General features: G+C 34.2%; 70 protein-coding genes and 6 tRNA genes (1 of these 76 running past the window's edge). 8 read left to right on the top strand and 68 right to left on the bottom strand.

Going from position 1 to position 56,563, the window contains the following annotated elements:
• The 11 genes from FC80_RS03485 to cdaA all read right to left on the bottom strand — a co-directional run.
• Positions 1-475, bottom strand: the 5' portion of a protein-coding gene (locus tag FC80_RS03485; protein ID WP_057828760.1) for a FeoA family protein. It extends 5 nt beyond the left edge of the window; only the first 475 of its 480 coding nucleotides appear in the window; the start codon lies at positions 473-475; its stop codon lies off the left edge, out of view.
• A gap of 197 nt (positions 476-672) precedes the next feature.
• Positions 673-1,347 (bottom strand): phosphate signaling complex protein PhoU, encoded by a 675-nt coding sequence (gene phoU, locus FC80_RS03480; RefSeq protein WP_057828759.1) that lies wholly within the window; start codon positions 1,345-1,347, stop codon positions 673-675.
• Positions 1,348-1,363: 16 nt separating this feature from the next.
• Complete coding sequence (gene pstB / locus FC80_RS03475) at positions 1,364-2,119, bottom strand: phosphate ABC transporter ATP-binding protein PstB (protein ID WP_057828758.1); 756 nt, start codon at positions 2,117-2,119, stop codon at positions 1,364-1,366.
• Between the two features lie 11 nt (positions 2,120-2,130).
• Positions 2,131-2,940, bottom strand: coding sequence for a phosphate ABC transporter ATP-binding protein PstB (gene pstB, locus FC80_RS03470; protein ID WP_057828757.1), 810 nt, complete (start codon positions 2,938-2,940; stop codon positions 2,131-2,133).
• 12 nt (positions 2,941-2,952) lie between these two features.
• Positions 2,953-3,840 (bottom strand): phosphate ABC transporter permease PstA, encoded by an 888-nt coding sequence (gene pstA / locus FC80_RS03465; protein WP_057828756.1) that lies wholly within the window; start codon positions 3,838-3,840, stop codon positions 2,953-2,955.
• A gap of 1 nt (position 3,841) precedes the next feature.
• Positions 3,842-4,759, bottom strand: a complete 918-nt coding sequence (gene pstC / locus FC80_RS03460; protein ID WP_057828755.1) for a phosphate ABC transporter permease subunit PstC — start codon at positions 4,757-4,759, stop codon at positions 3,842-3,844.
• A 131-nt stretch (positions 4,760-4,890) separates the two neighbouring features.
• A complete protein-coding gene (locus FC80_RS03455; protein WP_057828754.1) occupies positions 4,891-5,796 on the bottom strand; it encodes a phosphate ABC transporter substrate-binding protein in 906 nt (301 codons plus the stop codon).
• A gap of 132 nt (positions 5,797-5,928) precedes the next feature.
• The gene (locus tag FC80_RS03450; RefSeq protein WP_057828753.1) at positions 5,929-6,237 is read right to left on the bottom strand and encodes a hypothetical protein; all 309 of its coding nucleotides are present in this window, start codon (positions 6,235-6,237) and stop codon (positions 5,929-5,931) included.
• Between the two features lie 732 nt (positions 6,238-6,969).
• The gene (gene glmM, locus FC80_RS03445; RefSeq protein ID WP_057828752.1) at positions 6,970-8,319 is read right to left on the bottom strand and encodes a phosphoglucosamine mutase; all 1,350 of its coding nucleotides are present in this window, start codon (positions 8,317-8,319) and stop codon (positions 6,970-6,972) included.
• Positions 8,320-8,355: 36 nt separating this feature from the next.
• Complete coding sequence (locus FC80_RS03440; RefSeq protein ID WP_057828751.1) at positions 8,356-9,441, bottom strand: CdaR family protein; 1,086 nt, start codon at positions 9,439-9,441, stop codon at positions 8,356-8,358.
• A complete protein-coding gene (gene cdaA / locus FC80_RS03435; protein WP_057828750.1) occupies positions 9,438-10,280 on the bottom strand; it encodes a diadenylate cyclase CdaA in 843 nt (280 codons plus the stop codon). Before cdaA ends, FC80_RS03440 begins: the two co-directional genes overlap by 4 nt.
• A gap of 157 nt (positions 10,281-10,437) precedes the next feature.
• Between cdaA and FC80_RS03430 the strand changes: the two genes are divergently transcribed.
• Positions 10,438-11,136: a DUF1361 domain-containing protein gene (locus FC80_RS03430; RefSeq protein ID WP_057828749.1), complete on the top strand. Its 699-nt coding sequence runs from the start codon at positions 10,438-10,440 to the stop codon at positions 11,134-11,136.
• 167 nt (positions 11,137-11,303) lie between these two features.
• Here the strand turns inward: FC80_RS03430 and FC80_RS03425 are convergent, their stop codons facing one another.
• The gene (locus FC80_RS03425; protein WP_057828748.1) at positions 11,304-13,418 is read right to left on the bottom strand and encodes a cation:proton antiporter; all 2,115 of its coding nucleotides are present in this window, start codon (positions 13,416-13,418) and stop codon (positions 11,304-11,306) included.
• Positions 13,419-13,506: 88 nt separating this feature from the next.
• A complete protein-coding gene (gene murB / locus FC80_RS03420) occupies positions 13,507-14,412 on the bottom strand; it encodes a UDP-N-acetylmuramate dehydrogenase (RefSeq protein ID WP_057828747.1) in 906 nt (301 codons plus the stop codon).
• Positions 14,413-14,644: 232 nt separating this feature from the next.
• Here murB and FC80_RS03415 point away from each other — a divergent pair, with 232 nt between their 5' ends.
• Complete coding sequence (locus tag FC80_RS03415) at positions 14,645-15,175, top strand: 3'-5' exonuclease (RefSeq protein WP_057828746.1); 531 nt, start codon at positions 14,645-14,647, stop codon at positions 15,173-15,175.
• A gap of 88 nt (positions 15,176-15,263) precedes the next feature.
• Here FC80_RS03415 and FC80_RS03410 read toward each other — a convergent pair whose 3' ends face one another.
• From FC80_RS03410 to FC80_RS03210, 47 genes are all read right to left on the bottom strand, one after another.
• Complete coding sequence (locus tag FC80_RS03410) at positions 15,264-16,571, bottom strand: ammonium transporter (RefSeq protein ID WP_057828745.1); 1,308 nt, start codon at positions 16,569-16,571, stop codon at positions 15,264-15,266.
• A 461-nt stretch (positions 16,572-17,032) separates the two neighbouring features.
• Positions 17,033-17,347 carry a hypothetical protein gene (locus FC80_RS03405; RefSeq protein WP_057828744.1) on the bottom strand — a complete coding sequence of 105 codons (315 nt, stop codon included), beginning with the start codon at positions 17,345-17,347 and terminating at the stop codon, positions 17,033-17,035.
• An 88-nt stretch (positions 17,348-17,435) separates the two neighbouring features.
• Positions 17,436-17,873: a protein-export chaperone SecB gene (locus FC80_RS03400; protein WP_057828743.1), complete on the bottom strand. Its 438-nt coding sequence runs from the start codon at positions 17,871-17,873 to the stop codon at positions 17,436-17,438.
• An 18-nt stretch (positions 17,874-17,891) separates the two neighbouring features.
• Positions 17,892-18,161: a hypothetical protein gene (locus FC80_RS03395; RefSeq protein WP_057828742.1), complete on the bottom strand. Its 270-nt coding sequence runs from the start codon at positions 18,159-18,161 to the stop codon at positions 17,892-17,894.
• Between the two features lie 19 nt (positions 18,162-18,180).
• On the bottom strand, positions 18,181-18,714 hold the full coding sequence (locus FC80_RS03390; RefSeq protein WP_057828741.1) for a hypothetical protein: 534 nt from the start codon (positions 18,712-18,714) through the stop codon (positions 18,181-18,183).
• 339 nt (positions 18,715-19,053) lie between these two features.
• Positions 19,054-20,109 (bottom strand): GH25 family lysozyme, encoded by a 1,056-nt coding sequence (locus FC80_RS03385; RefSeq protein WP_057828740.1) that lies wholly within the window; start codon positions 20,107-20,109, stop codon positions 19,054-19,056.
• A gap of 9 nt (positions 20,110-20,118) precedes the next feature.
• Entirely contained in the window at positions 20,119-20,487 is a 369-nt protein-coding gene (locus FC80_RS03380; protein ID WP_057828739.1) for a hypothetical protein, read from the bottom strand.
• Positions 20,488-20,498: 11 nt separating this feature from the next.
• On the bottom strand, positions 20,499-20,747 hold the full coding sequence (locus tag FC80_RS03375; protein ID WP_235807231.1) for a hemolysin XhlA family protein: 249 nt from the start codon (positions 20,745-20,747) through the stop codon (positions 20,499-20,501).
• A gap of 18 nt (positions 20,748-20,765) precedes the next feature.
• Positions 20,766-21,248 (bottom strand): hypothetical protein, encoded by a 483-nt coding sequence (locus FC80_RS03370; protein WP_057828738.1) that lies wholly within the window; start codon positions 21,246-21,248, stop codon positions 20,766-20,768.
• Positions 21,248-21,406: a hypothetical protein gene (locus FC80_RS09480; protein WP_157055582.1), complete on the bottom strand. Its 159-nt coding sequence runs from the start codon at positions 21,404-21,406 to the stop codon at positions 21,248-21,250. Before FC80_RS09480 ends, FC80_RS03370 begins: the two co-directional genes overlap by 1 nt.
• 11 nt (positions 21,407-21,417) lie before the next feature.
• The gene (locus FC80_RS03365) at positions 21,418-21,891 is read right to left on the bottom strand and encodes a hypothetical protein (protein ID WP_057828737.1); all 474 of its coding nucleotides are present in this window, start codon (positions 21,889-21,891) and stop codon (positions 21,418-21,420) included.
• A gap of 14 nt (positions 21,892-21,905) precedes the next feature.
• On the bottom strand, positions 21,906-22,148 hold the full coding sequence (locus tag FC80_RS03360; RefSeq protein ID WP_057828736.1) for a hypothetical protein: 243 nt from the start codon (positions 22,146-22,148) through the stop codon (positions 21,906-21,908).
• A complete protein-coding gene (locus tag FC80_RS09700; RefSeq protein WP_268872125.1) occupies positions 22,148-22,282 on the bottom strand; it encodes a hypothetical protein in 135 nt (44 codons plus the stop codon). Before FC80_RS09700 ends, FC80_RS03360 begins: the two co-directional genes overlap by 1 nt.
• A 99-nt stretch (positions 22,283-22,381) precedes the next feature.
• Positions 22,382-25,219 (bottom strand): gp58-like family protein, encoded by a 2,838-nt coding sequence (locus FC80_RS03355; RefSeq protein WP_057828735.1) that lies wholly within the window; start codon positions 25,217-25,219, stop codon positions 22,382-22,384.
• The gene (locus FC80_RS03350; protein ID WP_057828734.1) at positions 25,220-27,070 is read right to left on the bottom strand and encodes a prophage endopeptidase tail family protein; all 1,851 of its coding nucleotides are present in this window, start codon (positions 27,068-27,070) and stop codon (positions 25,220-25,222) included. It lies immediately after the preceding gene.
• 15 nt (positions 27,071-27,085) lie between these two features.
• Complete coding sequence (locus tag FC80_RS03345; RefSeq protein ID WP_057828733.1) at positions 27,086-27,925, bottom strand: phage tail domain-containing protein; 840 nt, start codon at positions 27,923-27,925, stop codon at positions 27,086-27,088.
• 72 nt (positions 27,926-27,997) lie between these two features.
• Entirely contained in the window at positions 27,998-33,121 is a 5,124-nt protein-coding gene (locus FC80_RS03340) for a phage tail tape measure protein (protein ID WP_057828732.1), read from the bottom strand.
• 46 nt (positions 33,122-33,167) lie between these two features.
• Positions 33,168-33,341 (bottom strand): hypothetical protein, encoded by a 174-nt coding sequence (locus FC80_RS09475; protein ID WP_157055581.1) that lies wholly within the window; start codon positions 33,339-33,341, stop codon positions 33,168-33,170.
• A 35-nt stretch (positions 33,342-33,376) separates the two neighbouring features.
• The gene (locus FC80_RS03335) at positions 33,377-33,718 is read right to left on the bottom strand and encodes a phage tail tube assembly chaperone (RefSeq protein ID WP_057828731.1); all 342 of its coding nucleotides are present in this window, start codon (positions 33,716-33,718) and stop codon (positions 33,377-33,379) included.
• Positions 33,719-33,747: 29 nt separating this feature from the next.
• Positions 33,748-34,605 carry a phage tail protein gene (locus tag FC80_RS03330; protein WP_057828730.1) on the bottom strand — a complete coding sequence of 286 codons (858 nt, stop codon included), beginning with the start codon at positions 34,603-34,605 and terminating at the stop codon, positions 33,748-33,750.
• Between the two features lie 16 nt (positions 34,606-34,621).
• Complete coding sequence (locus FC80_RS03325; protein ID WP_057828729.1) at positions 34,622-34,987, bottom strand: DUF806 family protein; 366 nt, start codon at positions 34,985-34,987, stop codon at positions 34,622-34,624.
• Positions 34,984-35,430: an HK97-gp10 family putative phage morphogenesis protein gene (locus tag FC80_RS03320; RefSeq protein ID WP_235807230.1), complete on the bottom strand. Its 447-nt coding sequence runs from the start codon at positions 35,428-35,430 to the stop codon at positions 34,984-34,986. The genes FC80_RS03325 and FC80_RS03320 overlap by 4 nt, the downstream gene beginning before the upstream one ends.
• Complete coding sequence (locus FC80_RS03315; protein WP_057828728.1) at positions 35,423-35,779, bottom strand: phage head closure protein; 357 nt, start codon at positions 35,777-35,779, stop codon at positions 35,423-35,425. Before FC80_RS03315 ends, FC80_RS03320 begins: the two co-directional genes overlap by 8 nt.
• Positions 35,776-36,072, bottom strand: coding sequence for a head-tail connector protein (locus tag FC80_RS03310; RefSeq protein ID WP_057828727.1), 297 nt, complete (start codon positions 36,070-36,072; stop codon positions 35,776-35,778). The genes FC80_RS03315 and FC80_RS03310 overlap by 4 nt, the downstream gene beginning before the upstream one ends.
• Positions 36,073-36,170: 98 nt before the next feature.
• Positions 36,171-37,847, bottom strand: a complete 1,677-nt coding sequence (locus FC80_RS09350) for a phage major capsid protein (RefSeq protein WP_083486916.1) — start codon at positions 37,845-37,847, stop codon at positions 36,171-36,173.
• 1 nt (position 37,848) lies between these two features.
• Positions 37,849-38,988: a phage portal protein gene (locus tag FC80_RS03300; RefSeq protein ID WP_057828726.1), complete on the bottom strand. Its 1,140-nt coding sequence runs from the start codon at positions 38,986-38,988 to the stop codon at positions 37,849-37,851.
• Between the two features lie 17 nt (positions 38,989-39,005).
• Entirely contained in the window at positions 39,006-39,182 is a 177-nt protein-coding gene (locus FC80_RS09470; RefSeq protein WP_157055580.1) for a hypothetical protein, read from the bottom strand.
• 48 nt (positions 39,183-39,230) lie between these two features.
• Positions 39,231-41,129: a terminase TerL endonuclease subunit gene (locus tag FC80_RS03295; protein ID WP_057828725.1), complete on the bottom strand. Its 1,899-nt coding sequence runs from the start codon at positions 41,127-41,129 to the stop codon at positions 39,231-39,233.
• Entirely contained in the window at positions 41,129-41,653 is a 525-nt protein-coding gene (locus FC80_RS09345; RefSeq protein ID WP_235807229.1) for a phage terminase small subunit P27 family, read from the bottom strand. The genes FC80_RS03295 and FC80_RS09345 overlap by 1 nt, the downstream gene beginning before the upstream one ends.
• A 189-nt stretch (positions 41,654-41,842) precedes the next feature.
• Positions 41,843-42,133, bottom strand: coding sequence for a hypothetical protein (locus tag FC80_RS03285; protein ID WP_057828724.1), 291 nt, complete (start codon positions 42,131-42,133; stop codon positions 41,843-41,845).
• A 2-nt stretch (positions 42,134-42,135) separates the two neighbouring features.
• The gene (locus FC80_RS09465; protein WP_157055579.1) at positions 42,136-42,306 is read right to left on the bottom strand and encodes a hypothetical protein; all 171 of its coding nucleotides are present in this window, start codon (positions 42,304-42,306) and stop codon (positions 42,136-42,138) included.
• Entirely contained in the window at positions 42,290-42,781 is a 492-nt protein-coding gene (locus FC80_RS03280; protein WP_057828723.1) for an HNH endonuclease, read from the bottom strand. The genes FC80_RS09465 and FC80_RS03280 overlap by 17 nt, the downstream gene beginning before the upstream one ends.
• Positions 42,778-43,581 (bottom strand): hypothetical protein, encoded by an 804-nt coding sequence (locus FC80_RS03275; protein ID WP_057828722.1) that lies wholly within the window; start codon positions 43,579-43,581, stop codon positions 42,778-42,780. Before FC80_RS03275 ends, FC80_RS03280 begins: the two co-directional genes overlap by 4 nt.
• Before the next feature lie 298 nt (positions 43,582-43,879).
• On the bottom strand, positions 43,880-44,683 hold the full coding sequence (locus FC80_RS03270) for a DUF5677 domain-containing protein (protein WP_057828721.1): 804 nt from the start codon (positions 44,681-44,683) through the stop codon (positions 43,880-43,882).
• A 134-nt stretch (positions 44,684-44,817) separates the two neighbouring features.
• The gene (locus FC80_RS03265; protein WP_057828720.1) at positions 44,818-45,180 is read right to left on the bottom strand and encodes a hypothetical protein; all 363 of its coding nucleotides are present in this window, start codon (positions 45,178-45,180) and stop codon (positions 44,818-44,820) included.
• Between the two features lie 2 nt (positions 45,181-45,182).
• On the bottom strand, positions 45,183-45,329 hold the full coding sequence (locus tag FC80_RS09460; protein ID WP_157055578.1) for a hypothetical protein: 147 nt from the start codon (positions 45,327-45,329) through the stop codon (positions 45,183-45,185).
• A 2-nt stretch (positions 45,330-45,331) separates the two neighbouring features.
• Complete coding sequence (locus FC80_RS03260) at positions 45,332-45,523, bottom strand: DUF6877 family protein (protein WP_057828719.1); 192 nt, start codon at positions 45,521-45,523, stop codon at positions 45,332-45,334.
• Position 45,524: 1 nt separating this feature from the next.
• Positions 45,525-45,893 carry a hypothetical protein gene (locus FC80_RS03255; RefSeq protein ID WP_057828718.1) on the bottom strand — a complete coding sequence of 123 codons (369 nt, stop codon included), beginning with the start codon at positions 45,891-45,893 and terminating at the stop codon, positions 45,525-45,527.
• A 3-nt stretch (positions 45,894-45,896) separates the two neighbouring features.
• Positions 45,897-46,100 (bottom strand): hypothetical protein, encoded by a 204-nt coding sequence (locus FC80_RS03250; protein ID WP_057828717.1) that lies wholly within the window; start codon positions 46,098-46,100, stop codon positions 45,897-45,899.
• Between the two features lie 88 nt (positions 46,101-46,188).
• Complete coding sequence (locus tag FC80_RS03245) at positions 46,189-46,947, bottom strand: hypothetical protein (RefSeq protein WP_057828716.1); 759 nt, start codon at positions 46,945-46,947, stop codon at positions 46,189-46,191.
• Between the two features lie 10 nt (positions 46,948-46,957).
• On the bottom strand, positions 46,958-47,371 hold the full coding sequence (locus FC80_RS03240; protein ID WP_057828715.1) for a hypothetical protein: 414 nt from the start codon (positions 47,369-47,371) through the stop codon (positions 46,958-46,960).
• A gap of 11 nt (positions 47,372-47,382) precedes the next feature.
• Complete coding sequence (locus FC80_RS09535; RefSeq protein ID WP_057828714.1) at positions 47,383-48,291, bottom strand: helix-turn-helix domain-containing protein; 909 nt, start codon at positions 48,289-48,291, stop codon at positions 47,383-47,385.
• 17 nt (positions 48,292-48,308) lie between these two features.
• Positions 48,309-48,746: a single-stranded DNA-binding protein gene (locus tag FC80_RS03230; protein WP_057828713.1), complete on the bottom strand. Its 438-nt coding sequence runs from the start codon at positions 48,744-48,746 to the stop codon at positions 48,309-48,311.
• Positions 48,736-49,476: a putative HNHc nuclease gene (locus FC80_RS03225; protein WP_057828712.1), complete on the bottom strand. Its 741-nt coding sequence runs from the start codon at positions 49,474-49,476 to the stop codon at positions 48,736-48,738. Before FC80_RS03225 ends, FC80_RS03230 begins: the two co-directional genes overlap by 11 nt.
• A gap of 50 nt (positions 49,477-49,526) precedes the next feature.
• Positions 49,527-49,703 (bottom strand): hypothetical protein, encoded by a 177-nt coding sequence (locus tag FC80_RS03220; RefSeq protein WP_235807228.1) that lies wholly within the window; start codon positions 49,701-49,703, stop codon positions 49,527-49,529.
• Between the two features lie 92 nt (positions 49,704-49,795).
• Positions 49,796-50,509 carry an ORF6C domain-containing protein gene (locus FC80_RS09610; protein ID WP_057828711.1) on the bottom strand — a complete coding sequence of 238 codons (714 nt, stop codon included), beginning with the start codon at positions 50,507-50,509 and terminating at the stop codon, positions 49,796-49,798.
• Between the two features lie 4 nt (positions 50,510-50,513).
• Positions 50,514-50,846, bottom strand: coding sequence for a DUF771 domain-containing protein (locus FC80_RS03210; protein WP_057828710.1), 333 nt, complete (start codon positions 50,844-50,846; stop codon positions 50,514-50,516).
• A gap of 93 nt (positions 50,847-50,939) precedes the next feature.
• On the opposite strand from FC80_RS03210, the gene FC80_RS03205 reads away from it, so the two are divergent.
• On the top strand, positions 50,940-51,317 hold the full coding sequence (locus FC80_RS03205) for a DUF2513 domain-containing protein (protein WP_057828709.1): 378 nt from the start codon (positions 50,940-50,942) through the stop codon (positions 51,315-51,317).
• On the opposite strand, the gene FC80_RS03200 is transcribed toward FC80_RS03205, so the two are convergent.
• Positions 51,309-51,521 carry a hypothetical protein gene (locus tag FC80_RS03200; RefSeq protein ID WP_057828708.1) on the bottom strand — a complete coding sequence of 71 codons (213 nt, stop codon included), beginning with the start codon at positions 51,519-51,521 and terminating at the stop codon, positions 51,309-51,311. The two genes, FC80_RS03205 and FC80_RS03200, sit on opposite strands and share 9 nt — an antisense overlap.
• A gap of 18 nt (positions 51,522-51,539) precedes the next feature.
• Positions 51,540-51,779 carry a helix-turn-helix domain-containing protein gene (locus FC80_RS03195; RefSeq protein ID WP_057828707.1) on the bottom strand — a complete coding sequence of 80 codons (240 nt, stop codon included), beginning with the start codon at positions 51,777-51,779 and terminating at the stop codon, positions 51,540-51,542.
• 137 nt (positions 51,780-51,916) lie between these two features.
• Here FC80_RS03195 and FC80_RS03190 point away from each other — a divergent pair, with 137 nt between their 5' ends.
• The 5 genes from FC80_RS03190 to FC80_RS03170 all read left to right on the top strand — a co-directional run bounded on the left by FC80_RS03190 (position 51,917) and on the right by FC80_RS03170 (position 55,923).
• Entirely contained in the window at positions 51,917-52,603 is a 687-nt protein-coding gene (locus tag FC80_RS03190) for an XRE family transcriptional regulator (RefSeq protein WP_057828706.1), read from the top strand.
• A gap of 142 nt (positions 52,604-52,745) precedes the next feature.
• Complete coding sequence (locus FC80_RS03185; RefSeq protein ID WP_057828705.1) at positions 52,746-53,315, top strand: SHOCT domain-containing protein; 570 nt, start codon at positions 52,746-52,748, stop codon at positions 53,313-53,315.
• Positions 53,316-53,550: 235 nt separating this feature from the next.
• On the top strand, positions 53,551-54,372 hold the full coding sequence (locus tag FC80_RS03180) for a sunset domain-containing protein (RefSeq protein WP_235807234.1): 822 nt from the start codon (positions 53,551-53,553) through the stop codon (positions 54,370-54,372).
• A 15-nt stretch (positions 54,373-54,387) separates the two neighbouring features.
• The gene (locus FC80_RS09650; protein ID WP_083486914.1) at positions 54,388-54,744 is read left to right on the top strand and encodes a hypothetical protein; all 357 of its coding nucleotides are present in this window, start codon (positions 54,388-54,390) and stop codon (positions 54,742-54,744) included.
• Positions 54,745-54,846: 102 nt separating this feature from the next.
• Complete coding sequence (locus FC80_RS03170) at positions 54,847-55,923, top strand: tyrosine-type recombinase/integrase (RefSeq protein ID WP_057828704.1); 1,077 nt, start codon at positions 54,847-54,849, stop codon at positions 55,921-55,923.
• A gap of 76 nt (positions 55,924-55,999) precedes the next feature.
• Here the strand turns inward: FC80_RS03170 and FC80_RS03165 are convergent.
• From FC80_RS03165 to FC80_RS03140, 6 genes are all read right to left on the bottom strand, one after another.
• Positions 56,000-56,084 (bottom strand) — tRNA-Leu (locus FC80_RS03165).
• A 55-nt stretch (positions 56,085-56,139) separates the two neighbouring features.
• A tRNA-Cys gene (locus tag FC80_RS03160) sits at positions 56,140-56,210 on the bottom strand.
• Positions 56,211-56,232: 22 nt separating this feature from the next.
• Positions 56,233-56,304 (bottom strand) — tRNA-Gln (locus FC80_RS03155).
• Positions 56,305-56,311: 7 nt separating this feature from the next.
• A tRNA-His gene (locus FC80_RS03150) sits at positions 56,312-56,384 on the bottom strand.
• Positions 56,385-56,391: 7 nt separating this feature from the next.
• Positions 56,392-56,465 (bottom strand) — tRNA-Trp (locus tag FC80_RS03145).
• Between the two features lie 11 nt (positions 56,466-56,476).
• Positions 56,477-56,559 (bottom strand) — tRNA-Tyr (locus FC80_RS03140).
• Between the last annotated feature and the right edge of the window lie 4 nt (positions 56,560-56,563).

Here is a 56,563-nt window from a genome sequence, read left to right as displayed (position 1 = left end):
TGCCAACACTCCTAACTACAACATAGTCTGCTTCTTCTTTTCGCAAACTTAATTTGTACCCTCTTAATTCAATTTCAATGGGATCACCCAAAGGAGCTATTTGACAAACCTTAATAGGCGTATGGCCTGTCAGCCCCATATCCAATAGTCTCTTTCTTAAAGGCCTTGAACCATTAATCTTTACTGCAACTCCAATATCTCCAATATGTAATTGTGATAATTTTTGCAAATTTTTGTCGATTTCTTCGTTTACATTTATCACAAGCAATTTTCTAGCAAGTGATGAACTTATTGCCAATCTTTGTCCCCGCAAAATAATCACTTTTCCTGAAAACTCATCAGTACCGTTTAGTAAACTAAATGTTACGTTATTCACTATTCCAATTTCGTTGAGTCGCCTAATTATTTTTTTGTCACCTAAAATCTCTGTAATTACATATGTCCCCTTATTTTTAATTTCAGCCAAAGTTTTCAAAATTTACACCTTCTAAATGAGAATCCTTTTCATTTATGTAAAAAATATCATATTTTTTTACCTAGTACAATCATTAACTCAAAAAAAAAAGCGCTACAAACTTGCTAGTTTTGTAACGCTCCTTTGAAATCCACTTTAAAGTCTGAATTATCAGGATTTAAAATGTTCATTTTTTTTAATTTTGCCCGACCAATTAATTATTTTTTTTCCAAATCAGTTGGCCCAAGTTCTACAATTCTTCCTGTATTTGTATATACAATCCATTCTGAAACATTAGTTACATAATCACCCATTCTTTCAAAATGAGTAGCAATTACCATATATTCTGACCCAACACTTACAAAATCAGAATCAGCCTGCATTTCATCTAATGCTTTTTTTCGAACATCTCTTAAATAATTATCATTAAGCTTGTCAGAATCTGCGACAGCCCGAGCCTTTTCTTCATCATTGTGCACATATGCATCAATTACATCTAGCAACATTTTATCAACATGTTTGCTCATCTCTACCAAAATATCTTCAATTTCTTTATTACGATTAGCCTCAGTAATTCTCTTAACTGAGTGTACGATACTTACAGCATGGTCACCAATTCTTTCCAAATCAGAACTTGCCTTCAAAATCGTAATCAAGACTCGTAAATCACTGGCTACTGGCTGTTGTAAAGCAATAACTTGAGCCGTTTTTCTTTCTAGATAAATTTCGCTTTCATTTATTGCAACATCTTTTTGTAAAACTTCCTTAGCTAATTCTTTATCATGTGTTTCAAAAACTTTTGTTGCATTTTCAAGTGACTTTGCAACATCAAAGCCCATTTTAGCAAAATCTTGATGAAGGTTTTCAATTTGTTCTTCTAAAATTTTTCTCATTTAAATTCCCCCTTTTCTATCCAAAACGTCCACTAATATAGTCATCTGTTTCTTGTCTTTGCGGATTTAAAAATACACCCTTTGTTTTACCTTCCTCAATCAATTCTCCATTTAAGAAGAAAGCAGTTCTGTCAGAAATTCGTGAAGCTTGCTGTAAATTATGAGTTACTATGATGATAGTATAATTATCCCTGATTGTTAAAAGCATATCTTCAATTAGTCCGCTCGATACTGGATCCAATGCACTCGTTGGTTCATCTAGCAAAATTACATCTGGCTGAACTGCTAGTACTCTCGCAATACATACACGTTGTTGCTGACCACCAGAAAGTGACAGTGCACTTTTGTGTAAATTGTCTTTGACCTCATCCCAAACAGCAGCTTGCTTTAGGCTTTGTTCCACACGTTCATCTAATATTTGCTTATCCTTAATACCAGCAATTCTTAGTCCATAAGTCACGTTCTCATAAATAGAAAATGGAAAAGGATTCGGTTGTTGAAAAACCATACCAACTTTTTTTCTTAAATCAACTGTATCCATTTTTGGACTATATATGTCCTCACCATTAATCATAATGCTTCCTGTCATTGTTACTGAAGGTATCAAATCATTCATTCGATTAAGAGTTCGCAAATATGTTGACTTCCCGCAACCTGATGGACCAATTAAGGCATTAATTCCCTTATTGGGGAATGATAGGTTGATTCCCTTTAATGCCTCTTTTTTCCCATAATACAGATGTATGTCTTTTGTAGTAATAAATTCTTCCATATTTGTGCCTCCTAGCCAAAGTTCCCGGAAATATAATCATTTGTTGCCGTAACTTTAGGTGTTGTAAAAATGTGCTTTGTCTTATCATATTCAAGAATATGACCTAAGTGAAAAAAAGCAGTATAATCACTAATTCTAGATGCTTGTTGCATATTATGTGTCACAATAATAATTGTATAACGCTTTTTCAATTCCACCAATGTTTCTTCGATCTTACTTGTTGAAATTGGATCCAATGCACTTGCGGGTTCATCTAATAACAAAATATCAGGTTTCATTGCAATCGTACGAGCAATGCATAACCGTTGTTGTTGCCCCCCTGAAAGTGACCAAGCACTTTTATTTAAGTCGTCTTTAACTTCATCCCAAAGTGCTGCATCCTTTAAACTGCTTTCAACAACTTCTTCAAGTTTCTTTTTATCTTTTAATCCTTGTTCTTTTAATGCAAAAGTAATATTTTCGCTAATTGATTTTGAAAAAGGATTAGGCCTTTGAAAAACCATCCCGATGTGTTTTCTCATCTCATAAACATTTATTTTTTTTGAGTTTACATTTAGTCCGCGATACTGAATCTCACCTTCAACTCTGGCAACATTGTCATTCATTCGATTCAAAGATCGTAAGTATGTTGATTTTCCAGATCCTGATGCACCTATTAAAGACGTAATTTTATATCTTTCAAATTCCAAGTCACCATCAAACAATGCATGATTATCCCCGTAAAAAACCTGCAATTTTTTGGTCGCAATCGCGATTTCATGCTCATTTGAATCAAATTTTAAGATATTTTTTTCATTAAAGTCATACTTATTAATTCCCATTTCTAAATCCTCCTATTTTGTTGCTGTTAACTTACGATATAACCGATTTCCAATTAATCGGGCAGAAAAATTAAAAATCAAAACAGCAATAATCAAAACAGCAGATGATCCAGCTGAAACCGCTGCAGCATCGGGCATAACACCTTCAGAATTAATTTTCCAGATATGAACTGCTAAAGTCTCAGCTGGTCTCATTAAATTAAGAGGGCTTGTTGAATTAAAAGGATTCCAGTTCCCAAAATTAATGTTTGTTGCACTTTGACCTGCCGTATAGATTAATGCAGCAGCCTCACCGAAGACACGACCAGCTCCAAGTACAACACCAGTTATAATTCCAGGAAGGGCTTCTGGCAAAATTATTTTAGTAACAGTTTTCCATTTTGAAAGTCCAAGGGCCAATCCAGCTTCCCTTTGCAAATCTGGTACAGAGCGCAAAGACTCCTCAATATTTCTGGTCAATAAAGGAAGGTTAAAAAATGTTAACGCAATTGCTCCAGATAGAATTGAAAAACCCATATCCATTTGAACAACAAATAATAAAAAGCCAAACAAACCGACAACAACAGATGGAAGAGAGCTTAAAACTTCAATCGCCATACGTACTGTTGCTGTAAAGAAATTTTTTGGTGCGTACTCAGACAAAAAAATCCCTGCACCTAAAGAAATTGGAAATGAAATTATTAACGTTAAAATCAATAAATAAATTGAATTAAATAGCTGTACTCCAATTCCCCCACCACTGGTAAAGGACTGCGATGGAGCAGTTAGAAAGTGCCAAGAAATATGAGGAACACCTGATATTAAAATATCTCCTAATAAAAAAGCAAGAATCAAAACCACAAGTGCTGCAATAATTCGAATAACAGTAATAGCTATATTATTCTGTAATTTTGTTTTCATGTTACATTCTCCCTTTGCGACCAATGAATCTTACAATTATGTTGAAAATCAATGACATTAATAACAACATCAAAGCTAATGACCAAAGAGCATTGTTTCCAACCGTACCCATAACAGTGTTTCCGATTCCCATTGTAAGAACACTGGTTAAGGTAGATGCAGGTGCTAACAACCCTTTTGGCATAATTGCAGCATTCCCAATGACCATTTGTACAGCCAGTGCCTCACCAAAAGCACGTGCCATCCCAAAAATAATTGCTGTTAAAATACCTGAAGTTGCCGAACGAAGCAACACTTTATAAATTGTCTGCCATTTGGTTGCACCTAATGCTAAAGAAGCTTCTTTATAGTACCTTGGAACTGCACGTAAGCTATCCACAGTCATCGACGTAACTGTGGGTAATACCATGACAAAAAGAACAAATGCCCCAGATAAAATTCCATAGCCCGAACCACCAAAATGTATTCTAACAAATGGAACAACAACTGATAATCCAATAAAACCATAGACAACAGAAGGAATTCCAACTAATAACTCAATAACACTTTGAAGTAACTTTTCGCCTTTTTTTGATGCCACTTCTGTCATATATAATGCAGTTCCAATAGCAAAAGGAGCCGCAAAAATAACAGCAAGAATTGTGACTCCAAAAGAACCTGTTATCATTGGTAACGCACCTAGTAAAGGATTACCTGCTTTATCAGTTGCAATTGGATTCCAGTTAGTTCCGAACAAAAAATCACTAATACTTGCCTTATTAACAATAAATGTAGCCAAACCTTTAGATGCTACAAATGCAAAAATTGATAAAACAACAATTACAATTAATGCTATACATGAATAGGATAAAATCTTACCAATTATATCTTGTCTTGTTTCTTTAGAGGTGCTTTGTATCTTATTTTTGATTGGGTCCATAAAAAATCACCTTTCTACCAAAATTTGGGAGTAAGCTAAATGAATTTTCACATAGCCTACCCCCAATAATCATTCATTGCTAACAATTATTCTTAAATTATTATACAATCAAAGACCAAAGTATTACATTACTATTTAATTTCAGTTACCTTGTTATCTGAATCTTTTTGAACTTTCATCTTGCTAATTGAAAGATATCCAAGTTCTTTTACTAAACTCTTTTGAACTTTGTCTGATTTCATGTAATCGAGAAATGCTTTTGTTGCAGCATTAGGTTTACCCTTTGTATACATGTGTTCGTATGACCAAATCTTCCATTTGTTTGTAATAACATTAGCATCAGTTGGTTTAACACCATCAAGTGACAATGCTTGCACATCAGAAGTAATATATGAGAAAGCTAAGTAGCTAATTGCACCTGGTGTTTCTGAAACCATCTTTTGAACTGTCCCATTAGAATCTTGTTCTTGAGACTTAGCTGCAGTTTGACCGTCCATAACATTTGTTTCAAATGTTGCACGTGTTCCACTACCTTCAGCACGATTAATCAAGACAATCGATTGGTCTTTTCCGCCAACTTCTTTCCAGTTAGTGATTTTTCCTGTGAAGATATTACGTAATTGTTTCATTGTTAAGTTAGTTACACCAACATTTTTGTTGACAACAGGCGCCATCCCTACAACAGCAACTTTGTTATCTTCAAGTTCACTCGCTTTAATACCATCACTTTGTTGTGCGAAGATATCAGAGTTACCAACTGTTACTGCCCCGGCTTGCACTTGGCTCAAGCCAGTACCAGACCCACCACCTTGGACAGTGATACTTACTTTAGAATTATCTGTTTGAAAATTCTCTGCTGCCTTTTCTACCAATGGTTGTAAAGCAGTTGATCCAACAATTGTAATCTTTCCAGAAACTGCTTTACTTGATGCAGATGATGATGATGACGATGATGAACCTGAATTAGCTTTCCCACATCCAACAAGAATAGCTGAAGCGGCAATAATAACAGTAGCAATTTTGGTGATCTTTTTCATTTTTTTCTTCTTCCTTTCGTTGTTACAAGTATTATTCTATTACCTGAATGTAAAGTTAAACGTCACTTTATTGTAACGTTTGTGTAAATGAATGTTTTTTTTACTATCTTTTTTAAATTTTTGAACATAAAACTAAGAAATATGATTCTCAATTAAAATTTGTTTAACAATTTGTTCGATATCCTCTGTCCGTTTCCATTCTTCAAAATGGTCAAAGTTCTCATTAGGCATATAAAAATTCTTGTTGATATAATTTTCATAGGCAATAACGTTTGAAGAACGTGGAATATTTAACTGTAAAATCCTAACATTTTTTATCATACCTCTTTGAACAGCTAGCTCTGCTCTGCCATTTTGTACCATATTTGAGATTTCAAAAAACTTAGTATTATTGTTTCTTGTTATTTCCTCAATTAAGGTTAGTATTTCATTACTCTTCATAATTTATAATTCCCACCTTTTCATGAATAAGTATAGATTTTCCAGCATTGTTTAGTCAACCAATTATCGATCCATATTTAATTTAGCTACACTATCCAGAAGCTACCTAGAAAATATATTATATTTCACTCATTATTGATTTATATAGTCCAATTGTTTCAAAATTAATCATAATTATTGATATTATTTAGACCATTAAATATCCATAAAAAAAGAAGCCTAGAAATTAAAAATTTCAAGGCTTCTGGCATAAGAGAGAAAGAGAATTGATTAGAAGGTAAAAAGTAATTACCTTACATAAGTTATATTACTTCCTTTTGTAAGCGTTGTCAACAAACTTATCACTTTTTTTATTTTTTTTTTGGAATATACTGTAAGTTAACTGTTCAATCTTATTTCATCGGGGGATTATTAACTTGATAAATTCAAAACAATTTAAATTCAGTTTTTTTTTAGGCGCAATCTTATGTCTTATGAGATTTATTATTTCTATTTTAAGTCAATACAGTGCAACACTCAAAATTTTGAACATAGGTTTTATGTTATTTCAAACTAAATATTGGTTTATTCCTTTAATTTTAATTGTCTTATTTTATATTTTTATTTCTCTTATACTATATTTACTTTTGCGCTTAATTAATGTCGGAATAAATTTCTTTGTTAACTAAAAAAAGATTAGCCAAGAATAAAACCTTGGTTAATCTTTTTTGATACTACCAATTAAAATTTAATCTAAATACCCATTTCTGCATTAACGACATCGACAATTTTCATTACGTATTCATGAACCTTTTCTTTAGTTTCGGCCTCTGCCATTACTCTTAAAAGATTTTCCGTCCCACTAGGTCGTACTAATACACGCCCTTCAGACCCCATAGCCGTTTGAACATCAGCAATTACTTTTTTTATTGCCATATTTTCCAAAGCTATTTTTTTATCCGTTACCTTTACATTAATCAATTCTTGCGGATAAGTTATCACTTCACTAGCTAGCTCTGATAATTTCTTTCCTGTCTTTTGAACTACATTAAGTAGTTGTAAAGCTGTAAGCATCCCATCACCTGTTGTATTAAAATCTAAAAAAACAACATGCCCAGATTGCTCTCCCCCAAGATTATAGCCAGACTTGCACATCTCTTCCACTACGTAACGGTCTCCAACTTTTGTTTTGACAGATTGTAAATTTTGCTTTTCCATTGCCTTGTATAAACCGATATTACTCATAACTGTTGTCACAATTGTATCTTTTTTTAATCTTCCACGTTCACTTAAGTATTTACCACAAATATACATAATTTTATCGCCATCAACAATATTACCTAATTCATCAACTGCAATACATCTGTCCCCATCACCATCAAAAGCGACTCCCAGTTGTGCTCCCTTTTCAACAACAAACTTTGCTAATTCTTCAGGATGTGTCGATCCCACAGCTTTATTTATATTTAAGCCATCAGGTTCAGTTGCCATGGTATCAAAATCCACATTTAAATCTGCAAATAGTCTTGAAATAAGTCCACTTGTAGCCCCATTTGCACCATCAACTGCAATATGAATTCCTTCTAAGTTATCTGGAATGGTTTGCTCCAAAAATTGTGTATACTTCAATACGCCTTCATGATAATCGCTTAACGTTCCAAGCCCGTTTGCAGATGGTCGTGGTAGATTATCTACTTCTTCTTCTAAAAGTTCTTCTATCTCAGCTTCTTTTTCATCCGAAAGTTTATATCCATCACCACCAAAAAACTTAATTCCATTATCCTCCACAGGATTGTGCGATGCTGAAATCATAATGCCTGCATCAGCATCTTGAACTCTTACTAAATAGGCGACCCCAGGTGTTGTAATAACCCCTAATGAAAATACTTCAATCCCTACTGAAAGTAACCCAGCAATCAAAGCCTGTTCCAACATTTGCCCAGAAATTCTTGTATCGCGTGCTACCAGAACCCTAGGTGGCTTAGTATCACTTGCATGCTTAGTTAACACATAACCACCGCAACGTCCCAATTTAAAGGCAAGCTCTGGGCTCAGCTCTTTGTTAGCAATACCTCTTACACCATCTGTACCAAAATATTTCATTTTAAATAATCCTCATTTCACTACTAATTTTATTTATTAATCCCCATTACTCGCTGAACTCTGTGAAGATGTTTGAGTATTACTTTCCAAATTAGACTCACTGGACGTTGCAGATGAACTAGACGTCTCACTTACCGAGTTATCAGTTTGCGAAGAAGTATCATCAGTAACACTAATTTTAACATCTAAACTTTTTGGTTGAACAATTGCTACTCCATTATTTAATGAAGAAAGTGTAATGTTTTTAGTTGTAGTACTCGAAATTCCTCCGATTGGAACTGTTACTTTATACGAAGAAACACCATCTAGCTGGCTTTTTGTTCCAGAAAGAGTCACTGTTTTTATCGAACTACTGAAATTGTAATTTTTATTAGCCTCTCCGTTACCACTCGCAATAAATTGTATTGGGACCTTTTTGGTAGTAACTTCACTGTAGATTGGGATTTTAACATTTACAGTTTGTGGCGAAATTACCACGTTGAGAATTTTACCCTTATCATCTATTGCTTGCAACAAAACAGACTGATTAAATGTTTGTTTTTTGCCCTTAGATAACTGAACTGCCGCGACAACATCTGCTATTTTATCAACTTGTGATGCTGCTCCTGTAACACTAACAACATCTGGACTTGCTGTTGAACTCCCAATTTTATAATTATTAGCTACTCTTTGCCTATCATAACTTACCTGCACGGGAAATGACTTAGTTTTTCTAGGGCTTATCGTCACTTTGATTTTTCGAGGGCTAATTGTATAATCAACATCACTGTTTAGTCCCGATTGCTTTAGTGTCACTTCATGAGTACCTGCCTTTAAATCAGTTAAATCAGCGTAAATTTTAAAATTCCGAGTATTTGTAAGTGTAGTAATCATTGCCTTTGAGCCCGAAACTTTAACCTTCACATTCTCCGGATATCCAGTAACAAAATATTTATTGCTATTAACTTCTAGTTGCAGTCCAACTTTCATAGTTGCCGATGCGTTTGCAAGCATTGTAGAGTCCGTATTATTCCTAGTGCTACTCAATTTATCTTCGTTTGTGTAAGAAAAAAGCAAAACTGCAAATACTAACGCAACTATTTTATAGAAAAGAGGAGAATCGAAAAATTTATTGAAATTCATTTTTTCTTTCCTCCCTCAAACACATTAACCAGAAAAGCAAAAAGTTTGTTTTCTTTTCTATTTTCATTTTCTACTATAAATTCTTTATTTAAAAGTTTCAAATAATCTTCTCGTGTTAAATCTCTTAACAATTCATTATTTTTAGTAATCGTTACTCCACCAGTCTCTTCCGAGACAACTATTGTAAGTGCATCTGTAACTTCACTAATTCCAACTGCTGCCCTATGCCTAGTACCCAATGCCTTAGGGATTAGATTACTTTCTGAAAGTGGTAAATAAGCAGCAGCTACAGCTATTTTATTTTCCCTAATGATTACCGCACCATCATGTAAGGGTGTGTTTGGTATAAATATATTAATTAACAATGCTCCCGTTATATCCGCATCAAGGCTGATGCCTGTTTCAATGTAATCCTCCAATCCAGTCTTTTTTTGTATTGTCATTAATGCTCCTATTCGTCGCTTTGACATATATTGAATTGCTGTATCTAATGCTTTAATCATATTTTTTTCATTTTCATTTTGTTTCTTATTATGAAAAAAAATAGACCCTCTACCAAGATGTTCGAGACCGCGACGAATTTCAGGTTGAAAAATAATTATAATTGCAATAAAACCCCAATTAATTATTTGATCAGTCACCCAAGAAACCATTTGCAAATCAAAAAACCAACTTATTAATTTTATTACAATTATTACAATTACACCCCTGAACAATTGGACCGCTTTAGTTCCTCTAAGTAGCATCATTAATTTATATATAACATACCACACAACTAAAATATCTACTATATTTGCTACAATTTGCCATGAGAAAAGGCTGCCCCATGCAATACTCATCATTTTACCTCCTAAGAAATTTAAATTAATTATAGCACAAATATCTGACTTTCAGTTAAGCAACAAATAGTTAAAAAATCCCCAAAATCTATATTAAACCTTCTTTTTTTTCTAATTATTATGTATTATTGTATTTAATAGAAATTAGGTGAATTTTATGTCAACATTAAATAAATGGATTGTCCGTTTTGCTTTTTACATTTATATGCTGTATATCTATTTGACAGTAGCATCACATCATGAAGTGTATAGTTTCCTTTTGTTAAACACATTTTTAGGCTATATTCCTATTGAATTAGCAATGCATATCGATATTCAAAAGAAAAAGCCAACACTGGTCACATTAATAATTTTATGGCTTTTGTTTTATCCAAATGCTCCTTATGTCATAACAGATCTTTTTCATCTTGCTATGTTGGACCCTTATAATAGTTCCACGGGCCTCATGGAATTCAATCTACACTTGTGGTTAAAATTTACAAATTTAGTAGCGAGTGCTTTTGGTTGCTCTTTAATGGGCTTTTGGAGCTTAGAACATGTAGCAGATATTATCTTAATTAAATTTAAACTTTGGTCAAAACACAATAAAATTATCCTCGTGTTAACTTTGATAATATTTTCTTCAATTGGTATTTATATTGGAAGATTCCTAAGATTGCATACAGCATATCTCTTTATTGATCCTAAACAGGTTATACCTCAAATCATTCAAATGTGGAATCCAAAAATGCTTGTTTTCATTGGCTTTATGACAATTATCCAATTAATTTTCTTTTTTGCTTTTGCAATTACTCGGAATTCTTTAGCTAATAATCAAAAATTAATAAAGGAAAACCGAAGTAGCTCCCAAAAATAATACCGAACAATAGCAAGAGATAATTCTATAATTTGAATATTTGACTAGTGCTTGGTAAGTCCCAATTTATGGAGATCGTTTACACCAAATGAAAAAAATCAAGGAGCAACTCAAAAGATACTTTTTGAACTTCTCCTTGATTTTTATTTTAAACATCATAATTTTTATTAATTTGGTAATGTAGCAGCCCGTAAATTCAAGCTTTCTTCATGATTAATGTATTGTCTTAAACTAATTGCTGCTTGATGATTAATATACCCTTGCTCTACCAAATACTGTAACGCAGTTCTTTGTGCGGCAATGGATATAAATCTTAGTTTTCTTATCTGCTCTTGATAATCACCACCTGTTGGTTCATCTTTGCTCTTTTGCTTTTCAATTGTACTTCTATAAGTAATAATCATGTGATATATTACTTCACGATTTATTTTCTTTTCATTGACCTCTGGATTCTTTATATATTCAGAAAGTGATTTAATTGCTGCTTTAGCAATTGAACGTTCGACAAGTCTAACTTCTACCCCGTATTTTTCATCCTGTCTTACACCAATCCAAAGTGATATCGAGCGCCAAAATTTTCTTATTGATTCAATAACAGTTGGAAAAGGCCATTCTTGCTGAACTTTTGCTTTGTAATCAGCCTGTTTTATTTGGCCTTTTAGCGACCTATTAAATTTATGATAGACTTTCTCATGAATTTGATTTGACTGTCTAAGCCTTTCTAATTCCTTTATTTGCCCTCTCAAAGCTACTTTATGTAATTTAATCTCATCTGAAGTAGCTGCAGCTGTTAGATCATCAGTATATTCATTTATTTCAAGTCTTTTTATCATAAACTGATATTCTAAAATCAAATGATAGACAGCTAATTCATTGCCTCCACGCCGTTGTTCTTCTATACTTCGAACTGCAGTTTTAAGAATATACAATTTTGCTTTATTGCTATTAATTTCTGGTTGTTCTTCTTCCTCATCATCGCTAGATGTTTCTAAGACTTTACTGGCATCCAAATCACCTAACCCACCACGAGTTTCTAAGGCACTATCTCCTGAAATAAATGGTAAAACTACTATTGCTGCAACCATACTTAATATAATGACACCAGCTGCAATAAAAAGAACCAATGATCGTTCTGGAAAGGGTTCACCAGAGGCGACTTGTGTTGGAATTGTAAGCGCACCAGCCATTGTGATTGCTCCACGAACACCTGAAATTCCAGATAACAAAGCAACTTTTAGCCTTTCCTTAACCGATTTTTCTCTTGCATCTCCTGTAAAAAGTTGATAGCAATAAGTCCAAATCATTCTAATTAATAAAAGTATTAACCACATTAAAAAAACAAAGAATATCGCTGAGAAGGTATTTACATCTTCATTCTCAATTGTTCCTCTCATTGCAACTGGGAGCTCCACTCCTAAAATTGTGAACATTATACCGTTTAGTAAATAAACAATTAAATCCCACATTCTTTCGCTAACAATATTAATCTCTGGTTGTATTCTGATAAAAGAATTACGCTTTGAAGCAAATACAACACCTGCAACAACTACTGCTATCACACCAGAAGCATGAAAAGATTCTTCTGTTAATAGATATATAATAAATGGTACACACAATTGAAGTACCGTGTTGAATACGACATCATTAAATCCTTTTACAATTAGCCATTCAATAATTAATACAACAATTGTTATTAACACAAAACCAGAAATAAAACCGACTATTCCAAAATAAAATAGCTCTACGACTGCTGTCTTCAACGAAAAATATCCAGTAACTGCCACCATCACTGCATATTTAAATCCAATAAGGCCACTGGCATCATTAATCAAACTCTCTCCACTCACTAGGTGCAGAATACTGTCAGGCAATTTAACTTGTTTAGATATTGAATGTACAGCAACTGGATCAGTTGGTGCTAAAATTGCAGCTAGTGCTATTCCAACTGGAAGAGGTAATGCTGGTATTATTAGATGTATTAAATATCCACCAATAATCATTGTAATAAAAACTAAAATAATTGCATTATTAAAAATAGCTCCCTTTAACTTCCATAACTCTTCTTTCGGAAATTTTCGTCCATCATTGTACAATAATGGTGCGATAAAAAGTAGCAAAAACCAGCTAGATTCTAAATCAATTTTTACATTAAAAATAAGTGCAGCAAGTGTGCCTAAGGCAATTTGAATTAAGCTAACTGGAATATATTTAAAATAATGATTTATTAGGTTTGATAATAAAACTAATAATACGAGCCCTATAACTGTCTCAACAATCGACATTCATCTAACACCTCCATCTATTATTATTACAAAAAGTTGACTAAAAAAAAAGGAGTCTGCTAATGTTTTTGCAAAACTCCTACTTAACTTATTTTTCACCAATGATTCTTACTTCTGTTTGTAACTCCACTTTAAATTTTTGTTTAATAATTTTCTTTACATGATTTATCACTGCGATATAGTCAGAAGCAGTTGCATTCCCACGATTAACAATAAATCCTGCATGCTTTAAAGAAATTTGCGCACCACCTATCATAAATCCCTGTAATCCAGCATCATGAATTAGCTTACCGGTATAGTACCCAGCAGGTCTTTTAAAAACACTACCACAAGAAGGATATTCAAGTGGTTGTTTCGCAGCCCTTAAAAAATTAAATTCATCCATTTTTTCTCGAATGTCTTTTTTTTCACCTTTTTTTAAACTAAAACTTGCACTTAAAACAATATCTTCTTCTTCTTGGATTCTACTATGTCTGTAAGAGAACTTCATTTGTTCGTTATTGTATCTTATTATTTTACCTTCTTTGTTTAAAACTTCTACCTCACTAACAAGTTGACTAATATCTCCGCCATAGGCACCAGCATTCATAAAAACTGCTCCGCCCACGCTCCCTGGTATTCCAGCAGCGAATTCTAATCCACTTAAGCCATGATTGTATCCACTCTCAGAAACATCAATTAATGAAGCGCCTGCCTGAGCATTAATCTGATAATCCACGACATTAATTTTATTAATTTTAGACAAAATTATAACTAATCCTCTGATGCCTTTTTCCCTAACAATCAAGTTGCTTGCATTCCCAATAATAGTCACTTTAATTTTATATTTTTTTGCCAAGTTAACCATCTCAGAAATATCTTTATATTCTGTTGGAAATGCAAGAAATTCAGCTGGTCCCCCAGTTTTCGTATTTGTATAATTTGCTAAAGGCTCCTCCATTTTAATTTTACCTTCTGCAAATTTTTCTTCAAATAATTTTGGTTCTACTGTCATTCTATAGACTCCTCATTTGTTATTTTGATTAATCTTAACACTTTTTTATTCACACTAGATTTAAATCGTTACCTTACTTCTATTTTATAAAAATTCATATCTAATAGTGCTAATAAACCATTTATCTAATCAAATATTAATATATTTGACTCTCACACCTCTCTTCTATAAATCAAGTCTTTCTGTTAAACTTAACTCATAACTAAACTTTTAATGTTAGGAAGATTAAAATATGAATTTTGTTGCACTGGATTTTGAAACAGCCAATTCAAGCAGAAATAGCGCTTGTTCGATTGCACTTACTGTAGTCAAAAACAATCAAATAATTGATGAACTTTATTCGCTGATAAATCCACAAGTTCCATTTTATTGGAAAAATACTCAAATACATGGAATCACCGAAAAACAAGTTTCATCAGCTCCAACTTTCGCCGAACTTTGGCCACATATTTCCGGTTTTTTTTCTAAAGAAAAACTCGTTGTTGCACATAATGCTAGCTTTGATTGCAGTGTTTTAACTCATACACTTCAATTCTATGACTTACCTGTTCCTAACTATTTGATACTTGATACACTCACGACATCTAAAAATTTATTTACTATGGATAACTACAAGCTTAATACAGTATGTTCAAACCTTGGAATTACTTTGGATCACCATCACAATGCCCTAAATGACAGCCAAGCCTGTGCTAATATTCTACTATATCAACTCAAAAAATACGGTGTAGCCACATTATCTGACTTTATCAAATCAAAATAACTTTTTAAGAATAAAAAAAGAGTTAATATAGCAATCTCCTGTAGATACTTTCCGAGATAGTTACATTAACCCTTTTTAAAATATAAATTTAATCTTGCGGATTATTCAAATGTGCTAATTGACCTTGAAATTCCTGACCATACTTTTGGACATCTGAACTACTTGTAGCAACAGTGTAATCAGCATTTTCTCCATGTTCAGCCTGATCCAAACCTGTAATTTCTGCATCTTCTTCCACACGAATTTTCATAAATAATTTTAAAATAAATACTAGAATGCTTGCAACAACTGTTACAAAAACAATCGTGAACAAGGTACCTACAATCTGAATCCATACCTGACTAAAACCACCACCGTAAAATAGGCCATTACTAATAGAGCTATTCGCAACCTTACTAGCAAAAGCGCCAGTCAATATTGAACCAACTATTCCTGAAACGCCATGACAGCCAAAAGCATCTAATGGATCGTCATATTTAAGTCTTGGTTTAATATAGGTAATGAATAGATAGCTAACAATAGCACTCAAAGCGCCAATCCAAAAGGCACCAGCACCGGTAACAAATCCCGTAGCAGGTGTTATCCCAACAAGCCCACAAACTGTTCCAGTACAAGCACCAGCTAAAGTTGGTTTCCCGATAAATATCATATCCATAACCATCCATGCAACCAAAGCAGCAGCAGTTGCTACAGTTGTTGTTAAGAATGCTTGGACAGCAACATTAGTCATTCCAAGTGCAGAACCTGCATTAAATCCATACCAACCAATCCAAAGTATTGTTGTACCCAACAAGACCCATGGCAAATTATAATGTGCAGCTTCTTCCTTGCCAAAATTTATTCTCTTGCCTAAAAAGATTGATAAAACAAGTGCTGTAACACCGGCATTAATATGAACAACTGTTCCTCCAGCAAAATCCAAAACACCATACGATGCTAACAAGCCATTACTACTCCATACAATATGTACCATTGGATAATAGATAAAAATTGACCACAAAATAATAAAAACAAGTAAAAAATTAAATCTCATTCTTCCAACAACAGCTCCAACAAAAAGTGCTGGAGTAATAATTGCAAACATCATCTGAAACAATAAAAATGTTCCCACATTGATTCCAAGTTCTTTAGACTGTAATTGTGCTAAGTTTAAACCGTCTAAAAAGAAATGTTTAACTGTCCCAATCACACCACCAATATTACCATTAAAAGAAAGCTCATATCCAACTGCTGCATATAATAAAACAGCAACTCCACAAATTACAAAAACTGAAAACATTGTATTAACAACATTTTTTTTCGAAACAAGTCCACCATAAAAAAAAGCTAATCCTGGTGTCATAAAAAATACCAAAACACACGAGATAATTAGAAATGTAGTATTAGCTGCATTCATTAGCAAAACCCCCCTATTTAATGTCACAAATTATAACATTGAGTATTATTAATTGTCTATATAAAAATTAAAACCATTTGAATATTAAGAATTTTCTTTGAATTGCTAGTAATTCAAAGAAAATTATCTCTTACTCTAATTATTAAAATCAAACAAAATAATATTATATTATAGAGAACGAAAAATTCAAATAACCCTTTTGATAGATCTAGTAATTAGATTGGCATAATCAAACGAATCTTTTCGGAACATTGGAATATCTATTTAGTTTTACGCTAAAGTTTTCCTAAACAACAAAAAAGCCTCAATCCTAAATCATTGAGACCTTCCTGCTAGTAGTTTTACCAAAAATACCGGTGATCGGGGTTTTAATTGCTGCAATATCAACTGTTTGTACTATTCATTGCAACTAAATTGCAACTAAACAATGTTGTCATATTTTTCTAGAATCTACTATTATATTATCCTATTTCTCTATCATTACTATGCCACCTTTGACCGTTAAAGCAGATGAACTTGATTGTAAAGTTTGTCTGCTTTTTTAGTTCGCGATAGATAGCTTCAAGGTGTTCAATATCATACTCTTCACCTTGCAATGTTCTTAAGGGCAGCGATCTAGTGAAATTATTAGGTTTACCCTTCAAGAAGAAAAAGTTGTAGCACTTATCAAATCTGTCATTTACAATATTTATCTGATATCTAGCGCGAATATTGGGAATGAAATATTTTTCTGCACGTTCATTTATTATGTCGGCTTGCTTTTTAGCGCTAAGCATATAATCACCTCGTAAAGATTATATGAACTCATGTTCGGATTGTAAACAAAAAATGAACCGTTAATAAATTAACAGTTCATTGAAAAAATTATTTTGTATCTTCATTCTTTAATTTCGAAAAATCTATAAATGGTAAATGGAGAGTTTCAAAACCATAGCCTGTCATTTCAGCTATAATCGGCCTGATATACGAAAATAGTAACGCTGGAGCATTTATCTTAAGCAAGTTATCTATTATTTTCTCACTAAAGTTTTCTTCCCAAAAGAAATTGGCCTTCATTGTTATTAAAAAATGGAAAGGATATTTTTTTTCTTCCTCGTCCCCCATTTTTACTGTTAAAGCAACTACTGCTCTATTACTATGAGCGTTTTGCACATTCTCTTTTTCAGTTGGCCTAGAAACTTTTGTTTCTGTTTCTATTTTTTCAAATTTATCATAATTTGAAGTTTCATTCTCAAGTGTCCTATATTCTAACTCCACTAGTTTAGGATTACTAAATTTGAACCCACTTTTCTTTGCTTCCATCTCTAAATCACCCTATTATTATGCCGCCAATTGGTAGTCATTATTCTCAACTGCGTCAACAAGATTGTTTTTATTTTCTAACTTTATTTCAGGTGCTGATTCTTTATACATATCCACATCATTCGCCTCTACAAAGCTCTTACTTTTAACAACCAAATGAGTAAAACCATCCTCGTCTATCTCATAATCACTGTTAACACCAATTTTTTCTCGAATTCGTTTTACATCGTTATCATCAAGTTTATTCAACGCGTCAAGCAAGCCTTTTTCAAATTCAATTGCTTCCATATCACTCAACCCCTTAATACTATTCTATATTAGTTGCACCACTAAGTCTATCAATATCTTTTACACAAAAAATTATTCTTGCTTTTATCGTCATTTGTGGTGTACTACTATTATCAAAAAAAGGATGCTCCTTTTTTTTAGGATAATAACCACATAACTTTACAATTTTTATTTTCTCAAATACTTCACAAATAGAATTAACCTTTTTCCCTGGACTACATTCCTGATCTACTCCCAATTTTTCAGCTACCATTGGCCATAAGCGTTCAAAAGAATTGAGCACATTTTCATTAGTCAAATCCAAAATAGAATCTTCATCAATTAACAAACTCGTCCCCATAACTTTCGAACTTAGCCCTTTATGCTTCCGTTGCCTAACCCAATAATCAGCATTACCAGTGTTGTCCCAAAAATACATACCATTACCAGCCCAATACCCATCTTCTATGGTTGTATACAATTCTCCTACCCCGTTTGTAAAAGAATCAAGAATTTTTTGTATTGTTTCTGGTGAATTAACATGATATGCCGGCATATAATACTCAAACCCCATCTTTTTCACCCTTTTGAAATGAAATACTAAACTAACAGTATTATACTCCAATAGTTCAAAACATCAATTATAAAGAAAGAAAATAAGAGAATTAATCAATTAGTTGTTATTGTACTTTTGTTGAGTAAAATAGTGAAAAAAGCCTACCCCGATTAGAGGTAGGAATTATAGCAGTAATATGTAACAACGAATTTGTGGAATATCTAATTATAAAGGGGAATAATTACTACTACGATACATAGTATAACTCATAAAGTTCATCTATACAAAAATAAGCCCACCTCCAATTAAGGAAGTGGGCTTAGATATTTTATATCTGTGCCTTTCGACATTGTAACATTAAAATGGTTTAGTACCTGCATTTAACTTCTTCTGCATAGCAGCAACCATATTAGAATATCCACTTGAAATTTTACCATCAACAGGTGTGCCAAGTTTCTTCTGCATGGATTTAATTGTCTTTGGCCCCATGTATCCGTCTTGCGTCACACCTAAATGCTTTTGGAGTATCTTTATCAAAGCAGATGGCTTACTGATTCTACCGTCTTGCCACTTCATGTTGTAGATTTTTTGGAGTGCTAATGTAGTCTCAGTTGATGCCCTCGAATTATTAACAATCCATACTCCGTCTACTGCAACGCCTGTCTTAGTCGTTTTCTTGGTAACTTTAGTAACGTTAGTTGTGGCTGAATCACTAATCACAGCGTTCTTATCGGTACCAGCAGTGTAGTAATTAGTATAGAGCTGCGTCATATCGAAATGACCGCTTATACCACTAAGCTGTACTTTAGAACTAAATTGCCATCCGTTGTAATTTGTATATCTATCTGTCGTCACAGTATTTGGATATGCTGCAATCCAACCACTTCCAGCAGGTACGGTTAGATAAACGCCAAGCCAGCTAGCAGAGGCATAAATATCAGTGCGATACCCAGCTGCTTGCACGATTGCGTTAAATGCTGCAATATTGGCATCATTGACTGCTATTGAGTTCTGCTTGAATATACTAGCTTCAACATCAACAACTAATACAGAACCAACGCCCAAACCATCAGCTTTAGCATTCTGAACCGCCCAATTAGCTTCTGATTGTGCTTTAGCCAAAGTACCAAACCTTGCAAAATGGTACCCGTTTGTATATAAACCTGCATTAGTCGCATTTTGAATTGCATCTTTAGCACCACTCCAAGCATATGTGCTACCCTCCGAAGTCTTGACTGTAACAGCCTTAACACCATAGTTATTTCTCATGTTTACCAGATCAGATTGTGAAAGCATTGGATTGTTAGATGATACATCAACCATATCTGTTCGGGCAGCATTAGCATTTAATGCAATAAAAAAAGGAGCAATCAGTGAAATTACTCCTAACAGTATTTTATTTTTGAGTTTCATAGTTACCTCCTATTTTTTTGTTCCAACAATGTTTCCATCTTCATCAAGAATAATACCTAATGAATTAGCTTTTGAGTCACTTTTATTTCCTTTCAGTTTGTCTACTACTGCGCTAATTTCATCAATCTTCTTCTCTATTCCGCTCGTATCAACTGATTTTGATGCCTCAGTTAGAGCTTTGTTTCCAGTAAAGCTACCAATGAAACCAAGTACAGAACTCAGTAAAAGTCCAATAATGATCACATCTGATTGGCTAAAAATCACATGGAACCCATATTTTGCAATCAACACGAAAAGCACAATTAACATTGAACCCACTTGAATCCAAAATGATGGTTTATTAACATTTGCAGCTAACATCTTTTTTAAACTTTGCATTATTTTTCCTCCTATAAAAACTTTTCTATGATATATACACCTATTCCAATTATTCCTGTGCCAATAAAAAGCCCATAAAGCCAATATAAGAGACTAGTTAGTTTAGCTATATCGTGCTCATTTTCAACACTTTTAGCTAGAGCTTTATCAGCCTTTGCATCTGTATTGTTTAATCCTGAAGTATTACTCTCAATACGTGCTAATCTCTCCTTTATGTCCATTAGAGTCTCAGTTACGTTAATTCCATCTCTGTTATCCATTCATTAAACACTCCTAGTTTAAGCTGTTGTGTAATATTCAAGCATCAGTGAATACATATAATTGGCTGATGTGGAAGCGCCCGCCTTAGGACATAAGCTGATAGAATTTGCAGAAAACTGTACTGTTGCATTACTATCACTTGTTGGAAACCAACTATTTAAATCCCAATCTGGAGTTATTGTTGAAGGCAAATTGATTACTTTTGTTGTAGCAGAAAATGCTGATGTAGCACCAAACACGCAGCGCACCTCAACATGTTTAAAACTTCCGTAGTCCGCAATTCTATAAGCACAATTGTGGTCGTCTGAACCACCTGTTGAAGTACCAGCCCATGGATATCCACCATTACTAAACGTAATACCCGAAGTAGTCCACTCTCCTAAAGTTGGTAAATCATCTGTTGTTGCCAAATTTGTGGGCTTATTTTGAACTGCAGACCAATCAGTATATGGATAGATAATATTTTTATTTTTGTCTTTCACATTTGCGATATTTGCCATTATTTAACCCCCGTTTTTGTTTTCAATTTTTCAATATCTTTCTTTATAGTTGCAAGTTCATCCAACAATCCGATCACTGAGTACATGTCAGTTTCAGGGAATGTTTGGACAACATCGCCATCACTATCTGTAATGGTTAATTTGCTCTCTGGGTTCATAATCTCACCTCTTAATCTATTGTTATCGACGCCGACTTACATGCTGCATAACCATGTGCAGAAGCAGGAGGATCATCAACAACTGATATTAAGTCATAACTTAAATTTGCTGTGTTCGTTGGACTATCAGCTTCTAGATCTGTTATTACTAAGTCACATACCGCGTCCGAATAGTTACCAGTTTGAACAACTGTTGCAGATTTCTCTTGCTGATCATCTAATCTAGCTTTAAGAGTTGGAAATACTGTTTTATTAACATCAATTCTTGCATCTACAACTTCATCTACTGCCTGAGCGTTCTGAATCATCGTGTCAAACTGTAATTGGAAACCATCTAAGACTCCAGCGACCCATGTGCCTATTGATGTCCCATAATTTCTTAATAAATAGATATTGTCATTTTTCTGCTTGTAGCTTTCAGCTCCCGCTATATTATCCGGTTCGTATTTTAAATCCAGTACTGGAGGATTATTAAAATTTGCCATTTAAATCACTCTCCTTAAGCTGTTGTTGTAGATGGTGTAACCTCTTTAACTAACTTAGCTTTAGCAATGGTTACGATATCAGCCTTGGTTAAGTCATCTAATGTCTTCCCTGTATCTAAATCCTCAGCTTTAATGATTAATCTTGCTGAAACATATTGACCTGTTGTTGAATCATTCCCACCTAACTCTACGGGGATATCTGTAGTTGCTGAATTTGAATCTAAATCATATGATATTTTAGTTACATTTAATTCCATTATTTATCTTCTCCTTTGTCTTCTTTTTCAGCTTGCAAAGCTTCTACTTGAGCTTCTAAAAGTACATTTTTAGCCTCCGCCTGAGCTAATTTCTGTGAAAATTTATCAATTAACACCTGAATCTCTATTTGCATTTATTTCTCTCCTTTTCTTGTCTCTACTACTATTAACGTGTATACTACGTGAATTTTGAGTATAAAAAATAACCACTCATGTCTAAAGGTGATTACTAGTTATTTATTCTTCAATTCTTGAATCTCTTTATACATTTCTTGTACCATTAGAGTTAAATATGCTAACTGAGTACCATCATCACGCCCTTGTTTATCATCTGAAAGAAATTCACTTGGTTCTTTATATTGAGCCACATCATTAACATCATCAATGATATATGAAGCATATCTCTTATTAACTCCTTGTTCTAAATCACGTTTAAAGGAATACTCATATATTTCTGTTGAGTTAATAGCATTAATTACATCTTGAATATTTAATTTAGTAATATTAGTCTTCTTAGAAAGTAAAGAAGTTTGTGTTAGTGATTGACAACTAACCTTACCATTGAAGTTTCCTGCACCACGTACCCAAATCTGGTCTCCACTTTGGTCTGCACCTACAATAGCGTTTTTAGTGAAGTTAGCTAAAGCCCCAAAGACAACTCCTCCACCTCCATTAGGTTGGAAAGTAACGTTAGTACCACTTGGAGAGTTAAAATTAACATTCCCACTTGTACTTGAAACATTAATATTGGTTTTAGCAGTTAAATCTAACTCAGTTTTTGAATCAATCGTGATATATCCAACTGAAGTAGATAGTTGAATACCATTAGGTTCACTGGTTGAAAGAGTGACAGCCTTGTAAATACTATTATCAATTACGAGGTCACTCTTAGGTGTATTTAACACTATCTCAGTGGGTGCGATATTGATATATGAGCTATTAGAACTTGAATCAATAGATATTAGCTCGATATACTCTGTATCCTTATTGTTTTTAGCATCATAACCATAGACTTCTATTGAGGACTCAGCACTCTTAGTACCATTCAATGTTGTCAATTTTATGACATCACTTCCTGAAGCTGGTGTACTACCAACTGTTATTGTGCTTTCAGCATTGTTGTCATAGCCATTTACTCGGTTCAAAGTTACTCCATCCAATGTAGATGTTGAAATATAAGAAACTTTTCCGCTTACAACTTCTGAAGGAATTGACCTACCTAACGTTACAGCATCACTTGCCAACGATGCATAATTCCAATTATTTAAGGCAAGTCCTTCAAGTTTTGCAAAGGCGTTAGTTCCATATCGAAATAGAATTCCATCACCACTTACCTCATAATTGAAGTCTGAACTGCTACCACTAGTTAAATTTCCTGTAAGGTTAGCGTTATTAGCTGTCAAGTTACCTGAAGTATCAACTTTAAATGTTCCATTTCCTAAGTTAATAGCTCCTGCTGTCATAGTACCTGTAGTAATCTTATCAGCTGAAATAGAAGCAATATTAGCTGAGGGAATAAAAGCATTTCCTGAGAATACAACCGTACTAGAATCAAGGTATAACTTACCTTTTCCTGAAGCAACTTGAATTAAAGTATTTCCACCGGCTTGCTGATTAATCTGAGAAAGTAAATCACTTGTTTCAACTCTTAGATTAATGTCTGAAGCTAGTTGAGTAATCTCTGAGTTATAATCTGAGCTATTCACCTTTGAATTAACTAGGGTAGCTAGTTGCGTAACTGTACTGTTATCAGCCTTGTTAGATACCGTTGATTGAATACCTGAAATAGTCTGATTAATCGTACTAAATTGAGAATCACTTGAAGTCTTATTGTTAGTAACTGTTGAACTGATAGAATCAGCTTCTTGCTTAACCTGAGAAACACTAGTTACTGTAGCATTATCAGCTGGATTGGCTGAATAATCAGTAGCGTTAGAGCCTTTTTCCAATTTCATTTGTTTAAAACTTAAAATAGATTTCCCGTCTGTAAAATTATAAGCTTGTAAAGAAAGGTAAATACCAGTTGCCACACTAGGAATAGTAAATGTATAACTAAATTTTGTAAATGTTGTTCCATCACTATCTGTAACGCCTAAATCACTAGACTGACTTCCTGCAAAATCATTCCACCCTCCAGATCCATTCACAGTCTGCGCTCTAAATTTTAACTGCCCATCTGTAAGATTGGCATACCCTGAAATAGTATAGGTTTCACCAGCAATTAAGTTATACATTTTATTTGTTGATGTACCTGGGTAGCTAAATCTAAAATAAAATTCATTATTGCTAGGAGCAGTTATTTTAATAATACCTGTATTATCAGAGTTAATAATTCCATTCACGCTAACTTGAGAGCTTGGCAGTGACACATAAGGGTAAGTAGAGGAACCATCCCCTGTATTAATAAACAAGTTAGTCCCCACCGCACTATTATTAACCTGAGTTTGTACACTAGCTACTGTTGTACTCAACCCTGTTGCGGTACTCTTTAGAGTTGTGATATCTCCTTGAGCATTCTTCATATCTGTAGATAACCCTGAAGCAGTCTGAGTTACTGAAGATATATTATCAGCATTGTCTTTAATATCTGATTGCATAGTAGTGGCTGTTTGTTGCAACCGAGTTACATCACCCTGAGTATTAGCCAAAGTGGACTTAATACTTGTGGTATCTGTTTGAATATCCTTAATATCACTGCCATTTTTAGTAGCTTCATCTGATACAGTTTGGAGATTAGTCTTAGTTGTATCTAAATCATTTGAAACTGTAGAAATATCAGATTGAGCTTTGGTTATATCCGCTTTAACTGTTGTAATATCTTGGGAATTAGCAGTAGATTGAGTGATAGCTGTATTGGCTGTATCTACTGCATTCTGAGCATCTGTTGTAGCTTGTGTAATACCTTGTTGAGCTTCTGCTACTTTATCAGCCACCTCATGAATATTTGTATTAATCTGATTAATGGTATATCCATTACTTAGCTCTACCCATTTAGTACCATTCCAAATACTTAATTGAACATTGGCTTTATCCATGCTAGTAGGGTCTGTATAAATACTTGTATCTGCCATTTAGCTATCACCTTCTTCTGTTGTTGAATCAATTACCCTCGTCCAAATATCACCAGTAGAGACGGTGTTATTAGCTGAAGGGTCTGTTTGTGAAATATAGTTTGTTGTCGTTGAATTAGCTTTATTTAAAGCTTGTTGAGCTAGTCGCTGAACTAATTTAAGCCTGTTATTCAAATTGGATTGGCTATTTAAAATGGTAGCTGTTAAGTTTTCAAACTCTAAATCAGTATCTTGCGTTGTGTCAAATGGATACCAGGTATAACCAATGACACTCACAAAACTTACGAAATTAGCATTCTTTATCTCAACCCTTTTTTGTTCTCCTGCAATTGGCATTTCATTTCCTGAATAAGTTACATCAATAGATATACTTGGCTCTGGTGTTAATTGTGTTAGAGCATAAGCTTTCATGCTGTCAACATCTTTAAACCTATCATCTGAAACATCTTCACCTAAATGAACTCCCCATGTTTTAACTGAGTCGTCATCTTGTACAAAAAAAGGATCAAAGTAGTAAGTTACAGTATCGTTAGCTGTATCTGAGCTGTCATCTGTGGTATCTTTTTCAGCACCGATACATTTAACTCTATTCACAATGTTTGTTGAATCAACTGTCATTTTTATTTCCATTGAGTTATTAGCATAATCAATTCTTCCACCGAAATTCTTAGTAAAAGCATCAGTAGTATAAACTCCAATACATTTGTTATTAGGAAAAATTACTGCTGTTGACCAACTAGAAAGTATTTGAGAAAGCATGTCACTACCTGAATTATTGCCTAAATCAGTAATCTGTTTTTTGTCAAAGTCACCATAAACTTTATAGGTGAAACCTAATGAGTTATCTGAATTATTATCCAAATAAAAACTCAGCACATCTTGCACCGAGTAAGTTAAAGTTCCTGATTTAATTGAATACTGCCGGATTCTTGATATCTCATTATAAATGTGGGTAGCTGTAACTTGGACTGTCGCAACCCCACCTGTATAATCTGGTTCACAATCCTTAACTATGAATGACTGACCATTGAAAATTATCTCCGCTTCTGTAGATATTAATGAGAAAGCTAGCGAACCATCATCATACGCTGTAAATTGAAGCTGATAGGTTGAATTCTTCTCCCATCGAACTTCAAAGCTTGAAGGTACAATACTTGTAATAGCTTCTACCTTATCTTGCCCATTTGCTTTAACCTTTACTACTTTATCAAAGTTTCTATCATTAGAGTAAATAAGCGTTTCAGAATATGCCTGGTCATTGTACATAAATTTTCCATTAATTAAACTTAAGTCGTTATTTGAAATTTTAGTAGTAGCATTCCAGTAAGCTAAGTTGGCAGTATTGATACATTCACGACTGTATATCACGTTGTTAGAATCTTTAAAGTAGACAATTACCCTATTCATGTCTGAAAGTAACCTTAGATTGGACATATCAGCATCAAAATTAGTCTTAACCAAGTAAAAATTCTTTAGATCATTGCTTTTATAAATTAAATTTCCAACTGTGGCATAAAAATATGTTTGAATGTATTCAATAGAATCAATCTTAAAACTTACAATATTTTCTACGCCAGTTTGAATATTAAATATCTTATTGTCCTGGACAACGTATAAATTATTGTCATCATGAAAAAGATAACCCTGAATGTAATCTCTCTTAATCAATGAAAATACTTTTAAATCATCTGAAACATATAATCCATCTGCTAGAATTAAATAAAATTGATTTTTAAAGTAATCAATAGAAATTACTGTTTTATTCAACTCTTGAAATTTGGTCCAACTAGCAGCGTTTAGTGATGTATACACTTCATTATTCTCTACATAAATATATTTTGAATTTATCACCCTTTGTTCTCCCCCCTATGCAATGTAAACAAATGGAAATGAAAAAGTGATAGTTGCATCTGTAGCGCCTGTCACTTTAATGTCATTCCACCCTGTCTCAAGTTTTAGATATCCGTAATCTGAATTATTTGAATCAATCGTTCCATTTTTATAAGTCGATAGTCCTTGCAACACTAAGATATCTGAACTACTCATAGTTCCAAAATAAGTATAACTAGTTCCATTTGTCTTATTTGTTATGGTGAAACCTGTTCCCTTATGCTTAATTATGATCGATAACTCATGGTGTTGGAAATAAGGATCAATCGCAATATCCGAAGCATTATAGACTCTGAAATTATTCTGCTTAGTAAAAGTATATTGAGTATCTTCATTGTATGGTAAATTTTGCCCGTAATTAGCCCAAACGCCAGTAGAATAAGTCTTTAATACATCTGAATTAACAAGGCTATATTTATATCCTGATGGATTTTCAAAAGGCACTGTAAATAAGGCATTATGACTAAAGTCCTCTGTAGGACTAATCTCAAAAACTGTACTCCTTACATACATGCATTGAGCTGGCTCTGAATTTGTTCTGATCCTGATTATTCCTTTAGCTCCTAGTACTTTAAAAATATCGTGTTTAGCTAGTTTATAAGAGGTATAATCTTGAAAATGCAACCAAAATCTAGCATTAACTACACTCTTTTGATATTGAGAATAACTAAAAATAGAGCCATCTGCTTGAGTATCACTGAGATAGTTATTCGCTAAAACCGGATTAGTGTCTGCTCCTAGAAATTTTAATCCACTAGTAATAGTTCCAGCATCAAACTCCTCTTCATCTCCTCTTTTTATCCACATTGTTGGCATACTCAACTATCTCCTTTGCAATTTTATATGTAATAAAAAAGGAGAGACCTCTTTAGTCTCCCCTTCTTCAATTTATTTAGCTTGATATGAAGCTAATCCCATATCTTTAGCCATTTGCTTATATAAATCATTTTTGTTCATATTTGCTTTTGTAGCTTTAACGTTCTCACCAACCAAGGTTAGTAATGTTCCGAACATTGATGTGAGTGTATCAAGCTTAGACGATAACTCTTTAACATCTTCATTACTATTAACGTCTGTACTACGTGATTTTTCAGAATTGTAGCTGGCACCAATTGAATCTAACAATTGTGAAGCTCTAGATTGATCAGTGAGTGGAAGTACCATTTCAGGTTTATTTTTCTCTGCAATTTCATATATTCCATGTTGTGAGATAATTCCACCTTTTTCATACCCATGCCCACGCCCAATTACGCTTAACATCTTAGAACCATACCGACTTTTAGCATAACGCATAGCAGCTAACATATTATCATATCCATTAAATATGTCACTGTGCCCTGCTAACTTGTAAGCATTGAAGGTAGTCGAAATTGTTTGCAAAAGTCCTTTGGCCAAGTCACCAGTTTTATTATTAATATCTCCAATATTTCCTTGAATTGCTTTAGGATTGCCACTAGACTCAGTTTCAATCTGTTTTAACCATGCATTTACATATGCATCTGTAGAGGGAAGTCCAACTTTCTTGAGAGCAATCTTAACATCATTGGTCCATCTTTTAACTCCTGAACCAGAAGGATTTGCAGAACCAGCTTCATTGTCAATTAGCTTCTGCAATACACTCCCTACTGCTTCAATTCCTTTTTTTGTAATACCAGCACTAAAACTTTGAGCGGTACTACCTACATTAGGAATACTGGTTAAATTAAATGCTTTGCTTGCAATATTTTCAAGAAATTGTGTTGGATTTTTAATTGTATCTAATAGATCCAACGCTTTATCACTAACGTTATCCCAAATACTTTCAGCACCATTTTTTACATTGTTAATAAAATTAAGAAGCGAAGAAGAACCATTTGCATATGCCGGTAATACTCCTGCATACGCTCCAGACATTACTTTTTTTGTATCGGCAGCATTAAGAATCATTTCACCTTTTTGAAGTTGAGTTACTTCTGCGCCCTTTGCTCCTAAAATTCTTGCAGTTCCTGAATAAGGTTTATACGCAAGTTCTGCGCCTGCCTCACCAACCAAGGCCATTTGATTCCTATTAATCGCTCCTACACCAGTAGCATATGCCGGCATACTCATTGCTGAATAACTAAAGTCGCCTTTATCACTTTTTATAGTCTCAACACCGAAATCTTTTGCAAGTCCATTCCACCACTTTGAAATAGCAGTCCAAATACTCATTGTTCCTTTTCCTTGTTTGGACTGAGCTTCCATGGAACCATTTGCTTGAGACACCGCATGGCCTAAAACGCCTTTTGATTGTGCACTTGCACTTTCAACTACTTTTGTTTTTTGTGCATCAGCTTTGTCAACTGTCTCTACTCGTTGCTTTTCAGCACTGCTAACTGTTCCATCATGTTGTTTCTTTGCGTGAGATACAGTCTCACTGTACTGTTTGTTAGCACTATCTACAGTATCCTCATATTGCTTACTTGCTTCTGCTGCTATCTTCTGTCTCTGTTGTACCGCATAGGTGGAATTGCCCTTAAACTGTCTCTCAGAAGCTTTTAAGGTTTCATTATATTGTTTAGTTGCATTATCAATAGCTGACTTTTGCTGTTTCTCGGCACTACTCTTAACTGCGTCATATTGTTTATCAGCTAAATCTTTAATTTTCTTGTACTTTTTATTGGCAAGACTAGTTACTTCATTATATTCCTTAGTTGCTGAAGCTATTGAACTCTTAGCATTATTAGCATTGATATTTTTGCTATCATTAGCCAATTTTTGTAGAAGTGTTTTTTGCTTAGTTGAGCTAGATGCAATTAAAGAGGTAATCTTGTTTTGATTTTTCTGATAAGTCGTAGTTGTATCTGTGGAATATTTCTGAGTCAGTTTAGATGTAGCCTTATCCTGGGCATTTTGAATTTTATCCAGGGCTTTTTTCTTCTCTGCAATAAGTTTCTTAGTAGCAACGCTATTCTTACCACTATATTCTTCTTGATACCTAATATCTCTATCGTATTTAGTAAGGAGTTTGCTACGTTGAGCATTGTACTTTTTATCTACTTCTTGTTTATCAGTAGCATACTGTTTAGCTAATTTTAATTGCTTTGAGTGACTCATACTACTAATAGTATTTTCTTTCTTAGTGTACTGCTGTACTACTTTGGTCCTTGCATCATATTGTTGTTTTGTAATGTATCCCTCTTTATACAACAACTCATTGTCTGCAGAAACTTGTTTAGCATGGTTTGCGTAATACTTCTTTTGTGCTTTTTCTAAAGCATCTAGAGAACTTTTTGTTGATAGTTTAGGAGTTTTAAGATTTACTCCAACAATATTTTTATTCCAGTTTTTGACAAATTTTTCTATTGCATTTGATACAGTCTTGCTACCACCGATTTGATCACCAATAGTAGCGCCAAGCATTGCTCCCGCTGGACCACCGAAAACTGCACCAATTCCACCGCCAATTAGAGTTCCTGTTGTCTTTCCTGCAGCAGCATACTTTGCAGTGGCACTTTTTGAATTTACTGCTTTTGTTATTGAGCTACCTACATCCCACGCAGTCAAGGCTAATCCCGCACCGTTTATTATTCTTCCGGCAACTGTAGATCCTAATAAATTCCATTTACTCCCTTTCGCTAACGTTGACGCTTCCTTTGATACGGTCCCACTTAGTGAACTAACTTCACTTGAAGCTGCACTAGCAGTTGAAGAAACGGCTCCAGTTTCACCTGCAGCAGCTGCTTCTCCCTTTGCAGTTGCTAATTCTTGATAGGCTTTTGTTTGAATCTGAACCTGTTCAGTCTCTGCTATTATTTTACTTTTTCCAATACCTATTAAATCAAATAAATCTTCCGTTGCACGTGCAAATTTTCTGACTTTATCGATTGCCCATATCGTGGCCACAACTTTTGCAAGTGTTTTTATTGTATCTAAGTGTTCACCAGCATAAATTCCTAGGTGGTAAACATTCTTTGCAAATTCTCCAACGTTATCCGCATCTTTTTCAAGACTCTTTACAAAATCTTTATCCGCAAAAAGCTTAGACAACTTATTAGCAGCATCCGTCATGTAAGGCAGCAATTTAGCGCCAAACATAATTTCTAGTTCACTCCATGCTTGCTTAAATCGCTTGATAGATTGTTGTGCTGTAGCACTATTTTTTTGTGCTAACGTCTGCACATAAGTACCTTTTTCTCCAGCTTTCTGCACCTTATCAGTTAAATCAGATAACTCTTTGTTATTCTGAGCTAAGATAATTCCCGCTTGCTGACCAGTAGTTCCAAATAAACTATTAAATACCGCATTTTTTTGTGCTGTGCCCATATCTTTAGTCTTTTGATTAACCACAGCCATGATAGTGGATAAATCTCTCATGTTACCATTAGCGTCTACCAATTCTGAACGTTTAATGCCTAACTTATTAAGAATTGAAGTACCACCAGACGATTGTTTAGCTTGCTGAATCTTTTCAGTTAGATCTGAAATATCATCTTTCTGGGTCTGAATGGCTGAAGATGCTGCTTTCTGCGTCTTTGTTCCTTTTTTTACATCTTCTGTTAACTCATTAATCTTACGTTGATGTTTACTAATTTTATCGTTATAGTCCTCAATGGCCTTACCAACACCCTTTTGAGCTACTTCTTGTGCCTCTAAAGCCCCTGATATACTATTTACTACTTTACGTAATCCAGTACCTGCTTTATCAGCTTCAAGTCCATGGTTTGAAAGAATACCCATTGCTGCACTGGTCTCAGATAACTTAAATCCTGCACTATGAGCCGAATCTCCTACGTACTCCATGCCTTTGCCTAATGACTGAAAATCTGTAGCGGTCATATCAGCAGAATAAGCTAATTCATTAACAGTCTTTTTAGTATTAGCGGTCATTTTAGCTGTATTGTTAGTACGTTCTCCAAAGGCATCAATAACTTGTGATGACACTTTAACAACATCGTTAAAATCATCCCCACTTGCAACTGAACCTTGAAGCTCTGTTTTCATAGCTCCCAGGGCTTCTGCTGAAGAATAACCTCTTTTAACTAACTCTTGATATTGCTCGGCTATCGCTGATTGTGATTTTCCATATGCAACAGAGTATTTCTGCCCATCGGATTGCATCTTTGCCACATTTTTTGTAACCTCTGCAACTTTTTCTCCACCCGTTACTAACAAGTTAGATGTGACTTTATAAGAGTTCTGCAATGTTGATGCCTTTTTTGCTCCGCTTACTAATGCTGCTGTAAAAGTACCAACTACAACCGTGGAAGCCAATGCAGCACTCCTTACATTCTCCCATCCTTTTTTTAAACTTGCTGTAGCGTTCGCAGAAACATCTTTAATCTTTAGCATTTTGTCTGAATATCCGCCAACTGTTCGATTTAATGTTTTGACCTCTGCTTCGTTTTCTTTATACTTAGCAGTCAATTCATTAACCTTTGCAGCCTGTGTTTGGTACTGACTGGATGTTTGACCATACTCACTACCCAAATGGCTAAGCAATTGCTGTTCCGCTTTAATTTGATTACTCATTTTGCTATGAGTTTCAGTTAATCCAGTTAGTTTAGCCTTTTGAGCTTGAAATTTTGCTCCCTGTGCTTCCAAAATACGACTATAACTATCTGTGTTCTTAGATGATAACTCTACTTGTTTGTTTAGATCATAAAGTCCTAACTTTTGTTTTTCAATTGCATCACTAGCCCTACTTTGTTGCGCCTGCATATGTGCTAATTGAGTTGTAGCTTTATCAATGTTTTGTTGATACTTTAAATATTGATTTGCAGTTTCTACAGTATTTCCTTTAAGTTGACTTTGCTTTTCTTTCAAGCCCTCTATCTTTGCTTGCTGTCGTGTAATGGCTTCACCTAAACCATCATATCTTGTCTGTGCAGCCTTTAAATAATCTCCAGTGCTTTTCAGTTCAGCTTCTTGTGCTTTCCATGCATTTGTAGCCGTATTAACAAGATTCGTCATAGACTTAACTGATTTTGATGCAGAAACCAAGTCTAACGCAATCTGCGTACTCATCGTTGCTGATATTTTTCTATCTGCCATTTTAACTACTCCTTTTTATTTTTATGTATAAAAAAAGCAACTCCCTTCAGGGGAGCTGCTTCTGCATTTTCTTAAATAATTCCATGGGATCTTGTCTCAAGTCTTCTTTCGTAACCGCAAGTATTTCTTGCATCTCGAAGAAATCTTCTTTTTCAAAATCCGAAGGCAATATGTGTAAATCTAACAGTGCTTGTTTTTCAGATAATTTAAAATTGACCAACTTATTTTCAAGATTGAAAATCTGTTCGCCAATACTTATTTTTTTTCGTCTGCACCCTTATAATACTTTTCAATTTCTTCGTCAGTTAAACCAGTAACTCGCATAATCACGTAATTAACAAGTTCCACTGTTTCATCAATATCTAAATCATCAATTTTTTCATATTGACTATCAGATAGTTTCAAAACATCCCGGAGGTAGTCTGTACCCATCTCAGTCATTTTTAAACTTGCTTCAATTCGTTCTGTCGAAGTTTTTTCATCCGTATCTCCAGCGTGGGCCATAGCAAGCTGGGTTCTATAAGTTAACTTAATAACTTTGTTTGAAGTTACAACATTGAACTTCTTTTTTAATTGCTTGATATAAATTTGTTCCATATTTTCCTACCCTCTCAAATTCTTATTATTTAAGCTGCTGAAACTGTTACTGAACAAGTTGCAGTCTTATTCCCGTCATTTGTTGTAACTGTAAAGGTTGCAGTACCAGCTTTGACAAGATTGTAATTCCCATCACTGTCAATCGTTGCAACTGTTGAATCGGAACTTGTAAATGAAATTGCTTTATTAGTAGCATTTGCAGGTACTACTGTCGCAACTAATGAACCACTATCCCCAGCTTTTCCACTAAGAGTTGTCTTAGTTAAAGAAACTCCGGTAACTGAAACGGCATTTGGATCAGTGTATCCATCAGCTATTTCAGCAAACATTGCATCTTCAGTGAACGAATCAACAGCCGAGCTATACAACTTGAAATTTTTACCACCTATTAAATCTGAATCCATAGCATTATAAGTTGTTTGATCAGCTTCACGTGTTTGAGCTGTATCGGTATCTGTACCAATATTCTGCGATGTTCTTGATAATACCCCTTCTGGAAAGGCATAGTAAATTCTATTAGCTCTATCTAAAGTTTCAGATACAACTACAAGACCAAGGTGAGGCTTAACATCTGCTTTCACATAGCCTAATCCATCTTTAACATAACCTAATAATTTATTCTGTGTGTCTAAGTCAAGATTATTAACTGTCCATGCTACTGATGGGCTTGAAGGATTTTGGTAATACTCTTGTACTTCGTTATCACCATTTACTGGTTGCATTGATCCCTCTAGATTTGTAATATTTGCTTGACTTGAGCCCCAAAACTTCTTGCCAATTTGTAAAACTCCTGATTCTGATAAACCTTTGTCTGTACCTGAAATTAACTTGTGAGTATCTGGATCTACAAGAAATACATAAGTTGTTTTTAAACCTACAATTGCCATTTTTTAGTTCTCCTTTTCATGAATCATATTTTTTTGACAAATAAAAAGACTCATATAATTGGAATGTATCCGGATCAGTATTTAAAACTCCTGGCTGAATAATATTCCAAAATGAATCTTTAAATAATTTCATTATTTTATTTTCTAAATCTTCCGGATCGTAATCAACATTCAAACTGTAAAATATTTGCAGCTCTATTTGTCTCTCGATAGAAAAATAGTCATTGTTTCCTAAATCAGTTGGATCAGTTCTGACTGCAGTAATTAGAGCAACTGTAGTATCAGTATTGCCCTTAACCTCTTTAGGAATATTTCTCGTAAATGTCTCTTCTATCTGATCAAGTGTACTCACCAAATTTTTGGCATCATCTAAACTACTCATAAGCTGCCACCTCTTTTAGCAATCAGTGCTGTATATGCAGCTTTTTCTGCAAGAAGAACAGTTTTAGCAGTATTTTCTTGTGTATTGGTTATGAAATGGTCTCCTGCGATAAATTTAGTTCCATCATTAAGATGCCAGGCATTTAATGCATGATACTGGTCAAAACCAACAGTACAAGTCCCGTCTCTTTGACCATCGGGATTTTTCTTTGCCAGCAGAATACTATCAGCCATATGGCCGTATACTTTTCGATTATAGTGAGTTCTATGTTTTCTATTAGTTACTTCCTCAAGAGCTTCTTTATAAACCTCCGCTCCTGCACTAGTAATCAATAGTTGATCTGCAATTGATATATCAGCTAACTTTTTGACATCCTCAAACCACTCATTTAAAGCAACTGCAAAATCAGTTTGATTAATGTCTAATTCGTTCTTTCTAGCCACTCTTACCACCAACTTTTTCAATCTTCTTCAAAGTTAGAATGTCATATGTTATATATTCACTTGAATCATCCGGACTATTGTCAATAATATCGTAATCAGCACCATTTATATGTGCGACATCAATATCAGTCAAGTCTTGATGCTGTATCACGATTTCAATAGTATGTTCTAGAGTTGTTCCCAATAAACTATATTTTTGTGCTTTGGTACGCTTTAACGGCACATAATGGGCTGTTTTTGTTTTAACAAACCCTCCTGGCAATGAAACACCTGTAAATTTATTTGTTGTACTCTTAATTGTTCCTAACTCACAATTTTTTGTAAGTTGATAAGGCTGATAAGTTTTCACTGAGCATCATCCTCCGCAATTTCTTCTTGAGCTTGTAACTGAGTAACCATCATTCTATATCCAGTTGCAGTACCATTTGCAAGCGTACGATCATAGAAAAGTTGAGTTGCTAAAGTTTTAACAGCCCTTTGAAAAATTTGATTATCAGCATAGTCTTCAATCTTTTTTGTTGAATTTACGGCAGAAAGCGTAATTATTTGAGCATCGGTGACTAGTGTATTAATCAAATCGGTATTGGCATCATTAATATCTAAATTTAATTCGGAAAGAAGTTCATTTACAATCTCAATCACCTCCGAACAACCGCCAGGGCTTACCTTATTGTTTATTTCGTTAGCGATTGTATTACTTAAGTTTTAGAGTAGGCTTAGAACTCTACTACCAGCACTAATTAAGCTGCTGTTTTTGTAATCCACTGAATAAGATCCTTACGAGCTTGCACAACATCTTCTCGAACAAAAATACCAAGTAAGCGATAAAACACATCATAGGAATCAATAAACTTGCCTGTGATTTCAGCATTTTTAAATTTAATTACAGACTTTTGAAGAGGAGAAACAATAATATTTACATCTCCTGCCTTTGCACTTGGGAATAATGTATCCGCAATAACAACTAATTGTTTGCCTAGCAAAGTATAATTTGATGCCTTTGTCAAATCCATTTGAATTAAAGGTCGTCCCATGTCATCCTTTAATTGATCAATTGCATCAAAGGCAGCCTGACTCATAACTATTTGTGCTTTTTGTGAATCTACTGGCTTCAAATTTAAATTCAATGCTTTTTTAATATCTGCAATCAAATCTGTTGAAACAGTTGCTGTTAATCCAGCAGTCAGTGCTGTAATGATTAAGCTATCATCCGTGTTGTCGCGTAGTTCAATCAAGCGATCACCAAGTTCACTTTCCCAATTGTATTGTGAATCCGTAAGCAACTCTTGGGAATATGCAAATGTCGAAGAAAAGCTTCCCAAATCCCAAGGAACAGGCTTGATATCTGGAACTTTCTTTCTATTTCCAGTACCAAACTCGTCATGTTTTTCTAAGACATCATCACTTGTCTGAAAAATAGGTAGCTTACCTGTGGTCGTCTTGACCTGTACATTTCTTACAAGGTTTCCTAACCTAGGAAATTGATGTTCTTCATGTTCAGCAGGAAGAATTGTATCTGGAATAAGTACCGATCCATCTGATAGAACCATATTTGTTGATGTTGTATCACGTTTTATCTCACCTGCAACAAGCATTTTGTGAAAATCTCTTTTTTGCTCATCTGCTTTCTTACCCAATTCTCTCAACTTTACGTCGCCACCTTTGTTTTTATCTGCAAATTCTTGCCTAATTTTTTCCATTTCACGCTTGATGGTTTCTTGCGTTTTTTTCTCACGCTTTTCTTCCTCTGCTTTTTCTTTTGATTCTCGTTCTTCTTGCTTCTTTTTTTCTGCAGCACGTTTTTCTTCTTCAATAGCTTTTTCACGTTCTAAGCGCTCTTTTTCACGCTTTTCTTCTTCCATTTTCTTTTTTTCCTCATCAGTCATCTTCATACGCTCCTTAATTTTGTCTAAGCTTCTTGTTACCGTTACACTTGTTTCTGTATAAGCAGGAATAGGCGTAATAGTTAGTTCACTAATAGATTGAATATTAGTAATAATATGCAAGGGCATCCCCTCAGAAGTTTCACTCCAATCATCACCACCTGGAGAAATAACAAATCCGAAAGAACACCCTTTTAAATTACCTGCCAAAATGTCGTTGTAAACATCATTAGCAAGTGTTGTATTTGCTAACGTTGCTTCAAAATGAAGTCCTACATTATCAACTTGAACTGTAAGAGTATCACTATCAGCACGCGCTAAAATATTATTGTAATCATGTGCATAAATCAAAAGTAAATTTTCAAAAGAAACGTTTGATAAGGCTTCGGGTGTTACATATTCTACAAAGCCACCCAAATCTTCGCTAGGTTCATTGAACTTTAGCGCATACCCTTCAATTTTCTTTAAACCGTTTTCCGCATCTCTTATTTTTAAATCTGATAAATTAAGAGTGCGAACATCTGATACTTTCAAACTACATCCCCCCTTCTGATGGTTCCTGAATTTTCATGTTAAATACACCATTATCAATAAGTATTTGTTGTGCTTGTGTCGCTGCAAGTACTGGTGTTCTTCCTGCACCCAAAGCAACAATATTTGTAATCAAATTCTGATGTGTTAAATCAACAGCATTGGCAATATTCAATGTAACTTCAGTCTTTAGTTTTAAAGTAAGTTCGCTTTCGATTGGCTTCACATATTGCATTAATGAACTTGCGTAGAAATTCATTATCTCTCCAATGTTTGACTGCTGATCTCCCTTTTTATCATCCAAAATTGATTGTGGGATTCCAAAAGCTTTAGTAATTTGAGCCTGTGAAAAATCATAATTACTAAGGAAATTAGCAACATCAGTATCTATAACAATCTTGTCTAGTTTTGCTGATTGATCTAGAACAACAACTTTTCCACCATTTTCTCCGCTATTTTGTTCAATAAAACTATCCCTAACAGAATCTTTTGCTTTTTTATCAACTTGTGCCTCTGGAAGTGTGATTACAGAAGAAGGATTAATTGCATTTTTTAATGTCGATAAAGTAAGTTGTTTCGATTGTTCTTGAATTTGTAAGTCGTGCTGCAATGAATAAAGAGGACTTACTCCTGTTAAATAATCTCCACTATCATTAGCCCAAGGACTCATTAGCCTAAAATGTAAAACATCATACCATGCATAAACCTGTGCGCCCCGATTGTCGTTCCAATTAACTGTGTAATACATCCTTTGACTATCATCACTTAGATTAATTTGTACTTGAGCAGGGCTTGCATACTCTAGATGTCCAATTGCATTATTTTTACCTCTAACGATGATCACATATGCATTGCCGGCTAATAATAATTGTGAAATTACAGATTGCCAAAAATTAAAGCCCGAAATTAATCCATTCGGGCTTAACAAAATTTTTTTAAATTGTTTACTAACTTGAAAATCACAACTCGCAATATCACCTGCAATTTTTGTAACTACTGCAAAAATATCACTATTCTTAAGAGCTGCTTCTGCATTTACATAATTTGAAGTCACAATTGTTCCATTTGAGCCAACTGAAACTGTTGCTGTATTTCCACCAGAATTAATGTATCTATCTCTCTTAAAATTTCTGAATGGATTCAATAACAATCACCTCCTTATCATTCATTTGGAGAAACCATAAAGGCCACTAGGATAAGACCCACTCCTAAAATTGCAAATCCTAAAGTTTGATTCATTCGAAAAGCAGCATATATCAAACTACTTACACCACACAGTACAATTAAAAACGGCAAATTCTTAACAAATTGCAATACTAGTATGTTGAATTTCTTCATTTTTGTTCCTCCTGTATTATTAACGTATTGACTACGTGATTTTTTTACCTAGAACGAATAATTTTTATAGTAATCATCAATTTTTTCTTGTTTCCAACCATCAAAAATCTTATTCTTATCTGTTTTGAGCAAGTTTATATCATCAAAATGGTACTTTGCAGAAACAAAAGTATTAATAGTCGCATCAACAAAATCAATTTTTGCAGTTGCTTTATCTTTATCAATCTTTACACCATTATTATCTTGCAACAAAACGGCATTTTTTAAACTGGCCAGAATAATAGGATCTTTAAAATAAGTAATTCTTCCCATATCCATTAGCTTTCTGAAATATGTTGTTGGCTCATTTAAACTTTTCGTACCTTGACGAACAGGCATAAGATTTATTTCTGTTTTTTGTTCCATTTTTTTGATAATTCCCTCTGTTTGCCAAGCATCATAATTGAAAAACTTAACATCCAGTTCATTTTGCTTTATAAATTCCATTAACCAGGTGTACGGAGCATATTCATCAATGTATCCGTATTGATTGTTAGCAATTGTTGCAAAGCCAAGTTTCTCTGCTTCTCTATAATTAATTCCATCCATACGTTCTTTGATAGTTACGTTATTTTGGGCTCTAGCAAGTGGTACCCAACTGTGCTGCAAAATAAAGAACTTACCAACATTATTTTCAATATAAGGAAACACCAAAGGCACAGCCGTATCATCTGAAAAGTGTGATAAATCCCAGCCCACATATACTTCTCTCTTTTTTATCGAGTCAAAAGGCAAATTTTGAACCACTGCATTTTCAATATCATCAAGGTCCAAATAAGTATTTGCTTTAGTTTGTAACCATAAATTCAAATTTTTGTTTTGAAACTCTGCTATTTTTCCTTGACTAATAAATGTATCTCTTTCAGAAATTAAGCTCTGTAGCATCCCTTTTTTACTTTTTAAACCTAAAACAGGGTTGCTTTTTACCCAAGTTCCAGGACTATTTGTTTCTTCTATGCTGTCTTGTTCGTACACTACACAAAGGTAATCATCTAATAAACGCTCATAATCTCGTTCCATAATTTCCTTAAGTAACTTTTCATCTTGATATAAATATGAGTTGCTATCCGGGTATGCTGTACTTATCTGTAAAAATTGATGATTAGGTGTTTGTACCTGTCCAGAAGTGATTTTACCGTTGTTAGTCTTAATTTTACCTAGGTGATCAGCATCCCCAGCTTCATCATTGATTACAAATAACAAATGATATGAATCAAATTGTCCTGACTCTTGAGATAATTTCATCAGTTTATTTTCATTAACAAAAGATGCGACTTTATCATCAACAACTCGTATTTTCTTTTTCTTAAAAATTTTCTCAATCGCACCAATTTGCTTAAGGTAGTTAAAAGTAGTTCTGATATATCGGAAACCCTTATCTGTTTGTGCAGACACCGGAGCAATATAAGCCATATCTTGATTACTTAGTTTATCGGCTTCAATCAAATAGGCATACGCCACTAAAATATTACTTAAATAGGTCTTACCGTTTGTTCGTGCAATACTAAGTATGGCTTTTGCATATCTCTTAGTATCATCTTCATTTCGCCAACCAATCAGTTTGCATAAAAAAGAACGTTGCCAAAGCATTAAAGGCAATGGTTTCCCTTCATTCACATCTGGACATATTGCAGCAAAGTTTAAAATTTTACGACAGTTATCAAGCGAATAATGATATCTAAATTCTTCTGTATTTTCTAGAGATCTAACTAAATCATTGAGATGTCTAAATGAATCGAGTTTAACCATTTCTCCTGCCTGCTCAACACCTTCAAGAGTAGCAAAAGCATACTTTGTTGCAGGATCCTTATAATTTTTAAAAATTAAATCATAAGTTCCTTTTTCTTTCTGAATTTTGTACGCTTTTTCTACAGTCATTCCTTTTTTTGTTAAATCAATTTTATCCATCAAAAATCAGACTCCTTTTGTAGCATATCTGAAAGGCTTTCCTCATTTTCATCCTCTTTGGCCAAACTTAGCAAACTTGCTCTTGCGGAAGGGGTTAATCCTAAAGCTTCACCCAGCGTTTTTATTTTTGCAGTTGCTGAATCAAGAATTTGAGTTGCTGGATTTCTTTTATATCCAGTAAAATCATGAGCGATAACCTTACCAGTAACAGGATTTACAACTGTTTTGTATGCCGGCGTATTTATTCCATGTTCTTGCACGTCTTCATATGCTTTATTTAAAAGTTCTATATTCATGCAAAGTGTCACAATCGTTTGTAAATCTGTTTGTTTTATAAATCCTGACTCAGATAAAACAGGATATAATTTTTTATAAGCCCACTTAGCTTTACCTTTCAGAATACGAGGTGGTGTTTTTTGCAATACAGAATAATCCTTTGTTTTTTCAATTAATTTTTGTGTCCGATCACGCTGATATTTTTTGTCGGCCTTTTTTTCTGTTAATTTCATTTTTCTTCCGGCCATTTGCATTACCTTCTTTTTAGGTATATAGTTTTGATTAATAAATAAGACCGAAAAGCCTTGAAATACTGGTTTTTCGGTCTTTTTGCCCCCCTACAAAAAAGTTTTTATTTCTGTCACGCACCTTCAAAAAAGTTATATGTCGTATGCTTTCTCAGAAAGCCTTGATAGGCGGGGGGTCTATTATATCCGTTAGTTTTTCTTGTGTTTTATCTCTTCAGTATTATTAACGTGTTTAACACGTGATTTTTTATCATGTTTTTCGGATTCCCAAATATTTATTTGGCTTTCAATTGTAATAGCAACTTGTTCTGCCGATTCTTCAAGACTAATCTTCTTCAGTTCTGCCCATCTCTTTGCCAAATAATAAGCAAGTCTTGCAGTATAAATCTCCAACTCGTTGATAGTAACGTCTTTAGTTATTGCTACTTTAAACTTATCTTGTTCTTGTTTAGTTATAGCTATAGCAATGTCATTACTCATGCTTATTCCTCTTTCTTAGTTGCTGTCTTACGAGTAGTTCTTGTTGTCTTCTTAACTTCATCCCCAGTTGTTTGCTTATCTTCTTGAGTATCATCCTTGAATACTTTATCTTCTAATTTATTAACTCGCTTTGCTAAGTTCATCAACAACTCATCTTTATCTTTTGTTCTCATTATTCATCCGCTCCTTAATATACTTAATCCAATTATCTTTGCTAATATGTTTCAACTTGTTCTTACCATTTGGCTTGGCCAACATAGATTGTTCTAGCTTTGTCTTGATGTTGTGGCACCTACCACATAGACACCAAAGGTTATTCATATCATATTGTTCTAATCCTGCTAATAAATCTCGTCTTACTATATGATCAACTATCTTAGTCTGTAGTACATTCCCACATACTTGGCATGTTGCCATATCTCTAACAAATACTGTGTCTCTTACTTTCTTCCAACGTCTGCCTTGATAGAATGCATCAGCTTGTCTATTACGCTGTTGATTGTTATAGGACTTGTATAATGCTTTGCGCTGCTCATCAGTTACGCTTGAATATTTCTTGTGTAATTTTGCGTGTTCACTGCAATATCTTTCCTTAACTGGGATCAGTTCTCTACAGAAGTTCTGTTGACAATAATGTACTCTGCTCATTGTTCAATCATCTTCCTTTCTAGTTCGTCTAAACGTTCATACAAACGATTGACTAACTTGTATTTATCAATGCTGCTACATGTTTTAAAATCTTCTAGCAAAAGCTTAGGTTGTTGCAATCGAGGGATGCATCCAATAACATCATCAATAAATTCATAATGTTCTTCAATCAGTTCATTGAAGTCTTCATCCCTAAAATCTTCTCTCTCAACCGTCTCAATGAATTTCCTGAGTGTTGCTTCTTCCTCTAAGAAATCTTGCTGTTGTTTTGATAGGACCATGTTCACCATCTTTTCTCTGTGTTTCTTGCAATACAATTCAACTTGATAGAGTTTGTCGCTGAATTGACGTTTCGTCATATTAAAATTTTCTCTTGTCTCAATTTCTCCATACTCAAGAACTGAGATGCACCACTGAGCTGTGAAATGGTTTTTAAACAACTTAGGTATAAGATTGAGTATGCTGTTTAAGTCATGCTCTGTGAGCCTGTCTGGCCTATCTAAGTTGATTACTTCTGATTGCTTTATGTTCTCCTGCTTTTTTCTATCTGCATACTCTCTACGTGTCACATCCCTGCATGCATATGTGATAGCCCATTTGAGTCTTACATCTTGTTCATCAATTTTGATTAACAATACTTCTTCATCAAATGTTTTGAGTCTATGCTCTGTTAGTTGAATGTATAAGAGTTGGTCCGCTTCATAGTTCTTCAAATTAAGCCTGTTCATTAATTTATGAACTGCTACTTGATAACTATCAATTGACCTCAGCTTTTCTACATATTCACCACTTAGACTCATTTGCTATCACCTTTCTAAACAAAAAAGGATGGCTATCATAGTCATCCTTTTTCTCAGCCATTAACGGAGCTTACCCAAATTTATTCAACTATGTATGTGGTCCCGACGACCACTTAGCAGATAACGGAGCTACCCGGCATAGATCATGCTATGCCATTTTAATACCCCACTTTAGTAATCAACCAAAGCTTTCTCCTCAGGAACAATTATTATTCTAATACTTAAATAGTTGTTAAACGGCTCATATTTGGCTCGTTTTGGGCACAAAAAAAGCAGCAAAATTGCCGCTATAAACTCATTAAAAATTTTTCAAATTAAAAGATGCGTTTATTTTAAACTTCTCATATATCGCTTTAAATTTACCTTTGTTTAATATTCGGTAATATTTGGCAACAGAAATGAACTCTGACCTTAAATAAGCATCAACCATTTCAACAATTTCATTCATATCATTAACTACATAACCGAAAGTATTTTCATCAATAACTTCAAAATGACTAGTAGCATCCGAACCATGCACGGCATTGGACATAGTAGCGTATAATCCCAAATATACCGGTAACATTTCTAAATCATTCATTAATTCTCTAAAATTATTGATTCCATTTTTTTTATTATTTTCAACACTATACCAACTTGTACGCTCTGGTTTAGTATCTGGTGGCAACAGTTCAATATACTTAGCTTCAAAATAATTAAATTGGTCTTCAAAGGAATTGAAATTACCATCATCTTTCTTTATTTTGATATTAATTTTCTCCTTAAACTTTTCAACCTCATCTTTGTTTGCTGTAGGTAATTCAATATATTTTTTAACCTTTAAGCAGTCATTATATTTTTGGAACATCAAATACATTTGTGCTCTATTTACTGTGTTTTCTTTCAAAATATAATTTAAATATGAAAGTTGTTCTATGAAACTTCTTACAATTATTGAAAAATCAGAATACTGTTTGGCTTCATCCAACACATTAATTGTCTTTGCTTTTTCATTCAGTCCAGAAAATAAACTAAAAATAACAATATCCTTTTCTTTTAAAACATCCCCATTGTCAAATTCAATTAATGTTTGACAATCCTTTATCGTACTTTTTAAACTCATGATAACACCCCTTAATTAAAAACATTTTAACAAGTGTAATTAAACTACTGAACCATGAAAATGTAAATAAAAAGCCGACTATCTCTAGTCGGCTAAATTCATACTAAGATGTCAATCATCTAAAATAACTCATCTTAGATTCTAATTCCTCGTTCCCTTGCAACTTCTTTGAAAAATGCTTGTCTCCGTTTTTTTACTTGGCTAACAGATAAATGTGTTTTGTTTGCAATTCCGTCTAAATTAAGAATTGCTGTTTCTCGCAAGTATAGTTCGTATATGATGTCATATGTAATGTTATCAAATACTCCCTTGCCTACAGATGTGATACATTTCTTTAAAACTCTTCCCACTGCTCTTTGATTGTCTCTCAAATACACAAGTTCCTTATGTTTCACTACCGTTATTTCTTTTTCCTTCTCAAGACGTCCGATATACATATCTGTTATTGGGTATTCACTGATTATTTGAGCAATGTAATTAAACGTTGAAGTTTCCACATTTACACCTTCTTAACCTGAACTGCGGGAACTCTGTACAATTCATCCCCTGCCTCAATCACCAAAACAGGAATCGGTAAATTATCACTGATTTCTGTTACTTCGTACTCTTGTTTCTGCCAAATTACTTTTTCACCTGTCTCAAACATGTTTATTCACCTTTCAATCTCAACCAATTTTCTAGGAATCTAACTTGCTGCCAAGTGTATGATTCCTTTGCTTGTTCATCATTGTTTCCAAGTGCGTTACTTTGTAATCTTCCCAAAACATCTTTTAAAACTGTATTTGGAAATTTGTGCTGGTTAACTAGTCTTTTTATTGCCATGACTGCAGTTTCACTCATTTCACTTTCCCTTTCCAGTTTGTCTTTCTAAAAAGAACTTCCACGTCTTTTTCTTCAATGCCTCGGCTTCTTTATCCTTGATACCTAATGCATTCATCATTAGTTCAGTCATTTCTCTGTAATACTGGTCCTGCAATGTATCAGCTTGATAGACAGTAACTACAAAATGAGTTATAGGATTAACAACGATCCTTATTTCTTTGAGTTTGTACAGCTCACATCCCTGTTTATCCACTTTTACAAATTCAGCATTCTCAAGAAGTCTTCTCAACCACCCATAGGCTTCACCACGAGGGATGTTAAATCTCGCTTGGATTCTCTCAAAAGCGTGATCACTCAGTTTATATTTCTCGTAATTAAGAACCGTCATAGGTTAAGCCACCTTTTCACACAAATTAGCTACTGTTACACGGTCGAACACTCGATTAGTCCATATTGTGTCTTCCTCACCACCAAGCGCAATCAGTGCCCCCTTAAGAATTTTCGTAATAACAAACTGTTCTTTGTCGTTATAAATCATCTTGTCACCAACTTTTAAAATTTCACCATTCACATCTACAAAAATATGTTTTTCCAAATTTACATCCCCTTATTATTTTTTAACCGGTTATTCTCACGCCCTGGAGCGACCAGGTAACTATCCTCTAACGTGAGAGCTTTGCTAATTAAGCAATTACTTTAAGTTCCAAACCTAGTTCTTTTAATTCTCCTTCAAGGAACTGCTTTATAAGTGCAGCAGCTTCAATCTTCCACATCCCACCATCAGCTTCAAAGATGGCCGACATCATTCCTGAACGCATTCTGAAAATAAATTTGCTTTCAGGTTGTTTAACCTCTAAGAATGTTCGATAAGGTGCGAGTAAAACTGGATTAGGAACTTTTACATCAGCAACACTCGCAACTCCTGACTTAATTTGGACTTGCTGTGTTACTCCATCATCAGAGGCTTGTTTAACATCACTTTCCTTTAAGTTACCAATGACTTGTAGAATTACATCTCGGTCATCCGTCTTAACAAAAGATGATTGCATTGAGATATTCATTTCCTCTTGGTCATACCAGTTATTAAATTCAAAATTAGGTGTTTTAAATTTTGCAATTGCTTGTACAGGACGTCTCCCATATTCATCAAGTGATCCTTCAAGATAAACTGTTGTAGGATCATCAATCCGTAATCTTGCACCAACTAAAGGCATTGCTATTTCGGCTGAAGTTGGAACACTCTTATTTTCGGCAACAATGTAATCAAGCAATCCTGTAAGTGTATGCAAAGTCACTGGGCTTTGAGGGATGCTGGTTTCCTTTACAACTTCTAAATCTCCACGTCCGTCAATAAAGTAAGTTCTCCCGTTCACTTCAAAAGTCTTTTTACCTTCTGCTTCTCTTGCTAATTCCGTTAATCCTTCAAGTTCTCTTAATTCCATTTTTGATTACCTAACCTTTCTTTTTTTGTAAATCAATGACTTTTTGTTCTTTCTCAATGTCCGCAACTGGTACTCCTGTATCTGTCTTTACTTCTCCATCATCTGGGTCAATAAAAGTTTGTCCTGGCGTTCCTGACTTAAGCTCATTGACCACCGCCTTTCCTTTGCCATCACGCCCAATCAACATTGTCGTTCCTACTCCAGTTTCTGGGACTAGGCTAATCTTGGTTTGAATATCAACATCTACTGCATCCCCTGATTTTGAAGGTTCAAATACTAAATTGATTGTTATTTTTCTTTTCTTTGTTTGGTCCGTGTTGGGATCCATAATGTTTTCTGTTACTTGATCAAGTGCTCTATCCAACTTTTCTTGCAATCCACCTTCAGCAACAGCTGATAAATCAAAATTAATTTGTTTTGACATGTTTATTCCTCCTAGATTTCTTTTCTCTTAAACGTTGCCAGCCTCTTTTTCAATTCTTCTCGTCCCTCATCACTCATCTCAGATTCCTTTTTTTCAGCGACGTACCCATTTTCTGCCCAATCAGGTAATTTCTCTTTTTGGACTGGTTGCCGGTAATTTTTTTTTCTAGTCTTTTCAGCTGCATACTCTCTCGAACTTTGTTGCTGATGTTCCTCTTCTTTCTTCAAGGCTTGTTCAACCGTCGTAACTTTGTATTTCTTGTAATCATCAAACACTTTCCACAAATACCTATCAGCACCTCTTGCAGTAACATTCGACCTTAAAGCATATTCGATAGCGTGAGTTACAAGTTCATCCCCAAAATCATTAATCCATTCATGCAAGTCTTGCTGAGCAATTGCATTTGGAAATCCCCAATTATTTTGCCAAAGTTCAAATGATTTTTTCTCTGAAACATGAGATTCAGATTCATTATTTTGAGGGGCATCTTCTTCTACTTCTTTATTAATACTTGTAATGTTAATACTTGTAATACTACCTTTATCAGTTCTGATAATAGGGGTATCATCAATCTTGTTAATACTCTCCCCTGCAGGATTGATAATAGGGGTATTATCAGTTTTGATAATAGGGTCAGTAATTGGGTATATTTCTCTCCTCTTTATTTGTTGATTCTCATCCCTAATAACCACTACTTTTAGATACCCTAATTCCTTTAAATGATTGATTCTCCTAGACACTGTGACTTTCGATATATCATATAATTTTGCTAGATGACTGTTTGTTGCAAAACAGTAACCAGCTTTAACTGAAAGTGCTGTTATTTCGCTATATAGTATTTTTTCACTATCCGAAAGGTTTTTATCATACCTCACGTTCGCTGTTAAAATTGAATAATAACTAGGTTGTTGATCTTGCATTTCTACACTCCCCAAAATTAAAATGGTAAATCTTCATCACTAATATCTATTTGTTGACCATTAGCTTCAAATACATCTACTGCTTGATTCTGTACATAATTTTGACTAATTTGGTCATGATTTTGTTCCGCCTGTTTTTTCGTCTCGAGAAAATCAAATTCATCTATCACCAATTCTGTAATAAATACCTTATGCCCATCTTGTGCGTCGTATGATCTCGTTTGCAGATGTCCATCAACACCAACCAAAGATCCTTTATGTGTGTAGTTGCAAAAAATCTCCGCAGCCTTTCGCCAAATCACACAATTTATAAAATCCGCTTCACGTTCTCCTTGTTGATTGGTATACCTTCGATTTACAGCAACCGTGAACGCTGCTACTGCTATTCCACTCTGTGTATATTTCAAATCTGGGTCACGTGTTAATCTCCCAATAATGGTTGCCTTATTCATCAATGTTCCTCCTAGCAAGTTTTTCACGTTCATATTCTTCATCAAACTCTTGCATTTGTTTTTGCGACATTAGTTTCAATGCAATTAGTTGTTCATCCCTCAATTTTGTGCCGTGAAAATGGTACTTATCAAAGAAAGATTTAGAGCCTAGTCTATGAAATTCTAAATGATGATAACTACATAATGCTTCTAGCCTATGATTACGATGGTTAAGATGTTTTCTGTCATTTCCCATGCCAACTGTGTCTTCATGATTAATCTGAATATTATTAGTCTGGCCACACACTGTACATCTTTTGTGCACCAAACACAGAAAGACTTGGCGCTCTGTATCGAACGTATTTACCAGGTCTTTAAACTGAAATGGTATACCTTTAAAGAAACACAATTCGACTAACCATGAGATGAAATCAGTTGCCACATATTTACTGCAATTACTCAAGCTAAAAGAACCATATCCACTCTTCCGGCAAAATGAATCTTTTAGATCAACTTTAAGTTTTTGGAACTCATAGCTCTGTTCACATCCCTGTGCCATTCCGATATCATGAATCATTGCGTAAGCTTTTCTACGCTGAATTCCTGTAATCTGTTCTGGTTCATGTTCTGTTAAATCAAAATGAACTCTGCCTTTTTTTAGCAGCTTAATCATGCTATCTATTTCATCAATCCTGAACGTTACTAAGTCTTTTTTTATTGATACAACATGTCCTTCGTATCTTTCATTTTCCATGCTATAATTACCTTGTAGTGTAGTAGGGCCTATTCCAGGTAGGCTCTTTTTTATTTGTTATGACTACTATCATCTTTGAATGCAATCATGCTTATATATCCACCTATACAAAATGTCATTCCTGCAAACAAAAGGGTAGCTATGGTGTAACCCACATAAACAGTTGAAACATTCAATGCCTTAGTAAGAATCATTCCTATAAGCAATCCAATACCAACTTTTTTCATTTCTTATCCCCTCTCTGCTCATCTAAGAGCATAATTGCAACAATCGCGATAAAAGCGATAAAACCCATCAGTAAAACCATCTTAATTCTCCTTTATAAAGCTATTTTAGTTTGTGCATTAACTGTATTTATCTCTCTTTGTAGTTCAAAAGGTACATACCAACTTTGTACAAATTCAAGAGCCTCATTAAATCGAGAAATTGGAGTATCACTATAACGATCTTGCATAAATGTTTCTTTGAACGATTTAAACAAAGTACTATATGTTTTAGTACGCAGCGCTTTGTCTTGGTAAGCATTGCTATCTTTTCCGCCTAAAGAATTAATAACCTTTTTATTTCTTTCTCTAGTAAAACGATAGGCCATATTTCCAGGAAGTCCCATATTCTCTTTAATTTGTTTAACATCCTCTTCAAGTTGGCTATAACCTTGAGCGATTAATTTTATTTGTCCTGGTAAACTCATTGGAACTATTTTTTGTGTAAAATAGTTTTCTTCAAGTTCATCAAACATATCCCATGCACGTTCCGTACCCAGCATTTTTGAGTGTCGGCTTGCTCCACGCTTGGTCCAAAGATATAAATGAGCTGTTCTTTCCGCCACCAAGGAGCTATTTGATACTTGGTCCTTGAAACTTTTTAATTCATTTCCTTCCAGTAAGAAATAGTGTTTCGTTTCTTCAAACTTAGCCTCATTTCTCTTAAAATTTTGTTTAATACGATCCACAGTAGTTCCATAGAACTCGGCTAGTTGTTCTGTTGTTAAAATCAGTTCTTGGTTGAATCTAACTGGCTTAATTTCGTTCATAACATCATTTCCTTTCTAACCTTGCATCCCAATCAATTCGCTGTTGATTCTTCTCCATCCACTCCATGGCCTTTTTTGCAAAAATGATATTTGCTGTGCCTTTGCCACGTGCTGGAATAAGCCAGCCTCCATTGCGATAGTTGATTTCACTTTTAAACTCAGCAAAAATAAAAGTTGCTACCCAATCAGGGCTTTTATTGCCACAACAATTTTTGCGAAAGTCATTCATACACCATGTAATTCCATCTAGTTTAGATTTCAATGTTTCACTAGCAATATCAGATACTTTTTTATCAACTAGTTGTAAGATTACTTTTTCGTTAATTAATGTTTCCATGTCTTCATCTCCTATATTTTTATTTTTGTGCATAACTCCTTTTATTTTTTTAGTAGTATAATTCTAGATGTTCCAAAAAGGTGGTGAAATTATATGAAACTAGATCATGATTACGTCCGCAATCTTTTACTAGCCTATGAAAGTAGTTCCAACTTAAGAGGTCCTTCGGAAAATGACTTTATTGAGTTATCAAAGGAACTAAATAAAACACGTGATGAATTAGTTTATACGCTTAATAAATTAGCTGAAGGTAACTTTGTAACCTCCAAAATTACTTGGGGAAACGATATGCCTATGTGGATTCAACCAGGTAATCTAACCTTTGAAGGTCATAAATATCTTGATAACATACGTGATCCTGAAGTTTGGAAGAAAACTAAAAAAACTACCTCTAAATTTGCTAGTGTTTCCTTGGACATCATTTCCTCTGTCGCTGCAAAAGTTATTGTTAGTTCATTGAATCTAGGCTAATTTGAACTCCATACCGTCAACAAATACAAAAAGATTATTTTTACTTTTTTCCCAATTAGTGAAAATTTTCTTTTTTTGTTCTAAATCCAGCCAAATAATCGATTCAAATCTAATATCACTTCCAGTTAAAATTGGAATGTTATTCTTATTTTTATCTTTGTAAAAATAAATAAAATCATGAATAATTCTTTGTTGTTTTTTCATCTTTATCGTTTCTCCTTTCTATTTGGTAACTAAATGTTGACATTCGGTAACACCAAATTTAAAAAAAATTCCAATGTTATTTTTATCTATTCCAATTGCTTCCGCAATTTTAGCAAGTTCTTCAACCCCAATTTGAGTTTGACCATTCTCACGTTTCCAATAAGCACCACGAGAAACCCCTATAATTTTAGCCATTTCTTGTTGTGAAATCCCGGCTGTAATTCTTTCTGCCTTAATCCGCTTTAAATTTATTTCCATTTTCTTACTCCTCCTTTCCACAATATTAATATAGCTTTTTCGTTACCGTATGTCAACGTTTATCTTTTATTAATTTTATTTTGTTTACTTGTGGTAACAAATAGTATATAATAATGGCTGTTAAGAGGTGATATAAGATGAGATCAAGCAAAGAAATATTACAAATAATTACCGATTCCAGAAAAAATAAAAAAATGTCATTAGATCAATTGGGTGAGAAAGTTGGACTTTCAAAAGCTGCTCTATCAAGATATGAAAATGGTTCAAGAGAATTTCCTGTCAACAAAACAGAGATTTTTGCTAAAGCTTTAAATTTGGATCCAAGATATCTTTTAGGAATTGATTCAGATAACAATATTCTTTCTATATATGATAAGTTAGAAAAATCTAGACAAAAGCTCGTTTATAATTTTACCAGTAATCAATTAGAAGAACAAAACAACAAAACTATTCGTTCTGGCCGTTCAACTGCTGCAGGAGATCCTATTGATGGAGACTATCAAGATTCTCAAGAAGAAATAGTAGTAAGAAATGAAGTTCCTCGTGGTGCTGATGAAGTTGTTACAATCGCTGGGGATTCAATGGAACCGTTGCTTAAGAAGGGCTCACAAGCATTCGTACATTATCAGCCTACACCTGACACTGATGGACAAATAGTTATCGTAACTATCAAAGATATTGGGGTTACTTGCAAGAAGATTTATCGTGAAGATGGACAAATTAGATTAAGGTCTACCAACAAGAAATATGAAGATATGGTCTATCCAGCAGAGAATGTTCGCATCATAGGAAAAGTAATAATGAAACAAAAAAATAAGTCTTAACTCATCACATTTGGGGCGACAACTTAAGACCTATAAAATGTATCTGAGTAAAATATAGCATAACTCAGATATTTTTTACATACTAACACATAATTTTTTTAGATACATATATCAAAACAACAACTATTGGAGGAACGAAAATATGGACAAACTTATTATTAGAAGATTGATAGCGGGAATTTTACTTTTTGTATTTGCAATTATAGCTTGGCAAGAATCATATCGAGTAGTCGCTTACGCTGGTACACTGTATATTCCAAAAAGTGCACAAGGTGCAGGAGGAACTGGTCTTATTCTCTCAATATTAGCAGGCATAATTGGGATTATATATTCAGTTACATGCAATAAACGACCTTTAAAATGGTTAGAATGGGCAATTTGTATTGTTGCTATTATAATAACCTTACTAGCATCGACCGAGAGCACGAAATATTATCCAGATTTAAATCTCTTCAGATGGTCCTTTATTATTCTAGTTGCTTTGGGACTTCCTCTTAAAAAAGGCTTTAAAAATATGCCTTTCGAAGAAAAAATTAATAACAATAGTTCTTACGCAACTACCAAGCCACCGGTAAACAACACTAGCGAGTCTATAAGTTCAGAAAAAAAATCAAATTTAAATGATTTGCGAGATTTAAAAAAATTGCTAGATGACGGCATCATAACTAACGAAGAATTTGATGCAAAAAAGAAACAAATTTTAAATTTATAATACACATTTTTTGGCAAAGAGCCAAAATAAGTTCTAGCCAATTTTCTCGGGGGGAGCCATTGGCTAGAACTTATTAGCATGTATCTGGAATAATTTTATCATATCTTGGATGTTTTTTACATATATTATATTTAAAATTTATTTTTCATGGTATTATTTATTAAGAATTTGTTAAGGTCCAAATCTGATGACTTTAAAAGCTGACTTTATTTTTGGGGGAATATTTGTGAAAGATATGTTTTTAAATTTTATTAGGCAACATAATTATATTACTTTGTTAATTATTTCTGCCTTGTTACTAGGTTTTTTACCGGGTAACTTCGTTCTTAATATAGCTAGAGTTAGTTTCATACTTTTTGTTATTTTTTTAATTACTTTTATTGTTTCCAAAACCAGAAAACATAGTGTTTCTAGGTTTAATTTCAAAAAAATTATGCTAGGTATCCTTGTAATATTTGCTACTGCTATATTTGTAGATGTTGCAAAAGGTGGTCCTGAAGCTAGTTCGCATTCTAGTGAGGCCCTAACATCACAAGTTAAAAATACTTCCAGTAACTCAAAAAAAGAGAAAAAAGCTAACGAACTTGCAAAGAAAAAAGCTGAATCATTATCAAGAAAGAAAGAATCCTTAAAAGAAGCAAAAGCTGAGAGCAAAGCAGAAAGCGAATCAGCGGCTTCTGAATCTGCAAGCATTGCATCATCAGCGTCTGAAAGTGAGTCAATTGCGTCAAGTATGTCGGAATCATCATCAGTAGCTGCTTCTGTTGCTTCATCACAATCAATTTCCGCATCAATCTCCGCATCAAGTAGTTATGTAGCAGCAGTTTCATCTAGTGCAGCCGCTAGCAGTCGAGCAGCTATTTCAAAAGCAACTGCAACTACAAATACTGGAGGTAATCTATATACTGGTACATCTGGAAAAATCATTGGTAACTCTAGGTCACATATATACCATGTGCCTGGTCAAGCTGGATATCATATGAATTCAGCTAATGCTGTCTACTTTAATACAGAAGCTGATGCCCAAGCAGCAGGTTATCGAAAGTCACTCCGATAAAGGAAGTTAATCAATATGAAATTTGGTCTTAGAACACCTAGTTTTAAAAAGTCTGTCTCAGCACGAACAACTGGAAATTTCAAAAGAAAACTTAAGCGTTCAATTAACCCATATTACGGAAAAAAAGGTATGGGTTGGATAAGTAATCCTAAAAAAGCTATGTACAACAAGGTTTATAATAAAACTACTTTTGGAATTAAAGATGTAATAAATAGTACATCTAGAAAGCACATTTCAAAACAAAATAGCTCTAGTACGTACTCTTTTATTGGAATTATAATTGCACTCATTATATTGGTTTCGCTTTGGCAATATATACTTGCTATACTAGTTATCTTGGGATTACTATATTTTTTCCTTAAATTAAAATAAAAACACATCCCCCACTGACCAAAGTAAAAGATGTGTCTCATCGTTTATGTAGGGTAACTATACCCTATTTGTCTATTTTAAAATATAAAGGAGGTGAAAACAATGGCAAGTTATAAAAAAACCAAAAATGGTTGGTCTGTTAGAGTATCTAAAAGAACTGGCGATGACCTTAAACAAATTTATAAATCAGGCTTTAATACTAAAGCTGAAGCAAGAAAATATGTTTCTGACATTGAATCAACGAACCTTGACCAAACAAATATGACATTCCCACAATACTTTGAACATTGGCACAAGACCTATAAAGAAAACAAATTAGCTACTAGCACGTACAGAAAGTATATTCATGTTACTAACATTCTAAAGAACTACTTTCCCTATACCAAGTTAAGAAATATGACTAGATTGGACTATCAACTTTTCATAAACAAATATGGAAATACTCATAGCAAGGAAATGATGCAAGAAATAAATATTTATGTGCGTGCTTGCGTTAAATCAGCTGTATTTGATGGCCTAATATTAAAGGACTTTACTTACGGAGTTGAATTAGCCTTTGACAAAAACAAAACTCGCTATATTGATTATTTAAACGTTGAAGAAATTAAAAAAATAATCAATGCTGCTTCAAATAAAATGGATCCTAGATATACAACTAAGTACATGATCCTTACTGCCATTTACACCGGTGCACGTCTTGGAGAAATTGCAGCGCTAACTTGGAACGATATTGACTTTATTCATAAAACAATTTCAATCAATAAATCATACAGCTATGTTCAGAAAAAACTTAAAGAAACAAAGAACCAGTCTTCAACTCGCATTATTGCTGCAAATGATGACTTATTGCATATATTAAAAGAATTGAGAGTAAATAATAATACTATGGTATTTATCAACAATCAATACACAATACCTTCTTCAAACGCAGTTAATAAAAAACTACGTGAATTACTAGACCAATGTGACATTCATCGGCAAGGATTTCATTTTCATTCTCTCAGACATTCTCACGTTGCCTATTTATTATTTCAAGGAATAGATATTTACGCGATCAGTAAACGACTAGGACATGCTGATTTGACTACTACGACCAAAAAATATGCTTACCTCATTGATGAGTATAAAGCCAAGTCAGATAAGCTGATTGCAACAAAATTGCAACAACTCAACAATTAATTAATTTTTCTAAAAATAAAAAAGCCTCAACCATGCGGTTTTGAGACTTTTAATTGTTCCTAATTGTTACCAAAAATACCGGTGATCGGGGTCGAACCGATACGCCCTCAACGGGCACTGGATTTTGAGTCCAGCGCGTCTGCCAATTCCGCCACACCGGCATAAAAATAATCTGCAATAAATTAACAAAGTTAGCGCCTAAAAAACAACTACTAAAGGCGGTAACCGGATTTGAACCGGTGATGAAGGTTTTGCAGACCTCTGCCTTACCACTTGGCTATACCGCCAGATATAGAACAAATCCAAAAACTGGGTTAGCTGGATTCGAACCAGCGCATGAGGGAGTCAAAGTCCCTTGCCTTACCGCTTGGCTATAACCCAATCTTAAGGCGATAGGTGGGAATCGAACCCACGCGTGCCGGAGCCACAATCCGGTGCGTTAACCACTTCGCCACTATCGCCATCAAATGGCAGGGGTAGTAGGAATTGAACCCACACTGACGGTTTTGGAGACCGTAGTTCTACCTTTAAACTATACCCCTATTATAAAAAATGGAAGGGAGTGGATTCGAACCACCGAACCCGAAGGAGCGGATTTACAGTCCGCCGCGTTTAGCCAGACTTCGCTACCCTTCCATGG

This window comes from Liquorilactobacillus cacaonum DSM 21116, from assembly GCF_001436735.1.
GTDB lineage: Bacteria > Bacillota > Bacilli > Lactobacillales > Lactobacillaceae > Liquorilactobacillus > Liquorilactobacillus cacaonum.
This window is presented reverse-complemented; position numbering and strand designations above follow the sequence as displayed.

What these genes read in the sequence shown, in the direction of transcription:
- pstB (WP_057828757.1), bottom strand. Translation starts at nt 2,940, where the DNA reads ATGGGAATTAATAAGTATGACTTTAATGAAAAAAATATCTTAAAATTT.
- FC80_RS03425 (WP_057828748.1), bottom strand. Translation starts at nt 13,418, where the DNA reads ATGTCGATTGTTGAGACAGTTATAGGGCTCGTATTATTAGTTTTATTA.
- phoU (WP_057828759.1), bottom strand. Translation starts at nt 1,347, where the DNA reads ATGAGAAAAATTTTAGAAGAACAAATTGAAAACCTTCATCAAGATTTT.
- glmM (WP_057828752.1), bottom strand. Translation starts at nt 8,319, where the DNA reads ATGAAATATTTTGGTACAGATGGTGTAAGAGGTATTGCTAACAAAGAG.
- FC80_RS03220 (WP_235807228.1), bottom strand. Translation starts at nt 49,703, where the DNA reads ATGAAAAAAGTTGGTATTGGATTGCTTATAGGAATGATTCTTACTAAG.
- FC80_RS03345 (WP_057828733.1), bottom strand. Translation starts at nt 27,925, where the DNA reads ATGCCAACAATGTGGATAAAAAGAGGAGATGAAGAGGAGTTTGATGCT.
- FC80_RS09700 (WP_268872125.1), bottom strand. Translation starts at nt 22,282, where the DNA reads ATGCAAATAGAGATTCAGGTGTTAATTGATAAATTTTCACAGAAATTA.
- FC80_RS03185 (WP_057828705.1), top strand. Translation starts at nt 52,746, where the DNA reads ATGGACAAACTTATTATTAGAAGATTGATAGCGGGAATTTTACTTTTT.
- FC80_RS03360 (WP_057828736.1), bottom strand. Translation starts at nt 22,148, where the DNA reads ATGGAATTAAATGTAACTAAAATATCATATGATTTAGATTCAAATTCA.
- FC80_RS03385 (WP_057828740.1), bottom strand. Translation starts at nt 20,109, where the DNA reads ATGAAACTCAAAAATAAAATACTGTTAGGAGTAATTTCACTGATTGCT.
- FC80_RS03405 (WP_057828744.1), bottom strand. Translation starts at nt 17,347, where the DNA reads ATGCTTAGCGCTAAAAAGCAAGCCGACATAATAAATGAACGTGCAGAA.
- FC80_RS03170 (WP_057828704.1), top strand. Translation starts at nt 54,847, where the DNA reads ATGGCAAGTTATAAAAAAACCAAAAATGGTTGGTCTGTTAGAGTATCT.
- FC80_RS03395 (WP_057828742.1), bottom strand. Translation starts at nt 18,161, where the DNA reads ATGGAAGCAATTGAATTTGAAAAAGGCTTGCTTGACGCGTTGAATAAA.
- murB (WP_057828747.1), bottom strand. Translation starts at nt 14,412, where the DNA reads ATGACAGTAGAACCAAAATTATTTGAAGAAAAATTTGCAGAAGGTAAA.
- FC80_RS09650 (WP_083486914.1), top strand. Translation starts at nt 54,388, where the DNA reads ATGAAATTTGGTCTTAGAACACCTAGTTTTAAAAAGTCTGTCTCAGCA.
- FC80_RS03240 (WP_057828715.1), bottom strand. Translation starts at nt 47,371, where the DNA reads ATGTCAAAACAAATTAATTTTGATTTATCAGCTGTTGCTGAAGGTGGA.
- FC80_RS03335 (WP_057828731.1), bottom strand. Translation starts at nt 33,718, where the DNA reads ATGGAACAAATTTATATCAAGCAATTAAAAAAGAAGTTCAATGTTGTA.
- FC80_RS09460 (WP_157055578.1), bottom strand. Translation starts at nt 45,329, where the DNA reads ATGTTTGAGACAGGTGAAAAAGTAATTTGGCAGAAACAAGAGTACGAA.
- FC80_RS09345 (WP_235807229.1), bottom strand. Translation starts at nt 41,653, where the DNA reads ATGGCCGGAAGAAAAATGAAATTAACAGAAAAAAAGGCCGACAAAAAA.
- FC80_RS03275 (WP_057828722.1), bottom strand. Translation starts at nt 43,581, where the DNA reads ATGAGTCTAAGTGGTGAATATGTAGAAAAGCTGAGGTCAATTGATAGT.
- FC80_RS03370 (WP_057828738.1), bottom strand. Translation starts at nt 21,248, where the DNA reads ATGGCAAATATCGCAAATGTGAAAGACAAAAATAAAAATATTATCTAT.
- FC80_RS03375 (WP_235807231.1), bottom strand. Translation starts at nt 20,747, where the DNA reads ATGGATAACAGAGATGGAATTAACGTAACTGAGACTCTAATGGACATA.
- FC80_RS03260 (WP_057828719.1), bottom strand. Translation starts at nt 45,523, where the DNA reads ATGAGTGAAACTGCAGTCATGGCAATAAAAAGACTAGTTAACCAGCAC.
- FC80_RS03210 (WP_057828710.1), bottom strand. Translation starts at nt 50,846, where the DNA reads ATGGAAACATTAATTAACGAAAAAGTAATCTTACAACTAGTTGATAAA.
- FC80_RS09470 (WP_157055580.1), bottom strand. Translation starts at nt 39,182, where the DNA reads ATGAAGAAATTCAACATACTAGTATTGCAATTTGTTAAGAATTTGCCG.
- FC80_RS03330 (WP_057828730.1), bottom strand. Translation starts at nt 34,605, where the DNA reads ATGGCAATTGTAGGTTTAAAAACAACTTATGTATTTCTTGTAGATCCA.
- pstC (WP_057828755.1), bottom strand. Translation starts at nt 4,759, where the DNA reads ATGGACCCAATCAAAAATAAGATACAAAGCACCTCTAAAGAAACAAGA.
- FC80_RS03295 (WP_057828725.1), bottom strand. Translation starts at nt 41,129, where the DNA reads ATGGATAAAATTGATTTAACAAAAAAAGGAATGACTGTAGAAAAAGCG.
- FC80_RS09535 (WP_057828714.1), bottom strand. Translation starts at nt 48,291, where the DNA reads ATGCAAGATCAACAACCTAGTTATTATTCAATTTTAACAGCGAACGTG.
- FC80_RS03245 (WP_057828716.1), bottom strand. Translation starts at nt 46,947, where the DNA reads ATGGAATTAAGAGAACTTGAAGGATTAACGGAATTAGCAAGAGAAGCA.
- FC80_RS03270 (WP_057828721.1), bottom strand. Translation starts at nt 44,683, where the DNA reads ATGAGTTTAAAAAGTACGATAAAGGATTGTCAAACATTAATTGAATTT.
- FC80_RS03255 (WP_057828718.1), bottom strand. Translation starts at nt 45,893, where the DNA reads ATGACGGTTCTTAATTACGAGAAATATAAACTGAGTGATCACGCTTTT.
- FC80_RS09480 (WP_157055582.1), bottom strand. Translation starts at nt 21,406, where the DNA reads ATGAACCCAGAGAGCAAATTAACCATTACAGATAGTGATGGCGATGTT.
- FC80_RS03390 (WP_057828741.1), bottom strand. Translation starts at nt 18,714, where the DNA reads ATGGGGTTTGAGTATTATATGCCGGCATATCATGTTAATTCACCAGAA.
- FC80_RS03285 (WP_057828724.1), bottom strand. Translation starts at nt 42,133, where the DNA reads ATGAGTAATGACATTGCTATAGCTATAACTAAACAAGAACAAGATAAG.
- FC80_RS03380 (WP_057828739.1), bottom strand. Translation starts at nt 20,487, where the DNA reads ATGCAAAGTTTAAAAAAGATGTTAGCTGCAAATGTTAATAAACCATCA.
- FC80_RS03415 (WP_057828746.1), top strand. Translation starts at nt 14,645, where the DNA reads ATGAATTTTGTTGCACTGGATTTTGAAACAGCCAATTCAAGCAGAAAT.
- FC80_RS09465 (WP_157055579.1), bottom strand. Translation starts at nt 42,306, where the DNA reads ATGAGAACAAAAGATAAAGATGAGTTGTTGATGAACTTAGCAAAGCGA.
- FC80_RS03410 (WP_057828745.1), bottom strand. Translation starts at nt 16,571, where the DNA reads ATGAATGCAGCTAATACTACATTTCTAATTATCTCGTGTGTTTTGGTA.
- FC80_RS03200 (WP_057828708.1), bottom strand. Translation starts at nt 51,521, where the DNA reads ATGAAAAAACAACAAAGAATTATTCATGATTTTATTTATTTTTACAAA.
- FC80_RS03280 (WP_057828723.1), bottom strand. Translation starts at nt 42,781, where the DNA reads ATGAGCAGAGTACATTATTGTCAACAGAACTTCTGTAGAGAACTGATC.
- FC80_RS09610 (WP_057828711.1), bottom strand. Translation starts at nt 50,509, where the DNA reads ATGAACGAAATTAAGCCAGTTAGATTCAACCAAGAACTGATTTTAACA.
- FC80_RS03400 (WP_057828743.1), bottom strand. Translation starts at nt 17,873, where the DNA reads ATGGAAGCAAAGAAAAGTGGGTTCAAATTTAGTAATCCTAAACTAGTG.
- FC80_RS03325 (WP_057828729.1), bottom strand. Translation starts at nt 34,987, where the DNA reads ATGAGTAGTTTAGATGATGCCAAAAATTTGGTGAGTACACTTGATCAG.
- FC80_RS03450 (WP_057828753.1), bottom strand. Translation starts at nt 6,237, where the DNA reads ATGAAGAGTAATGAAATACTAACCTTAATTGAGGAAATAACAAGAAAC.
- FC80_RS03430 (WP_057828749.1), top strand. Translation starts at nt 10,438, where the DNA reads ATGTCAACATTAAATAAATGGATTGTCCGTTTTGCTTTTTACATTTAT.
- pstA (WP_057828756.1), bottom strand. Translation starts at nt 3,840, where the DNA reads ATGAAAACAAAATTACAGAATAATATAGCTATTACTGTTATTCGAATT.
- FC80_RS03195 (WP_057828707.1), bottom strand. Translation starts at nt 51,779, where the DNA reads ATGGAAATAAATTTAAAGCGGATTAAGGCAGAAAGAATTACAGCCGGG.
- FC80_RS03225 (WP_057828712.1), bottom strand. Translation starts at nt 49,476, where the DNA reads ATGGAAAATGAAAGATACGAAGGACATGTTGTATCAATAAAAAAAGAC.
- FC80_RS03190 (WP_057828706.1), top strand. Translation starts at nt 51,917, where the DNA reads ATGAGATCAAGCAAAGAAATATTACAAATAATTACCGATTCCAGAAAA.
- FC80_RS03365 (WP_057828737.1), bottom strand. Translation starts at nt 21,891, where the DNA reads ATGGCAAATTTTAATAATCCTCCAGTACTGGATTTAAAATACGAACCG.
- cdaA (WP_057828750.1), bottom strand. Translation starts at nt 10,280, where the DNA reads ATGAGTATTGCATGGGGCAGCCTTTTCTCATGGCAAATTGTAGCAAAT.
- FC80_RS03180 (WP_235807234.1), top strand. Translation starts at nt 53,551, where the DNA reads ATGTTTTTAAATTTTATTAGGCAACATAATTATATTACTTTGTTAATT.
- FC80_RS03355 (WP_057828735.1), bottom strand. Translation starts at nt 25,219, where the DNA reads ATGGCAGATACAAGTATTTATACAGACCCTACTAGCATGGATAAAGCC.
- FC80_RS03340 (WP_057828732.1), bottom strand. Translation starts at nt 33,121, where the DNA reads ATGGCAGATAGAAAAATATCAGCAACGATGAGTACGCAGATTGCGTTA.
- pstB (WP_057828758.1), bottom strand. Translation starts at nt 2,119, where the DNA reads ATGGAAGAATTTATTACTACAAAAGACATACATCTGTATTATGGGAAA.
- FC80_RS03205 (WP_057828709.1), top strand. Translation starts at nt 50,940, where the DNA reads ATGAAACTAGATCATGATTACGTCCGCAATCTTTTACTAGCCTATGAA.
- FC80_RS03455 (WP_057828754.1), bottom strand. Translation starts at nt 5,796, where the DNA reads ATGAAAAAGATCACCAAAATTGCTACTGTTATTATTGCCGCTTCAGCT.
- FC80_RS03440 (WP_057828751.1), bottom strand. Translation starts at nt 9,441, where the DNA reads ATGAATTTCAATAAATTTTTCGATTCTCCTCTTTTCTATAAAATAGTT.